Source organism: Priestia sp. YIM B13491 (genome assembly GCF_042787605.1).
GTDB classification, from domain to species: domain Bacteria; phylum Bacillota; class Bacilli; order Bacillales; family Bacillaceae_H; genus Priestia; species Priestia megaterium_E.
The window spans coordinates 57,672-115,342 of record NZ_JBHZOR010000004.1 but is presented as its reverse complement, the minus strand read 5'-3'; the positions used below and the strand labels follow the sequence as shown (position 1 = coordinate 115,342).

At 37.4% G+C, this 57,671-nt stretch carries 53 protein-coding genes (2 of these 53 cut by a window edge); 13 read left to right on the top strand and 40 right to left on the bottom strand.

All coding sequences use genetic code 11. From position 1 onward, the window contains the following. Positions 1–71 carry the start of a class I SAM-dependent methyltransferase gene (locus ACFX4E_RS15520; RefSeq protein ID WP_028408820.1) on the bottom strand. 610 nt of this gene lie to the left of the window's left edge, so 71 of the gene's 681 nt are visible here — the first part of the coding sequence; its start codon is at positions 69–71; its stop codon lies off the left edge, out of view. Positions 72–175: 104 nt separating this feature from the next. Between ACFX4E_RS15520 and ACFX4E_RS15515 the strand changes: the two genes are divergently transcribed. Next, entirely contained in the window at positions 176–400 is a 225-nt protein-coding gene (locus tag ACFX4E_RS15515; RefSeq protein ID WP_013056672.1) for a DUF3892 domain-containing protein, read from the top strand. A 12-nt stretch (positions 401–412) separates the two neighbouring features. Beyond that, positions 413–559 carry a hypothetical protein gene (locus ACFX4E_RS15510; RefSeq protein WP_013056671.1) on the top strand — a complete coding sequence of 49 codons (147 nt, stop codon included), beginning with the start codon at positions 413–415 and terminating at the stop codon, positions 557–559. Between the two features lie 305 nt (positions 560–864). On the opposite strand, the gene ACFX4E_RS15505 is transcribed toward ACFX4E_RS15510, so the two are convergent. The 3 genes from ACFX4E_RS15505 to ACFX4E_RS15495 form a co-directional block, all read right to left on the bottom strand. After that, positions 865–1,740 (bottom strand): helix-turn-helix domain-containing protein, encoded by an 876-nt coding sequence (locus ACFX4E_RS15505; protein WP_014460489.1) that lies wholly within the window; start codon positions 1,738–1,740, stop codon positions 865–867. Positions 1,741–2,176: 436 nt separating this feature from the next. Beyond that, on the bottom strand, positions 2,177–3,268 hold the full coding sequence (gene ribD / locus ACFX4E_RS15500; RefSeq protein ID WP_060747433.1) for a bifunctional diaminohydroxyphosphoribosylaminopyrimidine deaminase/5-amino-6-(5-phosphoribosylamino)uracil reductase RibD: 1,092 nt from the start codon (positions 3,266–3,268) through the stop codon (positions 2,177–2,179). After that, positions 3,265–4,014: a GTP cyclohydrolase II gene (locus ACFX4E_RS15495; RefSeq protein ID WP_028408822.1), complete on the bottom strand. Its 750-nt coding sequence runs from the start codon at positions 4,012–4,014 to the stop codon at positions 3,265–3,267. The genes ribD and ACFX4E_RS15495 overlap by 4 nt, the downstream gene beginning before the upstream one ends. A 356-nt stretch (positions 4,015–4,370) precedes the next feature. Between ACFX4E_RS15495 and ACFX4E_RS15490 the strand changes: the two genes are divergently transcribed. Continuing rightward, positions 4,371–4,694, top strand: a complete 324-nt coding sequence (locus ACFX4E_RS15490; protein ID WP_028408823.1) for a winged helix-turn-helix transcriptional regulator — start codon at positions 4,371–4,373, stop codon at positions 4,692–4,694. Between the two features lie 118 nt (positions 4,695–4,812). On the opposite strand, the gene ACFX4E_RS15485 is transcribed toward ACFX4E_RS15490, so the two are convergent. The 4 genes from ACFX4E_RS15485 to ACFX4E_RS15470 form a co-directional block, all read right to left on the bottom strand. Next, positions 4,813–6,021, bottom strand: a complete 1,209-nt coding sequence (locus tag ACFX4E_RS15485) for an MFS transporter (protein ID WP_028408824.1) — start codon at positions 6,019–6,021, stop codon at positions 4,813–4,815. Between the two features lie 335 nt (positions 6,022–6,356). Further along, positions 6,357–7,412, bottom strand: a complete 1,056-nt coding sequence (locus tag ACFX4E_RS15480; RefSeq protein ID WP_377238029.1) for a tartrate dehydrogenase — start codon at positions 7,410–7,412, stop codon at positions 6,357–6,359. Positions 7,413–7,560: 148 nt separating this feature from the next. Further along, positions 7,561–9,060 carry a glucose-6-phosphate dehydrogenase gene (gene zwf / locus ACFX4E_RS15475; RefSeq protein ID WP_263035838.1) on the bottom strand — a complete coding sequence of 500 codons (1,500 nt, stop codon included), beginning with the start codon at positions 9,058–9,060 and terminating at the stop codon, positions 7,561–7,563. A 125-nt stretch (positions 9,061–9,185) separates the two neighbouring features. Further along, positions 9,186–10,097 (bottom strand): AEC family transporter, encoded by a 912-nt coding sequence (locus ACFX4E_RS15470; RefSeq protein ID WP_377258689.1) that lies wholly within the window; start codon positions 10,095–10,097, stop codon positions 9,186–9,188. Positions 10,098–10,388: 291 nt separating this feature from the next. On the opposite strand from ACFX4E_RS15470, the gene ACFX4E_RS15465 reads away from it, so the two are divergent. Then, positions 10,389–11,906, top strand: a complete 1,518-nt coding sequence (locus tag ACFX4E_RS15465) for an alpha/beta hydrolase (RefSeq protein ID WP_377238030.1) — start codon at positions 10,389–10,391, stop codon at positions 11,904–11,906. 146 nt (positions 11,907–12,052) lie between these two features. Here ACFX4E_RS15465 and ACFX4E_RS15460 read toward each other — a convergent pair whose 3' ends face one another. After that, positions 12,053–12,736 (bottom strand): DUF421 domain-containing protein, encoded by a 684-nt coding sequence (locus ACFX4E_RS15460; protein ID WP_263034274.1) that lies wholly within the window; start codon positions 12,734–12,736, stop codon positions 12,053–12,055. Positions 12,737–12,873: 137 nt separating this feature from the next. On the opposite strand from ACFX4E_RS15460, the gene ACFX4E_RS15455 reads away from it, so the two are divergent. Continuing rightward, positions 12,874–13,503, top strand: coding sequence for an NUDIX hydrolase (locus ACFX4E_RS15455; RefSeq protein ID WP_263034275.1), 630 nt, complete (start codon positions 12,874–12,876; stop codon positions 13,501–13,503). Positions 13,504–13,507: 4 nt separating this feature from the next. On the opposite strand, the gene ACFX4E_RS15450 is transcribed toward ACFX4E_RS15455, so the two are convergent. The 4 genes from ACFX4E_RS15450 to ACFX4E_RS15435 form a co-directional block, all read right to left on the bottom strand. Then, a complete protein-coding gene (locus ACFX4E_RS15450; protein ID WP_028408829.1) occupies positions 13,508–13,906 on the bottom strand; it encodes a PaaI family thioesterase in 399 nt (132 codons plus the stop codon). A gap of 113 nt (positions 13,907–14,019) precedes the next feature. Then, the gene (locus ACFX4E_RS15445; RefSeq protein WP_263034276.1) at positions 14,020–16,173 is read right to left on the bottom strand and encodes a DNA topoisomerase III; all 2,154 of its coding nucleotides are present in this window, start codon (positions 16,171–16,173) and stop codon (positions 14,020–14,022) included. A gap of 259 nt (positions 16,174–16,432) precedes the next feature. Continuing rightward, positions 16,433–17,731: an arsenic transporter gene (locus tag ACFX4E_RS15440; RefSeq protein WP_377258692.1), complete on the bottom strand. Its 1,299-nt coding sequence runs from the start codon at positions 17,729–17,731 to the stop codon at positions 16,433–16,435. Between the two features lie 15 nt (positions 17,732–17,746). Continuing rightward, on the bottom strand, positions 17,747–18,097 hold the full coding sequence (locus ACFX4E_RS15435) for an ArsR/SmtB family transcription factor (RefSeq protein ID WP_028408840.1): 351 nt from the start codon (positions 18,095–18,097) through the stop codon (positions 17,747–17,749). A 296-nt stretch (positions 18,098–18,393) separates the two neighbouring features. Between ACFX4E_RS15435 and ACFX4E_RS15430 the strand changes: the two genes are divergently transcribed. Continuing rightward, positions 18,394–19,074, top strand: a complete 681-nt coding sequence (locus tag ACFX4E_RS15430) for a hypothetical protein (protein WP_225049696.1) — start codon at positions 18,394–18,396, stop codon at positions 19,072–19,074. A gap of 72 nt (positions 19,075–19,146) precedes the next feature. Beyond that, positions 19,147–19,848 carry a hypothetical protein gene (locus tag ACFX4E_RS15425; RefSeq protein WP_028408841.1) on the top strand — a complete coding sequence of 234 codons (702 nt, stop codon included), beginning with the start codon at positions 19,147–19,149 and terminating at the stop codon, positions 19,846–19,848. 167 nt (positions 19,849–20,015) lie between these two features. Here ACFX4E_RS15425 and ACFX4E_RS15420 read toward each other — a convergent pair whose 3' ends face one another. Then, positions 20,016–20,798 (bottom strand): YibE/F family protein, encoded by a 783-nt coding sequence (locus ACFX4E_RS15420; protein ID WP_028408842.1) that lies wholly within the window; start codon positions 20,796–20,798, stop codon positions 20,016–20,018. Beyond that, a complete protein-coding gene (locus ACFX4E_RS15415) occupies positions 20,795–21,787 on the bottom strand; it encodes a YibE/F family protein (RefSeq protein ID WP_034275957.1) in 993 nt (330 codons plus the stop codon). Before ACFX4E_RS15415 ends, ACFX4E_RS15420 begins: the two co-directional genes overlap by 4 nt. Before the next feature lie 551 nt (positions 21,788–22,338). Between ACFX4E_RS15415 and ACFX4E_RS15410 the strand changes: the two genes are divergently transcribed. Beyond that, positions 22,339–22,905 carry a peptidoglycan-binding domain-containing protein gene (locus ACFX4E_RS15410; protein ID WP_263034277.1) on the top strand — a complete coding sequence of 189 codons (567 nt, stop codon included), beginning with the start codon at positions 22,339–22,341 and terminating at the stop codon, positions 22,903–22,905. A gap of 224 nt (positions 22,906–23,129) precedes the next feature. Here the strand turns inward: ACFX4E_RS15410 and ACFX4E_RS15405 are convergent, their stop codons facing one another. The 4 genes from ACFX4E_RS15405 to ACFX4E_RS15390 all read right to left on the bottom strand — a co-directional run bounded on the left by ACFX4E_RS15405 (position 23,130) and on the right by ACFX4E_RS15390 (position 26,194). Beyond that, positions 23,130–23,450 carry a 2Fe-2S iron-sulfur cluster-binding protein gene (locus ACFX4E_RS15405; RefSeq protein WP_034264498.1) on the bottom strand — a complete coding sequence of 107 codons (321 nt, stop codon included), beginning with the start codon at positions 23,448–23,450 and terminating at the stop codon, positions 23,130–23,132. A gap of 77 nt (positions 23,451–23,527) precedes the next feature. Further along, a complete protein-coding gene (locus ACFX4E_RS15400; RefSeq protein ID WP_013082801.1) occupies positions 23,528–23,707 on the bottom strand; it encodes a hypothetical protein in 180 nt (59 codons plus the stop codon). Positions 23,708–24,003: 296 nt separating this feature from the next. Then, positions 24,004–25,311 (bottom strand): MFS transporter, encoded by a 1,308-nt coding sequence (locus tag ACFX4E_RS15395; RefSeq protein ID WP_028408846.1) that lies wholly within the window; start codon positions 25,309–25,311, stop codon positions 24,004–24,006. Positions 25,312–25,636: 325 nt separating this feature from the next. Then, positions 25,637–26,194, bottom strand: a complete 558-nt coding sequence (locus tag ACFX4E_RS15390; protein ID WP_060747447.1) for a YdhK family protein — start codon at positions 26,192–26,194, stop codon at positions 25,637–25,639. Between the two features lie 228 nt (positions 26,195–26,422). Here ACFX4E_RS15390 and ACFX4E_RS15385 point away from each other — a divergent pair, with 228 nt between their 5' ends. Further along, on the top strand, positions 26,423–26,851 hold the full coding sequence (locus ACFX4E_RS15385; RefSeq protein ID WP_028408848.1) for a hypothetical protein: 429 nt from the start codon (positions 26,423–26,425) through the stop codon (positions 26,849–26,851). Between the two features lie 138 nt (positions 26,852–26,989). Here the strand turns inward: ACFX4E_RS15385 and ACFX4E_RS15380 are convergent, their stop codons facing one another. The 18 genes from ACFX4E_RS15380 to uxaC all read right to left on the bottom strand — a co-directional run bounded on the left by ACFX4E_RS15380 (position 26,990) and on the right by uxaC (position 48,471). Beyond that, positions 26,990–29,407, bottom strand: coding sequence for a heavy metal translocating P-type ATPase (locus ACFX4E_RS15380; protein WP_377579786.1), 2,418 nt, complete (start codon positions 29,405–29,407; stop codon positions 26,990–26,992). 85 nt (positions 29,408–29,492) lie between these two features. Beyond that, a complete protein-coding gene (gene copZ / locus ACFX4E_RS15375) occupies positions 29,493–29,699 on the bottom strand; it encodes a copper chaperone CopZ (RefSeq protein WP_013082796.1) in 207 nt (68 codons plus the stop codon). 14 nt (positions 29,700–29,713) lie between these two features. Further along, positions 29,714–30,046, bottom strand: coding sequence for a metal-sensitive transcriptional regulator (locus ACFX4E_RS15370; protein ID WP_013056612.1), 333 nt, complete (start codon positions 30,044–30,046; stop codon positions 29,714–29,716). 113 nt (positions 30,047–30,159) lie between these two features. Beyond that, positions 30,160–30,840, bottom strand: coding sequence for a response regulator transcription factor (locus ACFX4E_RS15365; RefSeq protein WP_028408851.1), 681 nt, complete (start codon positions 30,838–30,840; stop codon positions 30,160–30,162). Between the two features lies 1 nt (position 30,841). Beyond that, positions 30,842–32,218 (bottom strand): sensor histidine kinase, encoded by a 1,377-nt coding sequence (locus ACFX4E_RS15360; protein WP_098333324.1) that lies wholly within the window; start codon positions 32,216–32,218, stop codon positions 30,842–30,844. 377 nt (positions 32,219–32,595) lie between these two features. After that, positions 32,596–33,015: a universal stress protein gene (locus ACFX4E_RS15355; RefSeq protein WP_060747452.1), complete on the bottom strand. Its 420-nt coding sequence runs from the start codon at positions 33,013–33,015 to the stop codon at positions 32,596–32,598. A 226-nt stretch (positions 33,016–33,241) separates the two neighbouring features. After that, on the bottom strand, positions 33,242–33,439 hold the full coding sequence (locus ACFX4E_RS15350; protein WP_013056608.1) for an IDEAL domain-containing protein: 198 nt from the start codon (positions 33,437–33,439) through the stop codon (positions 33,242–33,244). 119 nt (positions 33,440–33,558) lie between these two features. Then, positions 33,559–33,717, bottom strand: coding sequence for a hypothetical protein (locus tag ACFX4E_RS15345; RefSeq protein WP_176526438.1), 159 nt, complete (start codon positions 33,715–33,717; stop codon positions 33,559–33,561). A gap of 142 nt (positions 33,718–33,859) precedes the next feature. Continuing rightward, the gene (locus ACFX4E_RS15340) at positions 33,860–35,356 is read right to left on the bottom strand and encodes a CoA transferase (RefSeq protein WP_377238033.1); all 1,497 of its coding nucleotides are present in this window, start codon (positions 35,354–35,356) and stop codon (positions 33,860–33,862) included. A gap of 242 nt (positions 35,357–35,598) precedes the next feature. After that, positions 35,599–35,844: a DUF2164 domain-containing protein gene (locus ACFX4E_RS15335; RefSeq protein WP_013082790.1), complete on the bottom strand. Its 246-nt coding sequence runs from the start codon at positions 35,842–35,844 to the stop codon at positions 35,599–35,601. A gap of 118 nt (positions 35,845–35,962) precedes the next feature. Further along, complete coding sequence (locus ACFX4E_RS15330) at positions 35,963–37,327, bottom strand: glycoside-pentoside-hexuronide (GPH):cation symporter (RefSeq protein ID WP_028408855.1); 1,365 nt, start codon at positions 37,325–37,327, stop codon at positions 35,963–35,965. 94 nt (positions 37,328–37,421) lie between these two features. Then, positions 37,422–39,371, bottom strand: coding sequence for a beta-galactosidase (locus ACFX4E_RS15325; RefSeq protein ID WP_028408856.1), 1,950 nt, complete (start codon positions 39,369–39,371; stop codon positions 37,422–37,424). A 608-nt stretch (positions 39,372–39,979) separates the two neighbouring features. Continuing rightward, on the bottom strand, positions 39,980–41,377 hold the full coding sequence (locus ACFX4E_RS15320) for a glycoside hydrolase family 28 protein (RefSeq protein ID WP_377258698.1): 1,398 nt from the start codon (positions 41,375–41,377) through the stop codon (positions 39,980–39,982). Positions 41,378–41,419: 42 nt separating this feature from the next. Continuing rightward, a complete protein-coding gene (locus tag ACFX4E_RS15315) occupies positions 41,420–42,910 on the bottom strand; it encodes a UxaA family hydrolase (RefSeq protein WP_377238035.1) in 1,491 nt (496 codons plus the stop codon). Positions 42,911–42,922: 12 nt separating this feature from the next. Beyond that, complete coding sequence (locus ACFX4E_RS15310) at positions 42,923–44,386, bottom strand: tagaturonate reductase (protein ID WP_263034285.1); 1,464 nt, start codon at positions 44,384–44,386, stop codon at positions 42,923–42,925. Positions 44,387–44,503: 117 nt separating this feature from the next. Continuing rightward, positions 44,504–45,517, bottom strand: coding sequence for a LacI family DNA-binding transcriptional regulator (locus ACFX4E_RS15305; RefSeq protein ID WP_028408860.1), 1,014 nt, complete (start codon positions 45,515–45,517; stop codon positions 44,504–44,506). Positions 45,518–45,619: 102 nt separating this feature from the next. Beyond that, a complete protein-coding gene (locus tag ACFX4E_RS15300) occupies positions 45,620–47,002 on the bottom strand; it encodes a glycoside-pentoside-hexuronide (GPH):cation symporter (RefSeq protein WP_034275963.1) in 1,383 nt (460 codons plus the stop codon). A gap of 47 nt (positions 47,003–47,049) precedes the next feature. Beyond that, entirely contained in the window at positions 47,050–48,471 is a 1,422-nt protein-coding gene (gene uxaC / locus ACFX4E_RS15295) for a glucuronate isomerase (protein ID WP_098967154.1), read from the bottom strand. Positions 48,472–48,990: 519 nt separating this feature from the next. Between uxaC and ACFX4E_RS15290 the strand changes: the two genes are divergently transcribed. Together ACFX4E_RS15290 and ACFX4E_RS15285 are read left to right on the top strand one after the other, a co-directional pair. Further along, positions 48,991–49,185, top strand: coding sequence for a twin-arginine translocase TatA/TatE family subunit (locus ACFX4E_RS15290; RefSeq protein WP_033578725.1), 195 nt, complete (start codon positions 48,991–48,993; stop codon positions 49,183–49,185). A gap of 109 nt (positions 49,186–49,294) precedes the next feature. Further along, positions 49,295–50,386 (top strand): AI-2E family transporter, encoded by a 1,092-nt coding sequence (locus ACFX4E_RS15285; protein ID WP_016763781.1) that lies wholly within the window; start codon positions 49,295–49,297, stop codon positions 50,384–50,386. Between the two features lie 340 nt (positions 50,387–50,726). Here the strand turns inward: ACFX4E_RS15285 and ACFX4E_RS15280 are convergent, their stop codons facing one another. Further along, positions 50,727–51,077: a VOC family protein gene (locus ACFX4E_RS15280; protein ID WP_013056601.1), complete on the bottom strand. Its 351-nt coding sequence runs from the start codon at positions 51,075–51,077 to the stop codon at positions 50,727–50,729. A 376-nt stretch (positions 51,078–51,453) separates the two neighbouring features. On the opposite strand from ACFX4E_RS15280, the gene ACFX4E_RS15275 reads away from it, so the two are divergent. Together ACFX4E_RS15275 and ACFX4E_RS15270 are read left to right on the top strand one after the other, a co-directional pair. After that, positions 51,454–52,884, top strand: coding sequence for a hypothetical protein (locus tag ACFX4E_RS15275; RefSeq protein WP_014460532.1), 1,431 nt, complete (start codon positions 51,454–51,456; stop codon positions 52,882–52,884). Between the two features lie 898 nt (positions 52,885–53,782). Next, positions 53,783–54,922, top strand: coding sequence for a hypothetical protein (locus tag ACFX4E_RS15270; protein ID WP_263034286.1), 1,140 nt, complete (start codon positions 53,783–53,785; stop codon positions 54,920–54,922). Between the two features lie 633 nt (positions 54,923–55,555). Here the strand turns inward: ACFX4E_RS15270 and ACFX4E_RS15265 are convergent. Next, positions 55,556–56,590 (bottom strand): DUF3231 family protein, encoded by a 1,035-nt coding sequence (locus ACFX4E_RS15265; RefSeq protein ID WP_098791460.1) that lies wholly within the window; start codon positions 56,588–56,590, stop codon positions 55,556–55,558. A gap of 107 nt (positions 56,591–56,697) precedes the next feature. Continuing rightward, a protein-coding gene (locus ACFX4E_RS15260; RefSeq protein WP_231504504.1) for a Ger(x)C family spore germination protein crosses the window boundary here: on the bottom strand, positions 56,698–57,671 show its 3' portion. Its footprint extends 187 nt past the window's final position; 974 of the gene's 1,161 nt are visible here — the last part of the coding sequence; its start codon lies beyond the right edge, outside the window; it ends in the stop codon at positions 56,698–56,700.

Here is a 57,671-nt window from a genome sequence, read left to right as displayed (position 1 = left end):
CGGCTATTCCAAAATGAGACTTTTTGATTCCATTCGTCTTGAGCTTGATCATGCCAATTAAATGTTGTCATTTTTTATCCCCTTTGCACTCTTTTCTTTACCTTATCACTTTTTATAATGAATAAAAACGACTATTTCAGCAACCATATAGATGTAAAGGAAGGTGTTTATTTGTATGAAAGAACGTTTCGTTGCAGTACGTAAAAATGCAGACGGCGACCTCTTAGAATTCCAAACGGCTTCAGGAGACGTTTTAACCTATGAAGAAGCGTTAAAGAAAGTAGAAGCCGGGGACGTTGAGCATGTGAGTACCTTTGTAGGGAAAGACGGCGGTACGTATATTCGCAGCATTCCTGACCATGACAAAACAAATAATCTCGATGCATTGCCATCGTTTTAAAGGAGAATGAAGATGACTAAAAAGAATAACAAAGGAAGCGCTAATCAAAGTAACCCAAAAACGCAGCACCATCTTGTTGAAATGGGTGAAGAAATTTCAAGCGGGGATAATTCAAAAGGAAACAAACGCAACAAAGATCAGTCAAGTAAAACACAATAAGAAAAAGCCGTGCTAAGAAGCACGGCTTTTTCTTATTAATGTTGGCTAGGAAGACCTAATGTTGAAAAATCTCCTGTTGCTACGCTTGTTCCAACTGAAGCAACACCTGCTACTAATGTAAATGCTAATGCCATACCGACTAATACTTTTTTCATAATTATTTCCTCCTCTTTCTTTGATTTGACTCTAGTGTATCACAGGATAAAAGTAGATGAATTCCTTTCTATCAGCATTTATCGCCTTAAAACCATGGATTTTCTCCATTTTGATAGAAATTTCTCAAAAATTATAATGATAGGAATATTTTAAACAAATAGAGCTTCAAGTTCTTTTTCTACTAGCTTGACGAATCGCTCATTTCGTTGCAGGGTGAAAATGGTCATAGACTTTTCCATATATTCTTTACCTTGTTCAATTTTACCTAATTTAATTAAGCTCTCTCCTGCTTGGTAATGAAGTTCTCCAAATAAATACATTGATTCGTTACTAATGCACAAATCGATTCCTCGATTGCTATATATTAATGATTCATCATAGTTACTCATATCTCCAAGCGTTTTGGCAAGTGCATTTAAAATTCTAATTTTTATATTTTCGTCTTTTGTTTGGGGCAGCTCATTTAAGCTTTTGAGTGCTGTTTGATATGTATCTAGAGCCTGTTCATACTCTTTCTCTTCATAAAGAATAATCCCAATGCTATTTAAAATTTCAATTTCTCTTTCTTTATAAAACGTTGCCGATTGCTTAGTAAGCTCGATCGCTTGGTACATTTTAGACAGCGCATCTTCTTTGTTGTGATGAATATAATACACGCAAATCCCTTCGTGCCACATTAAAAATTGCTTGTTCAGCGGGTTTTGAAACAGAGGACTTTCTTTTTCTTTTACAATGATATTATGAATAGCATCATAATCTCTCTGACGAATATATTGACGAATTAACGATTGAACCGCATCTACGTAATCAAGTCGAGGTGATTCTACACTATCAAAAAAGTAGTTAACATCTACGCCAAGGCGCTTAGAAATTTTATAGAGGGTAATGCTTGATGGATATTCTTCACCGTTTTCAATTTTGCTGATTTGCGCTTGTGTACAAATGTCTCTTGATAATTCTTGTTGTGTCAACCCTGCCATTTTGCGAAGGTCTCTCATAACACTCCCAATTCTATACTCTCTCATCTCTTTTCTCACCCTTACTTTCACATAATATATTCTCTCTATAAACATATAGTGCTTTTATTTAGATAGTCAACTGTAAACACGTTAAAAATTTATACGATGTTTCGAAATTGACCATTCCCTATAATAGCAAATTAATCTATAAGAGTAAAATAGTGTATGATTCCTCTTCTCTAAAAAATCCCATAAAAAAAACGTGATTGAGACATAACTACATCAATCCAATCTAAAGACGAACAAATAGGATAAATAATCTGGACTACTTGTCACACCGCCGTTGATTTTCGTGCAAGACTTCGCTTCGCCCTCCAATCAACCGCTAAAAGCATCTGCATCCATGAAACCTCTGTTCACCATAACAGCAAAAAATCCGAACGATAAATCGTTCGGATCTTCCTTCAACTAACATATTTTTGTTCCATTCTCATTCACATTTTTATTTATAAACAGGATATCCAACAAATTTAAAGTCTTTGCCGATTGACGTCACAGAAAGACGCTCCACGTCCACTGCGTCCCACATTTTCTCTACGCCTTTTCCTTCTAGGAAAGTAGGAGCTTCTTTTCCTCCTGAAAGCTTTGGAGCCATATACAGCACCAATTTATCAATTAAACGATTTTCCACGAATGCGGCATTCACTTCGCCCCCTCCTTCAATTAAAAGAGACGACACAAATTTCTCACCTAGTATAGAAAGCATGTCTTCAAGATTTACTTTGTCCTCACCGCTTGTAACAAATACTTCGACGCCTTGCTTTTCGAGCTGTTCTTTTTTTTCTTTTGAATAGCCCTGACTTGCAAATACCCACGTTGGAGCTAAAGAATCCGTTGCTAGCTTAGATTCAAGCGGCATGCGCAGCTTTGAATCCATCACAATACGAATTGGACTGCGGCCGCCTTCAATGCGAGTTGTCAGCTCTGGGTTGTCCTTAATGACCGTATTCACCCCTACTAAGATACCCGCTGTTTCATGACGCAGCTGATGTACATCCAAACGAGCTTCCTCAGACGTAATCCACTTGCTGTGAGAAGAAGCAGTTGCTATTTTACCGTCTAACGTAATCGCTGACTTTAATGAAACAAACGGCTTCTTCGTTACAATATACTTATTGAAGACCTCATTCATTTGACGTGACTCTTCTTCACATACACCTGTTATGACCTCAATGCCTGCGTTTTCTAAAATTTTAACTCCATTACCTGCTACTAAAGGATTGGGGTCTAAAGTTGCTATGATCACTTTTTTTACACCGGCTTCAACTAGCGCTTCAGCACAAGGACCTGTACGTCCGTGGTGTGAACAAGGCTCTAGCGTTACGTAAGCAGTTGCCCCTTTTGCTTGTTCGCCAGCCATTCGCAGCGCGTGAATTTCAGCGTGCGGTTCGCCAGCTTTTAAATGCGTCCCAATTCCAACGATTCGATTATCGTTTACAATGACCGATCCTACAAGCGGATTTGGCTCTGTTTGTCCTTTTGTTGCTTTTGCGTTTTGTAAAGCTATATTCATATAAAATTCGTGATTGATCAAAGAAGAACCTCCTCTTTTAAGTGTCCTGAACGTTTAACTTTAGTATCTAAATACTTTTCATTAAACTGAGATACATCTCCCCAAAGTGGAACGCGCCCTGATAAAAGTGCGCCGTTTTTCTCAAGCGCGATTAGCTTTTTCGGATTATTGGTAATCAGCGTAACCGGTTTTTGGCGCAGCACTTTTAACACGCTGATGGCATCACTATAGCTGCGAGTATCATCTTCAAATCCTAACCCTTCATTCGCTTCTACCGTATCAAATCCGTTTTCTTGAAGAACGTATGCCATTGCTTTGCTGAATAGGCCAATACCGCGTCCTTCATGATTTGCTAAATAAAATAGCGCTCCGCTTCCATTTTCGACGATCATTTTCATCGATTGTTTTAATTGAAAACCGCAGTCGCAGCGTTTGCTTCCGAATATATCTCCCGTATGGCAGATACTGTGCATACGAATGAGTGCCTCATGCGATTCTTGAAAATCTCCGTACACAAGAACACTCGATTGCTGCATGTCAGCTAAATTAGCTCCTTGCATTTTTTCAATAAGCTCTTCCGTACTTAAAGATCCTTCTTTTACATTATCAGAACGCAGCCATGAATACCAACTAAATACTTGTGTCTCACCATCTAGATTCACAGGAAGCGTGATAGGTCCTACTATATAAATAAAATGATCATCATTTTTTACTACGTTAATTTTATCTTTTAAAATTGAAACAACTTTTTCGTTAATCACAGTCATTTCCTCCTCTGATGTGTCTTTCACTTATCTACTATTTTCACATTTTGCTCAATCTCTCACATGAACAACTATTTTTTCTAGCACTTCACTACATTTATCTTTTTTAATTGATGTATCAGCTTACTAAAAGTAAGTAACTTTACTTGCTTAAAGTATTATATGACGATAAATTTATCTTGTAAAGCTTTTATGCTCTATTTGTTACTTTTAGTAATTAACTTCCTTAATTATATAAATTATATAATCAAAACGTAAAAACGTAAAGTAATTTATATTCTTTAAGTAATTAAATTACACAACACTAGATAAAATGCTGACTTTGTTTTATAATATAGGAAGAGAATGGAGGTAATAACATGGACGGTTTAGCACTCTGCCCGCGTTTTGAAAAGGCTGTTACTATACTAACGAAACGTTGGACGAGTTTGATCATTTTTCAGCTGCTTTCCGGATCACAGCGGTTTTCTCAAATGCAAGAAGCACTTCCAGTAAGCGGAAGGCTCTTATCCGAGCGCTTAAAAGAACTAGAGCATGAAGGAATCGTCATTCGTACGGTTATTCCGGAAACTCCAGTTCGAATCGAGTATTCATTATCCAACAAAGGATTAGCACTAGCGCCGGTAATTCAGGAAATTCAGACATGGTCCAGTGAGTGGATTACAAAAGAAGAAGTGGAATAAAAGAAATCTCTAAAAAAATCAGGAGGGCTTCTATATCGATATGCTCACAGCCGTTTTCTTTAGAGCTCTATAAATAAAAAAGGCATGCTCCCCTTGAGCACGCCTTTTTTTATTTATGTTATTTTCCTAATGATTCATTTTGAGAAATAATGCGCTGTTTCTGGCTTTTTCGGCCGTGCAATACAAGGTATACTGCTATAGCTAAAAGAGCAACAACAGAACAGAATACATACATTCCTTTATACCCGGCTGCCGTGGATAAAATGCCTAATAAAAAGGACCCTAAACCCATTCCAGAGTCAAAAAACACAAAAAACGTAGCTGTGGCGACACCTCGGCGATGAGGAGAAGCTTTTTTTACAGCAATGGATTGAAAACTTGATGTAATCGTTCCAAAGCCTAATCCAATCAATGCTCCAGCTAATAAAAACACCCAGCTTGTCGTCGCTTGGCTAAGCAAAAAGATACCGATGGCTAAAGATAAAATGGACGGATATACCACGCTGTTTTCTCCGTATTGATCAAACCATTTTCCAGTAAAAGGTCTAGAAGCTAATAAGCACACCGCGTATACAACAAAGAAAAAGCTTGAAGCTTGCGTAAAGCCCATTTCTTTTGCATAAATAGACACAAACGAAATAACACTTGCATATGAAAAAGCTACCACAAGGCCAGCAACAGAAATAGGCAGCGAACGGTATTCAAAAAACGCCGCAAGACCTTTAGCTGGCTGTATTTCATTTGTTGCAGAAGAAGCTTGCACCTCAGGTACACGAAGTACTAGACTGCATAATACTGCTAAAACAGAAGATACAACCGCAACGGTAAAAACCGCTGTATGACTCAAAGTATTTGTTAACGTTAAGCCTACAAACGGACCTACTACCATCGCTAAGTTCATGAACGTCGCATAGTACCCCATCCCTTCGCCTTTTCTCTGTTCTGGGATTACATTTGCAACGATTGCTCCTGTAGCAGTTGTGCTCATTCCAAAACCAATACCATGAAGCACACGCAGCAGCAGCAGCGCAGATAATGAGTGAATATTCATATATAAAATAGAACCAATTAAAAAGATAAAGACACCTATCAATAGCACTTTCTTTTGTCCTAATGTTGTCATCCACTTACCGGCTAGCGGTCTGAACACAATACCGGACACTAAAAAAATTGTCACAATTAACCCTAGGCTTTGTTTACTTGCATGAAGTTCATCTGTTGCAAACAGCGGCAATGTGACAGTTAACATATAAAAAATGACAAAAACAAAAAAGCTGGTCAATGAGACCGCTAAAAAATCTTTTGTCCATAATTTCGATTTCTGCATGATTTTCCTCCTTTTATTTGTTTATTCGTATCTATTTATTAAAACAAACTAAATCATAGTCTAGAAATAATATGTATACGAATTATCTCAACTCAAACTATTATAGGGTTCATATATGTAAGTGTCAACATGTATTTATCGATTTTGATTTCCGGGCAAGACTTCAATTTCCCCGCAGGAGTCTTCGCCTTGCCCTCCAATCAACCGCTAGAAAGATCTACACACATGAAACCTACGTTTACCACAAAAAAACAAACCATGATTCAAACACTTTGATCAATGGTTCGTTTTTCACTTCGTCTAATATTCTTTTGTCCTAGCCTCTTTTAGAACCTTCACTTCTTTAAATGAGAAATAATTTGATCCGTTACTTCACTAGTAGTTGCGCTGCCTCCCACATCTGGTGTAATGATGCCCGATTCCGTCACTTGTTCAATAACCTCTAACAAATGACTGCCTAATTCTTGTTCACCGAAATGATCCAACATCATTTTAGCCGTCCAAATCTGTCCGATTGGGTTTGCAATGCCTTTTCCGACAATATCAGGAGCAGACCCGTGCACCGGTTCAAACATCGAAGGATATTTTCCGTTCACATTAATATTTGCAGCAGGAGCAACGCCAATACTTCCCATAATAGCAGCTCCGATATCTGTTAAAATATCTCCAAATAAATTACTTGCCACAATTACATCAAAACGACTTGGATTTGTAACGAAAAAAGCCGCCAGCGCATCGATGTGCTGTGAGTCTGTTTCAATATGAGGATAACTCTTTGCAACATCTTGAAACACTTCGTCCCAAAACGGCATGGAATGAACAATTCCATTTGACTTCGTTGCGCTTGTAACTTTCGCTTTTCTTTTAGAAGCTAATTCAAATGCGTAGCGCATCGCTCGTTCTGTTCCTTTTCGAGAAAAAACCGCATTTTGAATAGAAATTTGATCTTCTCCTTGATAAATCCGGCCTCCTACTTCACTGTATTCTCCTTCACTATTTTCACGAACAACAATTAAATCAAAATCTTTTGGGTTCATTAGTGGAGATGCAATGCCTTTTAACCTCTTGGCTGGACGAATATTAATTACCTGCTGAAATTCTCGACGAATCTTAATGAGCAGACCCCATAGCGAAACGTGATCTGGCACAAGATTTAAATTTCCTACGGCTCCTAAAAAAATTCCGTCAAAGTCTTGAAGCTGCTTTAGCCCATCTTCCGGCATCACATGTCCGTACTTCAAGTAATAATCACAGCTCCAAGGAAATTCTGTAAATTCAAATTTTAATCCCCCGTGAAGATCTGCAATCGTACGAAGGACTCTAACCGCCTCCGGCACAACTTCTTTTCCTACTCCATCTCCTGGTATGTTCGCTATTTTTAACGTTTTCATCAAAAATCCCCCTGCGTCTTTTTATATTAATCTCTACACAATACTTCATGCATCTACTCTTTTGATTATACGCAGGGAACATAAGAGCCTCAAGAAAATTCAGAATATACAAAGTATGAAAAAGACACCCCTGAAAGAGATGTCTTTATTAAATCGGTAAAAACACTCCAGGTGCTTCTCCATGTTCATCGTCATCGAGCCACCATCTAAAGCCTTCTTGTGCAACTAATTTTTGTGCTTCTTCAGGACCTTGTGAGCCGGATGGATATTCATAAAGAGGCAGCATGTCAGCTTCAAATGCATCTAATACAGGCTGCACCCATTGCCAAGACAGCTCTACTTCTTTCCAATGGGCAAAAAATGTGGAGTCCCCGATTAATGCGTCGTAAATAATTCGTTCATATGCTTCTGGCACACTTTCTTCTTCTCGTGAAAACGTAATACGAACCGGCTCAATAACACCATTTTTTAATGGATTTTTGCTGTTAAGCTGCAAAGCGACGTTTTCACTTGGACTAATTTCAATAATAAATAAGTTTGGTGCTACTTTGTCATAAGGAGTTTCATACAGACCTTTTAAAGAATCTTTAAACTCTACGACGATACGAGTTGATTTTTCTTTCATTCGTTTGCCCGTTCGAATATAAAAAGGAACGCCTTTCCAAAATGGATTATCGATCCATAAACGTGCTGCCACAAACGTATCATTTTTAGAGTCTGCTTCTACGCCAGGCTCTTCTTTGTATCCTCTAACAGATTTGTGATCGATTTCTCCGCTTCCGTATTGCCCTCGTACAACATCGCGAGCTACTTCTTCCGCTTGAATTTTCCTCAGTGACTGCATTACTTTTTGCTTTTCTTCTAAAATGTTTTCTGAGCAAATTCGTTTTGGAAGATGCATAGCTGTCATCATGAGAACCTGCAGCATGTGATTTTGAATCATGTCGCGTATGGCCCCCGTATGATCATAATACCCTGCACGATTTTCAACACCGACTGTTTCACTTGCCGTAATTTGTACGTTCGCAATGTGTTTGTTATTCCACAATGATTGCAGCACAGGGTTCGTAAATTCAAGCGCTTCTAAATTTTGCACCATCGGTTTACCTAAATAATGATCAATTCGATAAATTTCTTCTTCTTTAAACGTGCTGCTTAGCTTCTCATTAAGCTCTCTTGCTGAAACAAGATCATGTCCAAACGGCTTTTCAATCATTAGACGCTTCCAGCCTCCAGTTTGATCTAAGCCGCTTTTTTTTATATGCAAAGCAATTACATCGAAATATTCGGGTGCTACGGACAAATAAAACAAACGATTTCCTTTACTTCCATGAGTTGTTTCTTGCTCATTCACAACCTTTAATAGCTGTTTGTAATCTTCTATTTTGCTTGCATCTACTGCTTGATAATGAAACAGAGACAAAAAATCTTCCTCATTACTTTCCATTTTCCGTCTCGAAAAATCGTTTACAGATTGCTTTACGCGCTCTTTAAAATCCTCATGAGACATCTGCTCGTACCCCGATCCAATAATAGAAATAGCATCAGGGAGCTTTTTGTCTGTAAATAAATTATAAAGAGCAGGAAAGATTTTTCTTTTTGCTAAATCACCCGTTGCGCCAAATAAAACAAAAGTTAAGGACTCCACTTTTTTTCCTCCCGTCAGGTTGTATGTATGATGGATTTTCTCTTCTCCTAGCTTACCTCTGTTTATTTGGGAATATCCTTTTTTCATCAAAAAGGACGCTCACAAGTGCGAGCGTCCTCAGTTATTTACATTAAAATGTTTGTCATTCCCCACAGCAGCAAAAAGCTTAGCAAAATGGTCATATTTGACACGGTGCCGACAAATTTTTGATCGTATTTGAATTCTACTGCGTAAGGTAAAACTGACCCCGCTACCGGTAGAATGAAGCAAACTAAGATTGTATACCGGAACATATCTTCAAATGGAAGCAGGAAAAACAGCGCAATTCCTACGCCGAGTCCGATTACGTAGCGGATACTTAAAAACATAATAATTTTTTTCAAGTAGCTTTTTTGGAACGAGAAATTTAAATATACGCCTAAAAGCAAAAGAGAAAGCGGCATATTCGCTTTCGAGATAATGCCTGAAACGTCTAATACGTATGATGGTAAATGAATGCCTATAATCGCAAGAAGACAAATGATTACATAGGTAAGAAGCGGCATTGATTTTAATACTTTGTATAAAATCTTTTTAAATTCAATGTCAATATCATCTCCTGAATAGTAGCTGCCAATTACATAGCATAAAACAAAAATAACAAAAGCATTTCCGACATCAAACATACCAAAGTATTTAAGCCCTTCTTTTCCCCAAATGCCTTCTACTAACGGATAAGCAAACATTCCAATATTAAACCCTGGAATCATCATCGTCAGCATGCCTTTCACTTTTCGCTCATCTTTTCGAAAAACAAAAATTCCTACCGTAGCTAACAATAAGCCATAGACAATTCCAATAACTAATAGTAAGATAAGCGATCCATCAATTTTAATGCTGCTGAATGTGACAATAATCAAGCAAGGCATTGTAATATTAAAAATAATTCTGGCTAAAGCTTCCCCGTCTTTTTGCTGAAGGAGGTTTGTTCGTTTTAGTATGTATCCTAATAGAATGATTGTAACAGAATACAAAAACTGGCTGTTAAAGCTGCTCATAGACCTACTCCCTTGCCCTCTAAGATAAACGTTTTATAGAAACGTTCTTCATATCTTTTATACTTATTTAATCGATTGTTTTACCCTGTCTTTTTTAATCCTTGTTTCATTATAATATAAGCAGCCTAAAAAGAAACTAGAGAATTGGATGCACTTTACCTGTTTGTTAGACAAAAACAGCTTAGAAACAAATGAAAAAACTTTCCTCCAAACTAATTTTAAAACAGGACATTTTTCTTTTTTATGGAATTTACTTAAAAGGTATGAGTATTTTTATGAGGAGGAAGAAATGTGAAACGAAAAATGATAGCGCTTACTTTTTCTGCTGCTCTTTGTTTTTCAGCTTCAGGATCTCTTGCTGAAGCTTCTAACAACACAGATGTAATCCCAAATGCTGATCAGTCGGCAGAAACCTATTTTGACGGAGCGAACGGGAATTGGCTGACGACTAAAAACCCCGCTCAATATCAGCAGGCCACGCTCTATGGCAATATTGGGCTTACTCCTTATAACTGGGGAAAACCTGAAGATGGATCGGGCTGGTATCGAATCAATCAGCCAGCTGAGGTCAAAGGAACGCAAGTGAACGGAATTTTTGAAGACGCTCAGTTCGTCATCCGTGTTCCTGATAACTGGAACGGAAAACTTGTGGTAGCCGGCATTCCTGCCACGCGCAACGAAACGTCCACCGATTTATTATTCAGCGATTACGTTCTTAAAAAGGGCTATGCATTTGCAGCCACCGATAAAGGAACGCAAGGAGAAAGTGACCCTAACGATCCTTTTGCTAAAGTAAAAAATGCACTCGCTAACGATGACGACAGCGTAGCAGAATGGAATATGCGCTATCGTCAGCTGACAAAAGCTGCCCAGCAATACTTAACTACTCATTATTCGGATAAGCTAATCAACCCGTCCAATCGAAAAAACCCTGCAAGCGATTTGATTCGAAACAATCATAAAGTACCAACTTATGCAATTGGCATTTCAAACGGTGGATACGTTGTCAGATACGCACTTGAACACGATGATCCAAAACAAACAAAAGAGCCTCGTTTATTTGATGGAGGCGTCGATTGGGAAGGCGTATTATGGAGTTCAAAAGCGCCAAATTTAATTAGCTCACTAACACCTGTTGTCAACAACGCAGAAGAAGCGCTGTACGGAACGGGCAAAGAACAGAAAAAAGCCATGAAACAAATGTACAAAGCAGGTCTTCCGAAAGGATCAGAAAAATTGTGGAATTATCATGATCAAGTGTACTGGGCGGTCACATTAAACATTTACCGTGATCACTTTGATCCAACTGCTCCAGGAAGAACAAACTGGCACAACTATTTAAACTTTACTTTAGCAGGTCTACGTGATCGCTCATGGGATTATATCTTTGAAAATTATCGCTATCAAACCCGTCCAAAAAGTGTAAAAGAAAATGTAGCAAAAGTAGAAAATACGGGTGATATCGATGTACCTCTTATCAGTATGGCCGGCTCTCTCGATTCACTTATCTTCCCGTCTATTCACGCGGAAGGCTATGAAAAGCTCGTTAAAAAAGCTGGCAAGGCAAACCTTCATCGTCTTTATACCGTTAAAAACGGAAATCACGTTGACAGCTTAGTATGGAATAAACAAACGGATCCAAATCAAGAGCTTCAGCCTCTGCTTCCATATGCACATCAATCTTTTGATTTGTTAGTAGACTGGGTGGAAAATAAAAAAGCAGCGCCTGCAAGTAAAGATATTAAAGCACCTCAAAATAACCTTAAAGTAATCGACATAAAATCTGGGCAAGAAGTAGATCCTCGCTAAGGTTGAGACATAACTAAACGAATCCAACCTAAAGGCGAATAAATGAGGCATAAATGAGCTGGACTGCTAGAAGGAACGAACCACTAATCAAACATGTTGATTAGTGGTTCGTTTTTCACTTAGGGGAAAATGCTTTTGTCCCATCCTCAGTCTTCATAATAATCAAGATACAAATGACCTGCTGAGTCTGCTTGACCTAAAAATACCTTATCGACTGCAGCACCTTTCTTTTTGAGCTGTTCTTTAACCCATGCTACGCTATACCCTAGCTCATGAACGGCTTCTTTCATTATATTTCCGTCCATGATAATCGTTTGGGGTAATCGTGTCGCCTCTCCTTTTATTAATAGATCTTCTCTCGTAACGTTTTGCTTTTCTTTTTTTAACAGCACGCTTAATTCGCCGTTGGTTTCAAGCATCGCAAAAGCTACGTCTTTCACATAAAAGATGTCTTTTTTACGAAGCTGCTCCATGAGCTCATCTACTGTATATTTTTCTTTTTTTACATTTTCCTCAAGAATTTTTCCTTCTTTAATGAGGATTGTTGTCGTCCCTTCCACCGCTTTTCGAAAGCTTATGCTTTTTAACGATACGTTTGATACAAAAATAAGAAACGATGCCCACACTAAAATCGCGACTACCCCGTGACTTGCCTGTAAATCTACATCCATTGAAATTGTTCCTGCAATATCTCCAATTGTAATGCCAACGATATATTCAAAAAAAGAAAGTTTGGATAACTGTTTTTTGCCCAACAGCTTTGTAATAAAAAACAAACCAAGTAAAATCAGCACTGAACGAAGTACTACTTCCATCCAATGATTCACCATATGCACCTTCTTTACTAAAATTGATGTATTTTTTATTTTGTGCATATTTATATGGATCAAAGCAGATTTTCATCTTCCATTATTTACATACCTTTCAAGGCAGGTTAGAGTAGAAGTAGGAAACAAATGGGGGTTTTATGATGAATGATGAAGTGCTAACCGTATTTAACGACCAACAGCAGCGCATAGGAACAGCGTCTCGCAAAGAAGTTCATGAAAAGGGCTATTGGCACGAAGCGTTTCACTGCTGGTTTGTCAGCCATGAAAATGATACAGACTATATTTATTTTCAAATTCGCAGCGAACAAAAACAAGATTATCCTGGTGCGCTTGATATCACAGTTGCCGGACATTTGCTTCATACAGAAACCGTTCAAAATGGAGTAAGAGAAATTCAAGAAGAGCTCGGCGTCAACATTTCGTTTGATGAATTGCTTCCTTTAGATGTCTTTAAATACGAAGTAGCTCAGCCGCACTATATTGACAAAGAATTTGCACATGTATTTTTATACTACAGCTCTCACCCTCTTAGTGCGTTTACGTTGCAGCAAGAAGAAGTATCAGGATTTGTAAAAGCGCCTTTTTCTCACTTTTGCGAACTGTGGCTTGGAAATCAAACAGAACTGACCGTTGAAGGGATAACGAATAAAAAAGAGCCTATTCACCGTATAGCACACAAAAGTGAATTTGCTCCTCATCCCAAAGCTTACTATGAAACGATTATTTCATTCATTAGCCAGCAGCTGCATTCAGCAGAAAAAGCTTAGAATCCTAAGCTTTTTCTGCTGAAAAAATCATATATGTTGCACTGCCAAGCGCAACAAGCTTGCCGCTGCTGTCTTCAATTTTCACTTCTCCAACAGCCAGCGTTTTGCCGCGATGAGACAGTGTGGATTTAGCAACTAAATAATCACCTATACCCGGCCTTGTGTAATTTACTTTTAATTCAACTGTACTGGCACTTTCCTCTTCAGAAAGAGAAGACCGCACAGCTGAACCAACCGCCGCGTCGATAAGCGTAGCAATAACGCCTCCATGAACCGTTCCTCTTCCTTGCAGAAGCTGCGGCTGAATCGTGATTTTTAACTCCGCATATCCTTTATCAAGCAGCGCTTCTTCAATGCCAATATAATCCCAAAACGGAATCATCCCTTTACTCGTTCGTTTCATCAATCTCATCCTTTGCATAAATAAGCTATGTAAGAACTTCTAGAAAAGCTGGAGAAATCCTGTTTCTTTGCATGCAAAAAGCGCCTGCTCTTTAGCAAACGCTTTTTATCCCTCTATTTTTCAAATAAAAACTGCACTTTGTTTTCTTTCCATTCTAGCTTAGCGTTAAAGGTCTTATCGCCTTTTTTAAAACCTTCAATCAAATCTGTCTGTCCTTCGCTCAACAGTTTTTTTAAATTAGCCTGCGTAACTGTTTTACCTAAAATCTTTTTCGATACGGTAAACGTGCATTTTGTTTTTGTATAGTTTGAGCATCCGTAAAATGAGCCTTTATCCACTACTTTTCCATCGCAAAGCCTACACGAACCAAACGATTTAGAAGAAAAGCTTTTACCTTTGCCCTTGCCTTTTCGCTGAATGGATTCAGTGTCGTATCCGCTGAAGTTCCACTTACTTTCTGCTTCGACAGCGTCTTCGATAATTTTAGCTGACAGCTTTTTTGTTTGTTCCATAAAAGCAGCGGCCGATGCTGTTCCTTCTCCAATTTCAGCTAGACGCTGCTCCCACTTAGCCGTCATTTCTGGTGAAGCTAAAATTTTATCGCCAATCGCGTCAATCAATACCTTTCCTTTATCAGTCGCAAACACTTGGTTTTTTTTCACATCAATATATTTACGGTCTTTAAGCATTGTAATGATTCCCGCACGCGTAGCTTCAGTCCCTAACCCTTCTGATTTTGCTAAAATCTTCTCCAGCTCGTCATTATCCAAATGCTTGCCAGCTGTCTTCATCAGTGTAATCAACTGACCTTCTGTGTAGCGTTTTGGAGGCTGTGTTTTACCTTCTTTTACGTCTACTTTAATAACTTTTCCTTCTTCGCCTTCTTGAACATTCGGAAGAATAACGTCGTCGTCTTTCTCGTTTTGAAAAATTACTTTACGCCAGCCTTCTTGGATTTGCTGCTTTCCTTTTGAAATAAAAGCTGCCCGCTTTTCCACGAGTGTGGTAATCGTTGTATAGTCGAAAATCGCTTTTTCATAGTGTGCCGCAATTAGACGTCTTACGACTAAGTCGTAAATTTTCTGTTCGTCTCCTGACAGTTTGCTAGGGTCCTTCACTTGTTCCGTTGGAATAATCGCATAGTGATCGCTTACTTTTTTTGCATTTACATAGCGTTTATTTCCCAGGACTGAAGAGTAAGGAAGCGGAAATAAATGTTCGTATTCAGAAAAAACACTCAGCTTTTCTAAAATCTCAGGAAACGTTTCGGCTTCTCCTTCTGTTACGTAGTTTGAGTCTGATCTTGGATAAGAAACAATTCCTTTCTGATACAGCCCTTGCAGCACATCAAGCGTCTTTTTAGGAGAAAACTTAAACGCTTTATTCGCCGTTGCTTGAAGTGATGATAAGTTAAATAATAAAGGCGGCTGGAACTCTTTTCGCTCCGTTACGAGTTCATGAACTTCCGCGTCTTTTCCTTCGCAAAACTGAGCAATTTTATACGCCATTTCTTTTTCTTTAAGACGCGACTCTCCGTCTTGATGCCATTTGCCTTCATACTTCTTTCCTTCAATATCAAACTTAGCAAGCACTTCCCAAAAAGGCTCTGATTTAAAGTTATCAATTTCCTTTTCACGCTTTACGATCAAAGCAAGCGTTGGCGTCTGCACGCGCCCCGCTGAAAAAACATCTGACATGCCGTGCTTTTTTAACAAAATGCTATACACCCGTGAAGCATTCATCCCAACGACCCAATCCGCACATGCTCTTGTATATGCTTCATAATAAAGGTTACGCGTATCGCTTTCGTCTTTTAACTGTTGAAACCCATCATAAATGGCCTTTGGCGTTAAAGAAGAAATCCACAATCGCTTCATCGGCTTATGCACACCTGAGAGCTGAATGATATTACGAACAATCAATTCTCCTTCACGCCCCGCATCTCCCGCGTGAATAATTTCTGTGACCGTCGGCTTTTTAAGCAGTTTTTTTACCACTTGAAACTGCTTAGCTTTTGAGCGCGTCACTTCATATTGAAAGCGGTCTGGAATCATCGGCAGCGTGTCAATTGACCACTTTTTCCACTCCGGCTTATAATCTTCCGGACTTACAAGCTGACATAAATGCCCCACTGCCCACGTCACATACGCTCCGTCTGTAAATACTTCATTCGGTGGAATCTCTAAATAGCCGTCGTGACGCTTCGGCTTAAACTGTGAAGCTAGAGTCGATCCTTGATCCGGCTTTTCTGCAATAATTAACTTCATGTATTTAATCACCTTACATTTCAAATTTCCATGTGAAACTTAGTCAGTTTTATTATTTTATCATAGAAAGAGCTGTTGGAGTATGAATGAGGAGAAAAGTAGTTTAGATGAGAGATACCTACCTCATTTAAAAAACGTGTCGCTGTCCGTTATAGCTTTTCAATAAAAAAGCTGTAGATCATTTTCTACAGCTTTGATACATATCTGAATTTTTCTGGCAACAGCCATTATCATATCGACTAAAACAAATCTGGACGTGTTATGAAATAATCAATAACCAAACATACAAACCAACAAGCGTAATAAACAATGTCGGAATCGTTAAGATAATACCCGTTTTAAGATACGTTCCCCATGAAATTTTCACGCCTTTTGTTGAAAGAACATGAAGCCATAAAAGCGTCGCTAAAGAACCAATCGGGGTAATTTTCGGACCTAAATCCGATCCAATAACGTTTGCATAAATCAACGCTTCCTTGATTGTTCCAGCTGCGTGTGTTGCAGCGATTGCTAGTGCATCAATCATAACGGTTGGCATATTGTTCATAATCGATGAAAGAATAGCGGCAGTGAATCCCATACCAATTGTTGCTGCAAACAGTCCATGACTAGCCGTTGCTTGGATCACATCAGCCAGAATTTCTGTTAAACCAGCATTACGCAAGCCGTATACAACAACATACATGCCGATAGAGAAAAAGACAATCGCCCATGGAGCTCCCTGTAACACTTTTTTTGTATGAACCGCTCGGCTTTTTTTGGCCATCACCAAAAACAGAATAGCAATAATACCTGCAATAATCGAAACAGGGACGCTAAAGAATTCTCCAACTAAATAGCCTAGCACTAACAAAACTAAGACAATTCCGGATAACCTAAACATCTTTTCATCTTTGATGGCATCCACTGGCTTCTGCAAATCTGCTACATTGTATTTCTTAGGAATCCTTTTGCGGAAATACAGATATAAGACCATAATACTTGCAAACAGAGAAACCAAATCTGGAACAATCATGCGTGATGCAAATTCAGAAAAGCTAATACCAAAGAAGTCGGCTGATACGATATTTACTAAGTTACTAACAACAAGGGGCAGTGACGTTGTATCTGCAATAAATCCACTTGCGATAATAAACGGAAAAACCATTTTATCGTCGAACTTTAATGCCCGAACCATGGCTAGTACAATGGGTGTTAAAATCAACGCTGCTCCGTCATTAGCAAATAGCGCTGCTACAACGGCTCCAAGAAGAGACACGTAAACAAACATACGCACGCCATTCCCTCCTGCGGCTCTAGCCATATGAAGCGCTGCCCATTCAAAGAAACCAATTTCATCTAAAATTAAAGAAATAATAATAATAGCAATAAACGTAAGAGTCGCATTCCACACAATGCTGGTTACCTCAAGAACGTCTTGAAAATCAACAACGCCTGCCAGTAAAGCAAGCATAGCTCCCCCGCAAGCCGACCAGCCGATTGATAAATTTTTCGGCTGCCAAATAACAAAAATTAATGTTACTAAAAAAATCAATGATGCTAGTACAACTGATGCCACTTTTTAAACCTCCAATTATTCACAACAACTAATACGCAGTCCTTGTTTTTCCAGCTCTTTTAAACGTTCGTCCTGACTTGGTACAGATTCAAGTATGCCCAGAACAAACTCATAGTACTGACTTTCTTTATTAAGAGAATAAAAAACCCATTGCCCTTTTCTTCTTTCCTTCACAAGTTCAGCATCTCTTAATTTTCGTAAATGCTGACTAATTGAAGGTTGGCTAGCTTGATAGATATCTACGAACTCACACACACAGCATTCATTGTTCTCTATTAATTTCACCATCGAAAGCCTTGTTTTATCTCCCAATAATTTTAAGATTTGGGCTGCCTTTTCAATACTATCTATAGATTTTGTGCGCATTAATGAATACCTCCTACTCCCTTTCAGTTGATAGATAATAATGTGCTTATGTATTAATGCTCATTACTATAATTGATTTCTAAATGTTTTACAATTTTTTAGTAAACTAAAAGTGATTTAGTAGTTGTCTAAGGATTTAAAGAAGTTATTTTTTCCCCTACTAATCTAAACCAAATCTAGCACATAATACTATAGGTATATTTTCTCGTAAAAATGCTCCTAATGTCCTTGGACAAACATACATACTTATTTTGTCGATCTGCATAAAATATAGAGAAAAATAAGAAAGGGTGATTATGATAGAAAAACATTATTCCTATTATAACCCGCAAGATGGTAAATATTATGTAGACAAGCCTTACTCTCTTAGAGACAATAAAGTATCCCCCTCTGCTTCTCCTAAAATCCCTTTGAAAAATACAGCCGACAGAGCTTTTAAAATCCCTGTATTCCTCAGCCACCCTTCTATGCTTAATACTACTCAAACAAGATTTCTTAATCGTTTAATTGATGAAATTGAACGTGCTCTTCTTTTCCCTCGTACACTGCCTGATACAGAGCAATATCCTAATAAAACAATAACAAGCGTTCGCCGAATGATACTTTCTAGCTATGGGTTGATCGCGGTGAATATGCAGCAAGTCTTCGCCAATTATACCATGACGAATATTCCCGGCGGTACACCTCCGCCACCATCATGGGAAGGTGCTCCGTTTTTACAAATAGAGCCGAGCATGGGTTACCAACGAGGCCTGCCTTTACTTCTTATCAAAGAATCAGGTGTCAACAGTATAGGCGTTTGGAATCCAGCAGTAGTTCCTTTCTTTATTATTGAATGGGATTCTACAAAACCGCTTGATGAGTTTTTTAACCGTGTTGAATGGAGAGAAATATTTCAAAACTGGGTGGCTCAAGTGCGAAATGGCTACTTTATTCAAACACAGCCTTCCTATCGATACGGCCCGGATGATCTATAGAAAGAATTTCAACCGAAGAGCACTTTCGAAAGCTGTTTCTATAAAACAAGTTAGAATGCGAGGTGAATATAATTGACTTTAATTAATAGTGGGACATGCGTAGGAGTTCTATATCGAGCTAATGCCGGTGCATCATGCAGAAACGGGTACTGTGTTCATAATGGAAGATTAGTAGGCGGCGTCATAAGCTCAAATGCTGGTACCTTAACGGTTACAAGAAGCATCGATAACACAAAGTTACAGACTTATAATGGTATTCTTCTTAGCCACCGAGCCGTAAACCGAACGACAGGGCAAGTCACGCAGCAATATTTGTATTTTAGAAAAAATCAGTTAGAAAAAGTAGAAATTACGCCTTATACACAATATAGTGACCCTAGCTGTCAAAGAGAAAGTCATTACAACATCCCTGATATTATCTACCCCGGTGAATGTGTAGGAATCAGATATCTGGCAGGAGATGAATGGCATATAGGAAACGGGCGATATCTATATTGGACAGGCCAAGTGAATCACTGTATATTTGATGAACGTTCGCAAAGTACAAATAGACAATTTTTACGTCAGATTTGGTACGTACACTGGATACTTGACCCAAAAAATGAACGAAATATTATACCTCAAAAGACCTCTCGAGGACGTGGATCTCCAAGAGGTGAACGTAGAATTTATGTTTTTAAGAATCTGCTTCCAGCTAATGGTGAGACGGTCCTTGTAAAAGCTGCTTCTCCTGTAAATTCTGCTTCTTGGCCTTTTCGTATTATCTATCAGTAAGAAAAACAGATTGTAATCCTTAATGCTATTACAACTCCCATCCTCCACCTAGTTTCCTCTCAAAATCCCACAAATAGGCCGAGGTTAATTTGAACTGCCCCTCCAGTGGTTAACCATCGGAGGGGCAGTTTCTTATGACTTTCTGTTTTATTTGTCCATACGCTTCTCTACTTTATTTCCTTGTACTGCTTCCCTTTTTCTCTTTTTTGTAAGAAAATAGAAGCGCTAATCCAAGAAGTAATCGGAATAATAATGGCTACACCAATGCCTCCGCTTAAAATAGAAATGACTTCTGCACAAAAGGTTTTTGAATTGATAATGTCTCCAAACGAATACGACAATCTCTTAAACCAGATAATTAACGTCAAATACCCGCCTACAAAGGCAAAATACAGTGTATTGGTTGTGGTGCCCAAAATATCTCTTCCGATTTTCAAACCAGAATTGAAGAGATTTTTTTTAGTTACGGACGGATCATGAACAAATAACTCATTCATAGAAGACGAAATAGATAGCGAAATATCAATGATCGCTCCTATGGCACCCATAATAATTGTACAAATGGCTATTTTAGCAAAATCAATTCCAACATAAAGTGAAAAAGCGTTAATTTCTTCTTCCTGTTCTTCTCCAAATCCTTGAATCATTGCATGATGTTCAACAATAAAAATAAAGAACACTAAAACAGCTAAAGTAATAATCGTTGAAACAAACGCAGCAAGCGTTTTATGATTGAATTTATTAATATAAAATAAATTAATGCAGCTAATGATTGTACAAGCTATCAACGTAACAACAATCGTATTTTTTATAGACAGCATAAAAAGAATGGTTAGAAAAATAACGCCAAAATTCAAGAACAAAGCAAGGAAAGATCTAATTCCTTTTTTTCCGCCCACAATACTCATCAGAATAAATAAAATAAGAGCAAGCAATAGTAAAACGTTCACTTTCTGTTCCCCTTCCTAAAAATAAAAAGAATCGAAAGATAGAGTGTAATTGGAATCGTTAAAACAATGCCAATACTGCCAGTAAGAGCACGGATTAACTCCAAGGAGAAATTCATCGAAAACGTATATCCTAAAGGAGAGCCATTTTTTAAATAAAGAAGAACCATTGGGATTGTTCCGCTTATATACGAAAAAAATAAAATATTCGTCATAGCTCCCATAATGTCTCCGCCAATTTCCTTACCCGATTTCAGTAAATCTTTGTGCGCTATCTCTTTATTCTTTTCATATAGTTCATAGACAGAAGAAGTAATCGTAATCGCTACATCCATAACAGCTCCTAAAGATCCTATTAATACCTCACTCATAAATATTTTTTGAGGAGGAATCGTCACAAACTCCATTCCTTCATAATGAAGGCCATTAGAATCTGTCAGTTGCATGACACCATACGCGATTAAAAGAGAAACAAATGTACCTATTAAAGTTGAAATAATCGCTACATGCGTTTTTTCTTTATTACCGCTTACTAATAACAAAGAAATAACTGTAAAAAGAACGACAGCTACAATACATACAGCTAGCAAGCTCACATTCCCTAGTGCTAGATATACATTTAAGGCCCCGATTAAAAGTACAATATTAATAAATAAGCTAATGATTGAATAAAAACCTTGTTTTTTTCCAATCGCCAGCAAAATCAGTATAAATAAGCCCGCGACAGCGGTAACCTGCGTGTCCCGCTTCACTCCTTCAATCGTGCCGCTTAAAGCATGCTGTGAATTCTTTTCTAAGGAGACAAAAAGATCTGTTCCGACAGTGTACTTTTGATCATAAGCACCTGAGTATGAGTACGTATTCTCTAAATGGATAAGCTTCCCTTTATATTTTCCGTTCATGATTTTAGCAACAATTTTTTGAGAATATACGGTATCTTTGTTGTGATTTAAATCAGCAGATTTATTTTGTTCTACAACATTCGTCTTCACTACCTCCGCTATCGGTTTTTTATAAAGCGAATAATTGTGGTTTGTTACTATTAGCGCTATACACAAACAGCAAATTCCTAGTATATAGAGAAAGATTTGTTTACGCGATAATTTATTAAACTTTTGCTTCGAAAAAAGATTCCTTATATGCTGGGAATACAGAGGTGACATCACGTAATTCCTTTCTGGTTATTATTTGAACGCAGAGCTCTTGAACATGAAGAGACTACAAAGAGATCTAAGACCCTTTGCAGTCTTTTCATTCGTTTATTTATTATGGGCGCTATACAGCAAAACACACTATGATCATGCAAGACACTCCACCTGCTATTTTTCATTCCGTACTGTATCAGAGAAAAGTGAAATTATAGTGAAAACATAGAACGATTTATCTACTTCACTAGTTTTTTATGACTATCTTATATAATCATAGGAATATAAAAGCAAATAGAAAACTGTTTGCGCTATAATAAATTGACTTTATAGCTACTGATTAGTTATAAAACTCATGAAAAGCGACAAATAGTTGCTAAAAACAAGGAGGTTATTTCATGTTAACGAAAAAAACACTTGTCATGCTTTCTACTCTCACCCTTGTAACAACATGCGTAGCATTCAGCACTCCAACTACTGAAGCAGCTGCTAAAGATACCTACTCACAAAAAATTGAAACTAAAGCAGAAAAACGGCCTACGCTTCGTAAAGGTTCTCACGCTAGCTACGTAAAGGACTTACAGCAAAGCTTAAAAGATGTGAAGTATAACACATCAGTTGATGGAATTTTCGGTACGCAAACACAAAACGTAGTAAAAGAATTTCAAACCGATCACAGCTTGTCTCCAGATGGTATTGTTGGCCCCTTAACATGGTCAGCTTTAGATGAGAACAAGGTAGAAAGAAAGCAATTTCCTGTCAGCACAGCTATTACATTCGGTAAAAAAGAACTCGGTGACAACATTGTCTTCAGTACAGACGACCGCTTACAGAAAGATAACAACGATAAAGCTTACTACAGATTCGTAGCAAAAAACAAAGACTGGATGGATCAAGGCGGATCAGGCACCATAGGGTGGTATCATATTTACAAAAATGGAGATGTGATTGAAGCATCCAATTAAACCCATTTACAAATAACGGTTCGAAAAAAGCCTTCATAATCACTCTTTTGAGTGATTTACTTCTCGCCTTACAGAATGCTAAAATTTAAAGGAATCATTCCGTAGGTACTTTACTTTAACAAGAACAGCTTTTTCTCCCCGCAGCTGTTCTTGTTATTTTTTTAGGTAAAAATACAAAAAGCAGCATGTGAACATTCCACGCGCTGCTTTATGCAATTACATGACTACTCTGCGGGTCGAGGTCCTGCTTCTCGTCCTGAGCTTTCTACCGTTAGTATTGGCCGAACGGTGACATCTTCATTTACACGGATTTGGCAAGATAAGCGCAGGTGATCTTCAATTGAACTTTCTGAGTATGCATTTTTCTCCGCGTGTGTTAAATCACAATATTCACCTTCGAGCACTTCTACCCTGCAAGTCGTGCATTTGGCTTTCCCGCCGCACCGATGAAGAATATTTATACCGTTGTCTTCAAGTGCCAAGACAAGCTTTTTTCCTTTTGCCACTTCAAAACTTCCGTATCCTAAAACGGTTACTCTTGGCATATATCTCCCTCTTTCCCTCTACTACTGTGTACAAGCGATTTGAATTACACTATATGCAGTTTCTTTTTATTGCATGCCTAAATCCAATTAAGAAGACCATCATTTTGTAATACGGCAACTAAAACGACAATCCCAAGTATAATAACAGGTATCAGTGCTTTTAAAATTTGATACTTAGATAATTCTATACGTTGAGGCTCCTTTAACAAATGACTTTGATTTAACTCAGTATTGTTTTCACTTTCTTTATGATTCATGTTCCTCTGCCTTTCTATTTTTTATAGTGCGGTTCATATCTACTTCTGCTGAAATCACAAAAATAGACACAGAATTTCTTCATAAAAACCATCTTAACCTTTTTAAGAACATGCTATACCAACAATTAATTCTGTTTTAAAACAAGTCCCTATCATATGTTTCAAACAAACCAATTCATCTTGTTTCTCCTTTTAATAGCGTCAGATCAAAAAACTAGACTTTTTCATATCACTAAGTGCATGAGCAAGGTCTTTATTTATAATCAAAAGTAAACCCCATAACGAGTCATGGGGTTTTATTTCGTACTTTGTTTTTTTGGAATTTTAATTTGTTTAATATCTCCCAGCACATAAATATAAAAAATTAAGCCTAGCAACAATACAATTCCTGCTACAATAAAGCTTAGATCAAAAGAACCGGTTTTATCCAATAGATATCCCGTTAAAGCTGTAGCTATAATTCCACCAAACAAATTATTAGCTAAATTAACAATAGAACTGAGAAGAGAAATAGAGCCTGCAGGCGCAATTTCAGCAGAAATTGACCAGCCGATTGGTGCCGTTGCCGATATACCTGCCAGTCCAATCGAGATACAAATCATCGCTACTACAACACTATTGGTGAAAATAGAGCCTAAAAAAACAAACCCTAAGCATAATCCTACAACAATGATCGTGCGATATACTTTTTGACTGTTATATCCTTTTTTTATGAGGTAATCAACAAGCCAACCGCCAACTAAAATGCCAGCAAATGTAGCAATTAGCCAAGGTACTGCCGTAAGCAGACCCGATGACATGATATCCATACCGTATTTTTCTTTTAAAAAAGTTGGCAGCCACGTTAACAGTAAATTAAACGTATATCCATAGCCTGTAAACCCAATCATTAGCCCCCAAACTTTTCGATTCGTAAATAATACTTTTAAGGTATGTAAAAATTTTGATGTTTGTTCATCGTTCGCATTTAAATTATTTTCTTGAATATACTTCAACTCATCATCTGATATGCGTCTGTGCTTTTCTGGTTTTTCGTAATAAAACCAAAACAGCAGCGTAAACAGCACGTTTATAATTCCAATGGATAAAAATGCTGTGCGCCAATCAAATTTGGTGATGAGAAACGCTACAAGAGGCGCGCCAAGTACATTTGAAAATTTGGCCGCTGAATCAAACAAAGAATTTGGTAAGCTTCTTTCGTTTGGAGGAAACCATAGAGATGTAGCTTTTGATGCTGCTGGAAAAGCTGAAGCACTCATTATTCCTATTAAAAACCGGACGATATAGAGAAGAAGTTTTCCTTGCAAAAATGCCATCGACATCGTTAATAAACTCCAAATTACCATACCCACTCTTGTTACCCATGCTACTCCGAACCGATCAAGCAAGCTTCCCGCAGGTATTTGCATGATCGTATAAGAATACGTATAAATAGAAAAGACAATTCCGAGCTCTGTTCCCGTTAAGTGAAATGCATCTTGTATTGCAGGAGCGGCCACTGACACCGCTACACGATCAAAATAATTTAAAATAATCATACTGCTTAACAAAGATGAAATAAACCATCGTGTACGTCCTGTTCGCTTTACTGAATGTTCACTCATAGCTAGCTCCTTTCATCAGTAGTTTGTTCGTTTTATTACCGTAGCATTCTACTCAATACCACAACTTCTTTTGAAAGAAACATGCGTTTTCTTCATCCACCATGTAAGAAATTCCTCATGATAAAACATAAAACAAAAAGAGATTGAGTCATAACTAAATCAATCCAAACTACAGCTAGAAGCCACCACCTACATGAAACCTACGTTCACCATAACAACGAAAAAATCCGAACGAGTTGGATTCTCAATCAAGAATCTCGATTCATCGTTCGGACCTTTTTTTACCTAAAATACTTTTGTACCAGCCTCTTTTTTCGCTAATAGTCTATTTGGCTGAAAGTTCACTTTCGGTTACCCACTTGTGATTTTTTACTTTCTCTCCGCCTGTAGTCGGTGCGTAGTCTACCATGTATACCGTTGTTTTTTCGGCTGAATCAATCGTTGCTTTTGCCCCTTTCATACCTTTCATATGATCTGCTTCAAGCGTTACTTCGCTGCCTGCCTTTAACTGCTCGTTACCCGCATCTTTTATTTCTTCTTGAATAACCCACTTATGGTTTTTCACTTTTTTTCCGCCAGTCTTTGGGGTATACGAAACGGTATAGGCCGTAGTGTCGTAAGCACCAACAATCGTTGCTTCAGCCCCGTTCATGCCTTTCATATGATCTGCTTTTATAACGGTTTTATCTCCGACTTTATATGTTGGATTCTCTGCTTTTTTTAATCCTTTTGGAACCTCTCCTGAACTAGAGTGATTCATCTCTGAGTGATCGTGCATAGATTCGTTTTTGTCAGCTGAAGGCTTTTCATGACTAGAATCGTTTCCGCATCCGCTTAGTCCAATAATGACAGATGCACCAAGAATAAATAGCTGTTTTTTCATAACAGTCCCTCTTTTCCACATAATAAACTTTAAAATAAAAATCATTTAATCATTAGAAACAACTTACCTTTGCCTACTCTTCTTCTTTTCTTTATTGTAGCTAGAATTTGTGCAGATTTTGTGAAGATGAAGATAATTGGGCACGAATAATTCCTGTTCCTAAAAAAGGCCCTCGTATGAATCACTTACCACAAGGAAAAAGTATAAAAATAAAAGGAGGAAAGAAACATGCTAAAAATACGCTTTGCTCTGTCCTCACTCTTACTTGCGTTTAGCTTGGTGATGGGAGCCCCTTTTGCTTCCGCATACTCCACTCTCTCATCTAGCGTACAAAAAATAGAAGTAACGTCCATTAAAATGAAAACGCTCAAAACATTTATCGATGAACAAGATATGAATGCATTCACCAACAGTATAAAAAAGGCTCAGCATATGAAACTTCTCTTAGATGAAGAATCTGCTGGGAGCATCGATTGCAAAATGACCATTACCTATGAAGATGGTTCTAGCCGTCATTATTTCATTTGGATTATGGATGATGGACGTGATGTGTTAATTGCTCAGCAAAAGCATCCAGAAGACCTTCATCTTAAAGGGTATGAATTGAATCAAAAAAATTCCTTGCACCTAACAAAGCTGCTAAAGAATATTCTTTAGCAGCTTTGTTTTTAGATCACTTTTACCGAGAATGACTCGTTGACTCTAATATTTTTTAGTTTATATTGCCCACATAGCATATACTGCTATGACTGCGAGCACGTACAAAATTGCTGAGACGATCCACTTTTTCATATATTATAGCCTCACTCTCTGCAATCGCAGTGCATTTAATACAACCGACACAGAACTAAAGGCCATCGCGGCTCCAGCGACCCAAGGGGCTAACAGCCCAACTGCTGCAATTGGAATACCAAGCGTGTTATAGCCCATTGCCCAGAATAAGTTTTGCTTAATATTAGAAATTGTTTTTCTACTCATTTCAATCGCATCTGCAATGCTCATCAAGTCTCCTCGCATCAGCGTAATATCAGCGGCTTCCATCGCTACATCCGTTCCTGTTCCGATGGCCATTCCAATATCAGCTAACGCAAGTGCAGGAGCATCATTAATACCGTCTCCTACCATGGCGACTTTTTTACCTTGCTGCTGAAGCTTTTTCACTTCTTCTGCTTTGCCTTCTGGCAACACTTCTGCTATAACGTGCTCAATACCCGCTTGCATCGCAATAGCCTGAGCTGTTTGACGATTATCACCTGTAATCATCATCACTTCTAAGCCCATTTCTTTTAACCTGGAAACTGCTTCTTTAGAAGTCGCTTTAATGGTATCTGCAACAGCAAGCATGCCGGCATATTTTCCGTCAAGAGCAACGAGCATAGCCGTTTTTCCTTCTCGTTCTAAATTTGTCATTTCTTCTAAGGCTGTATCAATATTTACTTTATGTTGGTTCATAAGCTTTCTTGTTCCCACTAACAGCTCTCGCTTTTGTACAGTTGCTTTTACTCCATACCCTGGAATAGCTTCAAAAGATAACGGATCTTGAATCTCTATACCTTTATTTTTTATACCTGCTACGAGTGCTTGAGCGAGAGGGTGCTCCGACAAACGCTCAGCCGATGCAACTAACTGTAATAGCTCATTTTCTTCATAGCCTTGTGCAATACGTACATCGGTTAACTCGGGGGTTCCATTTGTCACAGTTCCCGTTTTATCTAAAAGAATCGTATCGATTTTATGCGTTGCTTCTAAATGCTCTCCGCCTTTAAACAAAATACCATATTCTGCTGCGCGGCCTGACCCCGCCATAATGGAAGTTGGAGTAGCTAAGCCTAACGCGCATGGACATGCAATCACTAGTACGGCGATAAGCTTTTCTAAAGCCGGTGCAAATTCGCCAGGCGCAATCCAAATATACCAAACAAAGAAAGTAAGAAGTGCAATTCCGACTACAATTGGCACGAATATACCTGAGATATAATCAGCTAGTCGCTGAATAGGCGCTTTAGAACCCTGCGCTTCTTCTACTACTTTAATAATTTGCGCAAGCGCCGTCTCCCTGCCAACGTTTGTAGCTTTTATTTTCAAAAAACCGTTTTTATTGAGTGTGGCTCCAATTACTTTATCTCCAATGTTTTTATCTACCGGTACGCTTTCACCTGTCAGCATGGACTCATCTAAGGCCGATTGTCCTTCAATAATCTCTCCGTCTACAGGCACTTTTTCACCAGGCTTAATAAAAACAACTTCGCCTTTTTGGACTTCTTCCACTGGAATTTCAACTTCTGCTCCGTCTCTTATGACAACGGCCGTTTTAGCCTGTAAGCCCATCATCTTTTTAATTGCCTCTGAAGAACGGCCTTTGGCATTTGCTTCAAATAATTTCCCTAAAAGAATCAGCGTAATCAATATAGCACTCGTTTCATAGTAAAGCTGATTCGTATGAGCAGATGACCCAAGTGATTTAAGAGAAGAGTATAGACTATAGAAATAAGCTGCGCTTGTACCTAGTGCTACTAAAACATCCATGTTGGCGCTTTTGTTACGCAGAGCTTTAAATGCGCCTACATAAAATTGCTTCCCTACCACGAATTGAACAGGCGTAGCTAAAGCGAGCTGAACCCATGGATTCATTAGCATATGAGGTAAAGGAATAAACGACGTAAACGTAAAATGGCTAACCATTGCCCACAATAAAGGTACGCTTAAAATAAATGCAAACCAGAACTTTCCTTTTTGTTTACTCAGTTCTTTTTCTCTGTAGCTTTGCTCTTCTTCTTTTTCTTCCGACTTTAGCTTTGCTCCGTATCCAAGCTTTTCAACTCGCTGCGTTATATCTTGCGGAGCTATTTGAGAAGGGCTGTATTCAACAGAAGCCGTTTCTAAAGCAAGGTTAACACTTGCCTTTGTCACGCCTTCTAATTTGTTTAACCCTTTTTCAATACGAGTCGAACAAGCAGCGCACGTCATGCCCGTAATAGCAAATTCGGCTTTTTCACTTACAACTCCGTACCCAAGCTTTTCGATTTTTTCTTCAAAGGCCTGTTGACTTGTTTTAGACGGATCAAATATGATGGTAGATCTTTCTAAAGCCAAATTCACATTTGCTTCTTTTACACCTTCTATTTTTTTTAATCCTTTTTCAATTCGGTTAGAACACGCTGCACATGTCATACCTGTAATTTGCAAGGTGGCTTCTTTTTGTTTGTCACTCATCACGTTTCGCCTCCTGTTATATACCTATAAGGGGTATATATATTTCTTAAATCAAGCGTGCGAAGGTATTCGCACGCGATGATGTTTATGCTACGTCATAACCTTGGTCATCAATAGCCTCTTTAATATCTTCAACCGTTACTTGACTTGGATCAAATGCAACTGTTACTTTTGCATCTTCTAAGCTTACTTCTACGCTTTTAACGCCATTAAGTTCGCCTACGCCGCCTTCAACAGCTTTGACGCAATGACCGCAAGACATTCCTTGTACTGATAATGTTACGTTTTCCATTTCTAGCATCTCCTTTATTTCATTAATCGTTTAATGGTTGTTAATAATTCATCTACTACTTCTTCATCACCATCTTGCACACGTTCTACAATGCAATGCTTCAAGTGACCTTCAAGCAAAATTTTACTTACACTATTTAAAGCAGACTGCGCAGCTGCGATTTGAGTAATCACGTCGTCACAATACGTATCTTTTTCAATTAATCCTTTAATTCCTCGAATTTGTCCTTCAATTCGATTTAATCGGCTCGTTAGATTTTTTTTCACTTCTGGAGAATGGTGACTTTTTCTTTCACTATTTATCGTACAACATTTTTCTTCACTGTTCATGTGATTCGCTTCGACCATCTAACATCCTCCCTTCATGACTCCATCATACTATACCCCCCTACCCTATGTAAAGGGAAAAGGTCGCTTACTTTATCTTTCCACCAATTTCGATAGCTATGCTCATATCATTTTCAACTAACATCAACCCACTTATAGCCTATTCCCCATACGGTTTGCAAGTATTCGTCTACAGGAAAACCCGCTTTTCTAAGCTTATCCCGAACATTTCGCACATGGGAGTCAATAGTACGATCTCCAATCTCAGCCTCATATCCCCACACTAACACAAGCAAGTCGTCCCGGCTGAACACACGATTTAAATGCTGAAGAAGTAACCCCACTAATTCAAACTCTTTAGGCGTCACTTGAATGTGCTGCTTTTTATATTGTAATAGGTGGTCTTCCTTGCTCCATACTAACCCTTTATAGGTGATTTCATTCTTTTCTTTTGAGGAGCGTCTAAGAACCGCGCTGATACGTGCAACCAATTCTTCTTCACTAAACGGTTTAGTAATATAGTCGTCTGCACCTATATTTAATCCTTTTACTACATCTAACGTTTGGCTGCGGGCTGTGAGCATAATGACCGGTAGATCAGACATTTTTCTTACTTTTTGGCAAATCTCCCATCCATCTTCGCTTGGCATCATAATATCTAATAACATCAAATCTGCTTTGTTACCTTCATAAAGATAGCGCAGCGCTTCTGTGCCTTTTTCAAATTTTATACATGTAAATCCGTTTGGCAGCAGATAAAGTTCTAGTAAATCCAGCATCCTTGCTTCGTCATCTACTAATAAAATAGTGGCCATCCTATCCATCCTCTCTTAATACAATCTCTACAGCCGTTCCTTTTCCCATCTCGCTTATGATTGTTATTTCTCCTCCATGAGCTTCTACAATCTCCTTTACAATTGATAAGCCTAATCCGTATCCTCCGCTTTTTCTCGAGCGAGATTTTTCCACTCGATACAGCTTGTCAAATACATAAGGCAGATCTTTTTCTGGAATACCTATTCCTTGATCTTTAAGAGTTATTGTCAATGATTCAGCTGATTTTTTTACAATTAAATCAATTTTAGCCCCTTCTTTTGAATATTTCATTGCGTTATCAAGTAAATTGATAATCACTTGCTGAAATCTTTCAGGATCTAGTGAAACGTAAAGGTCTTGAAGGCAGCTTATGTCCAGCTCCATCTCTTTTTCTTTTAAAGCTAAATGAAAATGTGCGCATATGGTGTGCAAATACGTAGCCAGTTCTACTTTTTGTTTTTGAATAAAAAATGTGTGCTGATCCAGCTGCGCCAGCTGAAACAAATCTTTGACTAACTGTGAAATTCTTTCCGCTTCTTCTTCCACAATGGCAAGATATTTATCACGTTCTTGCGGTGTATTAGAAGGTCTTCTCGCTACGTCCGCATAGCCCTTTAAATACATCAAAGGAGTTTGAAGTTCATGTGAAATGCTGCTTAAAAATTCATTTCTCTCTTTTCGTAACCGCTGCAGCTCATTTGCTAGCGACTGAATGGACATTCCTAATTGTCCAAGTTCATCTCTTGAATGAGCACCAAGCTTTACAGACAAATCCCCTTGACTCAGCTTCTCTGTTGCTTTTTTCATCTTGATTAAAGGAGCGGTTATAAATTTAGACAGAGCAAAAATAGTCACAATCGAAAATAAAATGGAAACAGCTCCTGCTACGTAAAAATGATGCTGCAGTCTCGCAATCATTTCGTGAATATCATTTGTGTTTTTGAACATATAAACCGTCCCAAACTGCTGACGGCCTTTTTTAATAGGTGATGCTGTGGCGATATAAGGTTTGCTTTTCCAGTCGCCTTGCATAATTTCACCTTTGTATGTAAGAGACTTTCCTTTCCATTTCTCTACTGCTTTTCTTGCACCTTGAATTAAAGGCCTAGACGAACTGATAATTTTTCCTGTTTTATCTGTTATGACAACATCAGTTTCTGCTTCAGATTCCATCAGTGCAACATGGTTAAGCGTAGCCGAATCATGATGCTTCTCTAATACTTCCCGGTGACTGTTTCCTCTTAAACGCAAACTTTCTAATTCCTCCGAAATTCGTGTGTTGGCAAGACCGCTATATAAGTAAAAAAAGAGAGCCGCTTCAATTAGTAAAATGAACATTAAAAATAAGAGTCCGAGCTTAATAGAAATTCGATTCATTTATTCACATCCTTTTCTTTCATTATAAAAGTAATAATTGAAGAAACTATGCAGAATAAAGCATACATGATTAAATAACCATTATTCTCTGACAGTTTACCACAGGTATCTGACAGCTTAGCGTATAAAATACGTTTATCATAATGTAAATTTCGAACTCACTAAGCACGCAGCACTACATAATCCAAAAACAAAAAAAGATGGAGACATAACAAAATCCCTCCAATCCACAGCTAGAAGCACCTATATACAGGAAACCTGCGTTCACTATATCAATAAAATCAACAAAAAATCCGAACGAGTTGGATTCTCCATCAAGAATCTCGATTCATCGTTCGGATTTCCCTTCAACTAAAATACTTTTTCCCAGCCTCTTTTTATTTAACAATGATAACAGGACATTCTGCAGATTGAGCAACTTCGTGACTTACACTTCCTAAAAATGTCTCTTTCACAAAGCCCTTTCCTCGACTTCCTATTACAATGACGTCTTGTTGATTGTCATGTGCGTATTCGATAATTTTCTTTGAAGCAGTGCCCTCTAAACCGTATGCCTCATATGGAATACCTGATTGAGTTAAATGATTGTGAGCTTCAGATAAAATATCGCGGTTTTCTTCTTCTATCAGTGCGTCTAAGTCAACGCTAAAAACAGGCTGCTGCAAGTGAATTCTTTCCTTAATATGTACAATTGTCAGCTTATTAGCATTTACGCTTTTAGCTAGTTTACTTGCATGTTGAAGAGCACGAATAGAAGGTGCCGAACCGTCAAAGGCGACTAAGATTTTGTTATACATATAAAGAACCCTCTCTCTTTTTGTTCTTTCATGATGCGCTGCCATCTAGATGCTGTAGATGATAAAGCAAAAAATAATAAAGTAAGAGACTTCTTGATTTTTGCTTTATCATCCATACTATACTTTTACCGCTTTCAGAAAAAATAAAACATTTATCCGTTTTTTTCCATATAAAAAGCCTTTGCTTCTAGTGAGCAAAGGCTGATTGTTTATGTTAGTAGGTTATTTAACAAACTTCTTTTAACTCTTCAGTTAAACGTAAAAAAGTTTCTTTATCTCTTTTTTCTAAAGACTGATCAATTTGCAGTAAAAGCTGTGCTTTTTTAAAGTCACGAAGAGATTTGTTTAGCACTAGTTGAGCTGCTGTCGCGTCTGATACTTTTACTTCTTCTTGTGTCATTTTGCGGGACGTATAGTTTTCCATTACAAGTCAACTCCTCATCCTTTTCGCTATTATATAAGAAATCATATAATTATTCAAATATTTTTTCTTATTTTTCATTTTAAATGTGCCTCTCAAAATGAGGTTTGGACATACCCAAATCATTTTAATCCAAAGGCGAGCGAATTGGATTGAATTGATTTTTGTTCAAGGCTTCGCTTTCCGCGGGCGGCCGGTGAGTCTCCTCGTCGCTTATACTCCTGAGGGGTCTCACCTGTTCCGCTTTTCCCGCAGGAGTCTTCGCCTTGCCCTCCAATCAACAGCTAGAAGCAACAGAATATACAAAATCCACGTTCACCATCACCATGAAAAAATCCGAACGAGTTGGATTCTTTATCAAGAATCTCGATTCATCGTTCGGATTTTTTTTAACTAAAATACTTTTGTCTCAGCCCCTTGTTATCACAACCACTCTGGGCGTGAAGAACCTCGAGGAACCAGAACCGTTTTATATTCCCCTGGAGTTTCCGACATTTCGATTTGTTCCGTAAGCCCTTGGTACAATCCTAAAGGTGTTTGGGCTGTAAAGAGATCTGGTGCAATGTACTCGTGCTTCTCTGACGAACCAGCTGTTTGATAAGCGTACGCTTTGTCATAGATGCCCATTGATAAAATCCATAAAGATACGCGATCTAATGATACACGCACGCGGTAGCTGCCTCCTTCTTTTGCTCTTCTTTCCAGTGCCATTAAAGCACCGACTTCAAGCAGCCAAGAAACCGCATAATCATTGACCACTACAATAGGAGGCAGCTTAGGATTTTCTGGCGATCCTTCTAACGCCATGACTCCCGTTACGCTTCCCGCTGTTTGGTCAAATCCATTTCTTTTTGCCCACTCTCCTTCCGTTCCATGCAGGTTGACCGTGCAGTGGATGATTCCTGGTTTTAGTTCGGCACACTCTTCAGCTGTTAGACCGTATCTCTCTAGAAATCCGTATCGACGGTTCGCAAAAAAGATATCGGCTTCTTTTAGCAGTTCAACCATTTTTTCTTTTCCTTCTTTTTCACCAATATCTAGCGTTGAAGAGCGCATACCGACATTAGACGTAGCGTAAATCGTATCATGCTCCCAATCCGTTGGCTTCCAAATATTTAACACGTCCGCACCGTGTAAAGCGAGCGCTCTACCAAATCCTGCTCCTGCAATAACATGACCAAGGCCTAATGCTCGAACACCATCTAGCGGCGTTTTAGGATTCTTTGAAAAAGGAATCGGCTCACTTTCTCCAATCTTTTCAATTTCAATTAAAGGAAGTTGCGCTACTTCTTCATACACTGGTTCTTTCATAAACTCTTCAATTGTCCGCACAACAGGCATGATAACTCCTCGATCCGCTGCAGCTTTTTCTAATTCTTCTGCATTCCAACCGCGAATTGCTTTTGCCACTGCATCAGGGTCTTCTATACAATTTAACAGCTTTAGCGTTTCATGCTTAGAGCGTGGATATGGATTCAGCGGCATCACCCATTTGTCATCTTTTGTTTGATAAAAGCGAAAGCCTAATGGGTTATATGGATCATTTGCTTTATTTGGTGCGTACCCATTAAGCTTTTCCCATTTTTTATCGTAAAAAGGTGATAATCTTCGGATAGCTTTTCGTAAATCCATATGAATATCTTGACCTTTTCCTCCGCGTATTTTCCAAATTTTTGAGACAGCTACTGACTTAGCAACTAGTGCAATAGCTGCTGCTGAGGCAAGGCGCAGCGTACTAGGAACAATCGGATCTTCTCCGTAAAATGTAATGCTTCCTCCGCTGTCTTTTGCTGATAAGCCAACTCCTTGAAGCACATTTTCCAGCTCTTGATAGATATCAAAATCACTATTATCTGTTAAACGATTTTCATTTGCTTTCACAATAGATTTTGTTAGCTGATCTTTCGTAATGTTGCTCACGTATAGTCCCTTCTTTCCTCATATAATTACCTCATTATGTCCCTGCTTGCTGAAGTTATGCCCTCATCGAGTTAAATCAAAACACTCCAAGTGTAACCTTTACGTTAACGTTAATATTATCTTAAAACGAATGTATCATATATCACTTGGTGGAACAAATAATTTGTTTCATAGACAAAAAAAGCGCTTTATGTTTTTGTACATAAAGCGCTTTTTTCCTACTTCATATTTTCTTTTTCGAACTATTTTTCAATCGGTTTTTTTAATGCATGTAAATTTTCTTCTGCAGAAAGCATGACTTGGTTCATAATATCTTCTGCATCTTTAATTGCTTGGTTATAAAAGTGAGGACCGATATGTTCTTTAATAAACTCTAATACATTTTCTGCTGCAAATTCACTGATTTCTTCATCTCGTTCGTTATAAAAAAACGTTTGAATTTCATTCAGCATTTTATCTTTATCTTCTTTTGAAAAATTAATAAACATAAACAAAACTCCTCTTTACATTGATATCTGTCTACCTGACATCATAGCAAGAGGAGCTGAGAAAATGCAGTCTTTTTTTCTTGTTGTTTTTGTGTACAATGCTTATGCTAATTTTTAATTAGCTAGGCACCTTCATAGCCGATTTTTCTTTTGTGCGGCTCGAGCGCTTTTTCATATCCTGTAAAATTTCTAAATATCTCTTTTCCGTCAACTCATATTTTGCGAGTGGAACAAGTGATAACAAGCAAAGGATGCCCGGAATGATCGTAAAGATTAAAGCAATCCAAATGAGCGTGCTATGTGATTGAATTTGATTTGGCACATAACCTACTGCTGAAAGAATATACCCGCCTACTGCTCCACCCACTGCTGAAGCAACCTTTGTTTTGAAAATATTCGTAGAAAATACCATTCCTTCCGCTCGGTTCCCCGTTTTCCACTCGCCGTATTCTACACAGTCAGCGAGCATAGATGTTTGAGCAATGTTGCTAACTCCACCGCCGAAAGAAGCTAAAAAGCTTAAAATCATCACTGGCATAACGTGAAAACCGGTTGCAAACATTGTAAGAGTAGCTACAGCATTTAGGGCAATTCCTCCTATTGCTGCGCGTTTCTTTCCAAATTTATTTGAAATGAAAGGAGACGCGATCGCTCCTACAATTTGTGCTGTGAAAAATAAGGTTAAATAAAGAGACGCGATATTCTCTGCATTTAAATTGTATTTAAAATAGTAAATAGAAAACGTAGTTCGAATTGTTAAAATCGTTTCAACTAAAAGCATCGAGAAAATTAGATAACGCAACGGTTTATTTTGAATAAATAAGTTCCAAACTGCTTTTGGCGTCTGCTTTTCCTGTCTTTTTACGGTATAGTTTTCTTTTACTCCTGAAAATGTAATAATCATTGTAATCATTAAGATACACGCATAAATAAGACTCAGCATAAACCAGTTTCCAAAATAATGAGCTAGTGGAAGAGTTAATAAACTAGCAAATAAAGACCCTACTGCTGCAATGGTTCTAGGAAACGCCACTACTTTATTTCGTTCTTTTACATCTTGTGTAATCGTTGCTGAAAGCGACCAATAGGGAATATCCATAATAGCAAAGCTTGTTCCCCATGCGATATAGGTGATATAAGCGTAAATTAATTTTCCTGTATGAGAAAGATCAGGACTAATAAAACACGCGACTGTAGCCACAGCTGCAAAAAATCCGCCTATTAAAAGATAAGGCCTAAACTTACCAAATCTCGTTTCTGTATTATCAACAATCATTCCGATAATAATGTCTGCAATCCCATCCCATATCCTAGCAATAAGAAATAAAGTTCCTACAGCTGCGGCATTTAATCCTACGCTGTCCGTATAAAAAATCATTAAATATGTACTTGTTAATGCATAAATAATATTGTTTCCAAAGCTTCCCATTCCGTATGATAGTACGGTTTTCAGAGAAACTTTTGACTGTACCCCCATGCTCATATAACCTGACTCCCTTCTCCTCTAAAACGCTTTCATATCTATTATGAGTGACTAGAATCTCATTGCTTTATGAGATTCTAGTCTCCTGTTGCTACTACATGTTTTCTACAACTCGACTTTCGTAAGGCTGCAGAACAATATCTTTAAATACTTTTAGTTCTGGCGTATGGTTCATAAGGAAGTAATAACTTTTCTCTCCAAGCTTGCGAGGATATACTTCAATCCCCTCTTCACTTTCCGTATGCTCAATCTGCTGCTCTTTTACAATATCAAGCGCAATTTTTTCAAACGTTTGCCCTTCAATTCCACAGCCTACATAATAAACCGTCCCGCGACCAAACTGATTTTTTGTTACAGCGGCTTGATTATAGAATGGATCATCATACTCATACAGCACTTCAGCTGTTACAGGTGTGACAATGTCTCTCCAAACGGACGCACTTGACTGTTCTCCTTCATACGGTCCTACCCCTTTAATGCCTGCTTTTTGAGTAGAAGACAGTGCTTCCACTTCATGAATTTCGATGCCTGTTATTTCTTTTACATATCCAGGTAGCGTCTGTTTAAAGTGAATATTATTTTGTTTGTCTTTAATGCCGGTTCTAAACGTAAAAACGATGACGCCTCCGTTTTCAGTAAATTCAGTAAATCTCTTACCTAGTTCTTCATCAATTATTTGCAAAGCTGGAACAACCAGTACTTTATAGCTTGAAAAATCTCTCGCAGCAGGAATAACATCAATAGGTGTATTCAACTTATAAAACGGTGTATATCCTCTAAGAAGCTCTTGCGTAAAGTCAAATCCTTCACTTTGCTGCTGAAAGCGCCATGACCATATATTTTCATAGTCATACAAAACGGCAACGTCGGATTTAATATCAGACTCAAGTACATGTTCATAATGAACGATTTCACTAAATAACGACTGAACTTCTTTGTAGCGTCTTCCATAGTGATTATCGTGACCTACAACTCCATAGCAGTACTGCTCGGCTCCTCTTGTCATTCCGCGCCAACGGAAATACAGCATATTCGTACATCCATGAGCAAAAGCCTGATAAGACCACATCTTTGCCTGGTTAGGTCGCGGAAGATAACCGATGACATCATGACCTTGAGCGCCCATTAATTCCTCTACAATCCAGAAGTTTTTATGTAGCAAACCTCTATTAAAATCATGCCCTAGTGCAATATGAGCCGGGGTAATTGGCTCTGTTTGACCGCCCCATACCGGATAATTGTCATAAGATACAAAGTCCATTACTTCTAGATTTTCTTCATGATCAAACCATTTATCAAAGAAGCCTCCTGATACGTTCGTTGTCAACAGCTGGTGATCACCTTTATATTTCTTTACAATCGCTGTTTGTTCGTGAGCGTATCTGTTTAACGAAAAAGAGCGAAAGCGCGCCCAGTCAAGCTTTAACGAAGGGCTGTGGGTCGTAATTGTTTTTACAGGCATAGGCACTTCAGTAAACTCGTTATATGTTTGTCCCCAGAAAATAGTGCCATACTTCTCATTTAACTCATTGATGTCTTTGTATTTTCTTTCTAAAAACTGCTGAAACTCTTTATGACATTGTTCGCAGTAACACATGTCACTGCCTTCATGGCCAAATTCATTGTCAACTTGCCATGCTACGATTGCGTCTTCTGAGCTGTATTGTTTTACTAATTGTTCTGTAATCTGAGCGCTATACTTCCGGTAAAGAGGCGAATTAAAACAATATTGACGTCTTCCTCCAAAGGCTCTGACCGCCCCGTTCTCATCTTTTGATAAAATAGAAGGATGCTGTTTCGCAAGCCAAGCCGGAAAAGTGGCAGTAGGCGTACCAAACATAACATCAATATTTTGTTTTTTAAGCTTATTGATAACGCTATCAAAAAAGGAAAAGTCATATTCACCTTCTTTAGGCTCCATTAGATGCCAAGCAAACTCTCCTATTCTCACCATGTTTGATCCTAGCTCTTTAATGCCTTGGATATCTTCTTCTATCATATTCTCTGGCCAATGTTCAGGGTAATAATCGACACCGATGTACATTTTTCTCTACTCCTATCTATTTCTTTATTTCATTAAATGAACGATTTGCTGCTACTTATTAAGGTCTACTCGGAAACGGTGATCAAAAGCAAAAAAATCACATTTATTTTCTTCATAAATAAATCTCTATTCAACTTTCAAGATACATACTCCCTAATCTTTTAAAACGCTTACAAGTTTATTTTATGAACTTTATTCAAAATATTCAATGGTAAAAATTTAGAGAAAAACATCCTTTTTTTGCTCTTTATTAAAAGAAAGAATAAAACGCTTACAAAGACAAATGTTTTTATAATTCTTTTATATATCTTCCCTCACACTTCCCATATCCACATTTAGGTAATAAATTGCTTATAAAACAATCGTCAAAAGTAATTTCTTTCATACATGTTATCTATCAATTAGTAAGAGTCATTTGACTTATCTATAAAATAGTAAAAATTACAGAGCAGGTTTTTACCATTATTAACACATTAAACCCACGTTCATCATCACAACAAAAAAAGACCGCACAATTAATCAATACTCTCGATTAATTGTGCGGATACTTCTTGGGCTAAGATACTTTTGTTCCGCCTTTTACTTGCAGGTGATTATAAACACACCTTTTACCGGTTTGTGTTCATGCAGCTTCCATTTATACAAAGCTCTTCAAACACAGGATCCTTTACATTTTCCATCAATAATGGTGTTGCAACATGCTGGAAATTAGAATGACGAATCGTTAGGTTTGTGACGGGAGAACGTTCATAGGCTCGAATCCACAAGCCGTATTTGCCTCCGTTGCTTTGCAAGTTTTCTATGTTGATATTACGAACGACGGGGGTAAAATTCCCTGTGTCTCCTTCTTCATAGTACATGTCTATTTGAATCACTTCACTGCCTACGCTTTTGACCGTATTGTTGCTAAAGTCAATATCTTCAATCGTTCCGCCGCGAACTGAATTTGTTTTAATGCGCAGCGCCCGGTCTAGATTGGGACTGTCCATAACATTGTGCTGAGCAAATACGTTCCGGACACTTCCTGATATTTCACTGCCGATTACAACGCCCCCGTGGCCATCTTTCATTTCGTTTCCTTCAATAATAATGTTTTCACTTGGTACGTTGATTCTTCTTCCATCTGCATTACGCCCCGACTTAATCGCAATACAATCATCTCCATTGTCAAAATAAGAATCTTTAATAAGCACATTTTTACTTGATTCAGGGTCTACTCCATCATTATTAGGACCGTGACCTATAATTTTTACATCATCAATTAAAATGTTCTCGCTTAAGACGGGATTAATTTGCCACATTGGCGAATTTAAAATGGTTACACCTTTTATCATAACATTTTTACTGTGATAAGGCTGAATAAAACTAGCTCTCAAATAGTGCCCTTTACCAAATACGCGCTCTTTAACAGGAACGTTCTCTTCTGCCATTTTAAACAGCAAATCGCGATCTTGCTGTTGATTCGGCTCGCCTTCTTTCCATCCAAACTCCTTTTTTCCTTTCCAAGGCCACCAATGTTCGTTATCCCCCTGTCCATCTAACGTACCTTCTCCTGTAATCGCGATATTTTTTCCGTTATACGCATAGATAAGCGGTGAATAATTATATAGCTCCACGCCTTCCCATCTTGTTAAAACAGCAGGTAAGTATTTTTCAGGATTTTGACTAAACTTAATCGTAGCTTTTTTCATTATATGAAGATTTACATTGCTTTTTAAATAAATCGCACCGGTAACATAAGTTCCTGGTGGGACAACAACGCGCCCTCCTCCTGCTTTGTTAGCCGCTTCGATTGCTTTTTTAAAAGCAGCCGTTGAATCAGACTTTCCATTTCCTACTGCTCCGTACCGCTTAACATTAAACGTACGGTTTGGAAATGAAGGAGGCTGAATTTGTTCTTTAACTGCTGTTATTTTTTCACTTGCTGAAAGAGCTTCCCCTTGGGCAGAAAACGGTAAAGCAAGCATAAGAGTTATCACAAACAAAGAAAGCACATATTTTTTCACTAGCTTTTCTCCTTTCGTTTAACAATCTAGTAACCGACTTATTTATAAAGTAACGCCTGTTTTAAAAATGGCCATTTCTCTAAAATCATTTTTTTCGTTATTTACAAGCTCTCCGCTAGAAACTCCAATCATGCACTCAATAAAGCTTTCTAACGTAGCTTCTTCCGTTTCGCCTTCAACCAGCACTCCTCCATTAAAATCAATCCAGTGCGGCTTTTTGTTATAAAGAGCGGTGTTTGTGGAAATTTTCATAGTAGGTACAAACGTTCCAAACGGCGTTCCTCGTCCCGTTGTAAACAGGACAATATGACACCCTGAAGCCGCTAAAGCAGTTGAGGCAACTAGATCATTTCCAGGAGCACTTAGTAAATTTAAACCGTTAGTTTGTAAGCGATCTCCGTAATTTAACACGTCTACGACTGGGGCCGTGCCTGCTTTTTGAGTACAGCCAAGTGATTTATCTTCTAACGTTGTAATGCCGCCTGCTTTATTGCCGGGAGAAGGATTTTCATACACCGGCTGTTTATGATTGAGAAAATACGTTTTAAAGTCATTAACCAGATGAACAATTTTATTAAATGTTTGTTCATCAACAGCTCTTTCCATTAGCAGGGTTTCTGCACCAAACATTTCAGGTACTTCTGTTAAAACTGTTGTGCCTCCTTGAGCAATGAGCCAGTCGGAGAATTTGCCGAGCAGCGGATTTGCTGTAATACCAGATAATCCATCTGACCCACCGCATTTAAGACCTACTTTCAGCCTGGAAATATCAACGTCTTCTCTTTTATCATCTTTAGCAGCAGCATAAATTTCTTTTAACAAAGTGACTCCTGCCTCAACTTCATCCTCAACGTCTTGAGATTGTAAAAACTTCACTCTGCTTTCATCAATTGTACCTAATGCTTGTTTAAATTCTGTTAAGCTATTATTCTCACATCCAAGCCCTAATACTAATACGCCTCCAGCGTTTGGATGCTGTACCATTCTCGTAAGCATAGTTCTTGTATTACGGTGATCGTCACCGAGCTGAGAACATCCGTAATTGTGTTTTAGAACGGTTACATGCTCAAAAGGCGATATCTCCCCTATTTCTTTTTGAAACTGTTTAATCATTTGTTCGGCTATACCGTTGACGCACCCTACCGTTGGAACAATCCAAAGCTCATTTCTAATTCCGACATCTCCGTTTTTGCGGCGATATCCTTTAAACGTTAGCGATTGTTTTTTTTCTTTAGGAGCTGCTAACTTTTGATGAAATTCATATTCGTTAACATTATTTAAATTTGTTTTTGTGTTATGCGTATGCACCCATTCACCAGGTGAAATAGAGTACATCGCATGCCCGATTGGAAAACCATATTTTATAATGTTGCCGCCCGCTGAAATTGGCGTAAGAGCTATTTTGTGGCCCCGTTTCACTTCTTCTTTTAGAGAAATTTCTTTTCCATCAACCATAAGGTTCTCTTGTGCTAAAAAATCTCGTAAAGCTACTGCTACATTATCTTCCTCATGAATACGAATTACTTCTTTCATATGCTTCACCTCTTACTGTTTAGTTGCGGTTACATAGAGAATTTCTTTTATTGCCTGTTTCATTCCGAGAGTTTCAATGGCTAAGACTCCATTTGTTACGGCTTCTGTTAAGCTAGGAATCGTATTTAAATTCTCTCCCCAATGCTCTTTATATCCCAGCACTTCTTTTACAATGTAAGAAATGCTTTTTTCAGTACCGTCAAACGTATTCCAAAGAGATTCATACATTTCTAGAACTGCAGGGTCATCTGATAGTTCAATTTTTTCTCCTTCTCTTTTTCCTTTATAAAAAGAAATGAGGGCACTGAGAGAAAATGTAAGCAAGACAGGCAGCGTTCCTTGCTTTTGGACATACTCTTTAAGAGTTGGGATGTTTCGCGTTTTAAACTTTGTCATGCTGTTCAAAGAGATGCTCATTAATGCGTGGTGGATAAACGGATTTTGAAAGCGTTCTAATGCAGATTTAGCAAATGGCAAAGACTCTTCTTCCGAAACAGGTAAGCAAGGAATAATTTCTTCATATAAACATTTTCGAATAAACGTTCCGATTACTTCATCTTCGACTGCTTCTCTGACCGTATTTAGTTCCGCTAAATACGCAACAGGCATCATAGCAGTATGAATACCGTTTAAAATTCTGACTTTCTGCAGCGCATACGGTGCAATGTCGTTCACAAATTTTACATGTAAACCAGCTTCTTCCGCAGGAAACTCCGCTTTCACCCACTCTGGTCCTTCAATAACCCATAAGTAAAATGGCTCTGCGATAACAAAAAAATCATCTTCATAACTCACTTCAGCCAGTGTATTTTTATCGTTTGGATACCCTGGCACAATTCGATCAACAAGCGTGCAGCAAAAAGCGTTTGCTTCGTGTATCCACTCGGTAAATTTCTTTTCTAAGTTCCATTTGTCGGCATAGCGCAATACCATTTTCTTTAACAAGTCCCCGTTTCGCTCCACTAATTCACAAGGAAGGATAATAAGTCCCTTTGTGGGGTCTCCTTGAAAAGCTTTAAACCGCTTATATAGAAATGCTGTGACTTTCCCTGGAAAACTCTTTTGCGGTGCATGTTCCAAGCGGTCTTCTTCTAAAAATGCGATGCCTGCTTCTGTTGTATTAGAAATAAGAAATCTTAGCTCTTCTTTCTCCGCTAATTGCATATACGCCTCATAATCTTCATATGGATTTAGACCTCGGCTAATAGATTCAATTACTTCATGTTCTTTGACTGCTTTACCGTCTTGAATTCCTTGAAGAGAAACCGTAAACAAACCGTCTTGCTCATTCAATTTACCTGCATTTCCCGTAATTCTCGGATTGACAGCTACTATACTGCCTTTAAATGCAGTGTGTTTGTTCATTTGATGAATTTGCCAATCAGCAAACCCTCTTAGAAATACGCCTTCTCCAAACTGCAGTACTTTTTCTGGGTATATACGTGTGTTAGCTTGCATCTGACGGTTTAACTTCATGTTAGCATCTCCTTCTTTGCACACATTAACATTGTTATTTTTATAGCTTTTTATATTGTTTTATTACTTAAAAATGTTAACGTTAACATTTTTGGGCCGGTTATACTAAATAACCGGCTACATAGATGAGCGTGACTTTACAGACTGGCGAACCATTAATTCGGTATTAATTAAAACTTTATTTTGCAGCATCTTTTTGTCATCTTTGTCCATTAATGATAAAACTGCTTCTGCTCCGGTCATACTGATTTTCTCGATTGGTCTTTTAACGGTTGTGAGTGAAGGAGTGGTGTATTTGGCTAATTCAATATCATCAAATCCAATAATTGAGATATCATTGGGTACGTTTAGCCCAGACTCGAATGCGGCGTTCATAGCACCGATTGCCATATCATCATTTGAACAAAAAACAGCAGTAGGCGGCTGCTTTAACCTTAACAGTGCTTTCATTCCTTCATATCCGCTTTGCATATCGTAATTTCCTTGAATCATATACTCTTGGCGAATGGAAACATTGTGATCAATTAACGAGTTAAGAAATCCTTCCTTACGCTGCTGAGTTGATTTAAAACCTTCTATTCCTTCTATGATTGCAATATGTCTGTGACCTAATTCAATCAAATATTCGCCGGCTTTGTAGGCTCCTTCTTTGTCATTTGACAAAATATTAATAATCGATGAATCGTCAACTTGGCGGTTGAGCACAATCAACGGGATGCCTTTTTCTACTACGTTATATATAAAAGTGTTATCACGGTCGCTTTGACTCATTAAAATAATCGCATCAAAGCGTTTATTGTTGATGTACGTATAATCATCATAATCGTCAATGCCTCTTACAAATAAATTATACTGAACATCAATTACTTTACTTACCCCTCTAATACTATCCACTAAAAAACTTGGCGACGTACCGTTTGCCATGCTCGTAAAAAACAATCCAATTGTATGAGATTTTTGAAGCACTAAATTTTTCGCATGATAATCAGGAATATAGTTAAGCGTATTTGCAATCTCTAAAATTTTCTTTTTTGTTTTTTCTTTAATAAGCGGACTATTGTTTAATGCACGCGAAACCGTTGTATGTGATACGTTTGCTAGTTTTGCAATATCCTTAATTGTAACACCCATTTCATTTACCTTCCTTTAATGAATCAGTATCGATTTTTATTATAAGGATATCACAAGTTAGTAGGAATAATAAGCAAATGGTGAATGTTATGACAGTTTTGACTAAGACCTAGCATGAATATCTTGGACAATCTCCGCGTGTTTCTTATCCGTTAGCTTATACATAAAACCAATAATCACTGCAGCAATGGATAAAGCAATAGCAGGATATAGTAACAGCAAACTTTTAATTCCCACTAATGTACCTGCCTTTTGTGCCACATTTGGGATATACCCAACTAACCCTAAACCAATACCTGATAAGAAGCCGGATAGCGACTGAGCAAGCTTTCGAGAAAAGTTGAACAATGAATACGTTGTGCCTTCTTTTCTTTCGCCTGTTTTCCATTCACCATAATCAATAATATCTGATACAAATGCCCATGTAATCCCGTTAGGAATGCTGATACCTATAAAAGCAATACTTGCTAAAATCGTAAAAATTACGACGTTAGAAGGCATAAAGAAATTTACTGTGTCCGCTGCAATACTGATTCCTAAGCCAATCATTGCAGCTTGCTTTTTTCCAAATCGGCTAACAAGCTTTGGCAGCATAATGACTCCTAGAAAGGATGAACCAATAATAATAAAGTTCATGTAAGCCATCAATTTAACATTTCCTAAATTATACTGTGCGAAGTAAATAAGCATAGCCGATTTAATATTGTAAGCTGAAATGGTAAATACCGTCATAAACACTAAAATTAAAAGAGGTTTGTTACTTACAAACGTTTTAAAAATAGACTTGACTGATAGTTTTTCTTTTGGACTCTCTTTTACGACAATGCGTTCTTTGCAATTGCGATAGCATACATAAAAAGCGATGATGCCAATGACCGACATAATTCCCATGACAACGGGATAACCGATTTTTTCATTTGGAAATAACAGAATGAGCGGTACAACAGCAATGCTGGTTACAAACAGTGCACCTAATGATCCTGTTTGACGAAAAGCAGCAAGAGACGTACGATCGGAAGTATTTTGAGTCATGGATGCGCCTAGCGATCCGTACGGAATATTGACAAATGAATAGCCAATTCCCCAAATCATATAAGAAGCGTACGCATAAATTAATTTACCCGCCGGTGAAAGGTTTGGAGAAATAAACGTGAGTACGGTTAAAATGGCCAACACCATACTTCCGAATAGTAAATACGGTCGGAATTTCCCTTTAGCTCCTATGTTTTGTCGGTAATCAATGGACGAACCAACAATGGGGTCGCAAACTGCTGCAAATAATTTACTTACTAGAAAAATTCCTCCCGCAGCCGCGGCAGGGATGCCTGCCACATCTGTAAAGAACTTCAACAAATACAACTGCCCCAAATCAAACATGAAACCGTTACCAAAATCACCCATACCATAAGATATTTTTTCTTTTACACTAAGATTTTTCTCTTCTACTTTTATTTCAACCTTTCTTTCAGTTGCCACAACACTCATGGTAATCCCCCTTCTCCCCTTGCAATTCTTTAAACTATTTTGCGTGTTTATTTTTGCAGAATATAGGCTGGAAAGCTAAAGTAGTCTTTAGCATTTTCATAACATATTCCTTTTACAATTTGCTCAAGCAGCTGCTGGTCATTAGGCACTTCCCCTTCTTCTACCCACGTACCGATTAAGCTGCATACTAATCTTCTGAAATATTCATGTCTTGTATATGAAAGAAAACTTCGGGAATCTGTCAACATACCGATAAACCGACTAAACAATCCAACGTTTGATAACGCTTTCATTTGTTCTAACATACCTTCTCTTTGATCATTAAACCACCAAGCCGTGCCAAGCTGCAGTTTGCCAGGGATGCCGTCTCCTTGAAAGCTTCCAATTATACTTGCTAATACATAATTATCTTTTGGATTTAACGAATATAAAATCGTCTTTGGCAAACTATTTTGTACGTCCATTTGATCTAAAAGCTGTACGAGAGGCTCTGCCACTTGTCCATCATACATCGAGTCATACCCTGTATCCGGCCCTAACTGGTGAAACATTTTTGTGTTATTGTTTCTAAGAGCATGAAGGTGAAATTGCATTGCCCAACCTAGCTCATTATAAAGATTCCCTAAAAAGATTAACGTATATGATTTGTATTTACTTTCTTCTTCAGTACTTACGCCTTCACCTTTTAAGGCTTTTAAGAAAATCTCCGAAACTTCTTCTTTCGAAGTCTTCGTATATACCATTTTGTTTAGTGCGTGATCAGATAAACGCCCTCCCATAGAATGGAAAAAACGAGCTCGACTTTCAAGAGCTTTTAACAAATCATCATAGGTGTGAATGAAATGATGTGAACAATCTTGCAGCTTTGCAATCCAGTTCTTAAACCCTTCTTGATTGATTTCAAGCCCTTTATCCGGACGAAAGCTTGGAAGTACTTGGGTCTCAAACTCTTGCAAATCTCTTAGTTTCATATGATACTCTAATGAATCTGTTGGGTCATCCGTTGTACAAATAACTTTTACGTTAGAACGTGTAATAAGATCTCTTGCACCAAACTTACCGCTGCGTAATTTCTCGTTTGCTTTTTCCCAAATAAACGGTGCCGTATGTTCATTTAATATTTCATCAATATCAAAGAAACGCTTTAACTCTAGATGCGTCCAATGATATAGCGGATTCCCAATTGTCATCGGAACTGTTTTAGCCCACGCGAGAAATTTCTCATAGTCACTTGCTGATCCTGTTATCTGTTCTTCTTCAATTCCGTTGGCTCTCATCAGTCTCCATTTATAGTGATCTCCATCTAGCCAAACGTTAGTTAACGTTTTAAACTGTTTATTCTCATAAATTTCCTGTGGGTTTAAGTGGCAGTGATAATCAATAATCGGCATATCTTTTGCGTAAGTATTATACAAGTGTGCTGCTGTTTCATTTGTTAATAAAAAATTGTCATCCATAAACTTTTTCATTCCCCTTCACTCCTTCACTTTTTTGTTAACGTTAACAAAATTATATAAATTGATGAATACTCTTATTTATAGATAGCTATATTAATAAGATATAATCTTCAGTACCAAAAATGTTAACGTTAACATTTTATTTAATTCTATTACTTATTTCTAAATTTTACAACAATTTATCTTTATATTTTTTCGTTTTTTTTCTTTCCTTGTTTTCATATACTGATTCTTTAATTTTAAAAACACGATTTCTGACATGATTCCATAAGAATTAAAGCAAATTTTTTTACATAGAGCTTATAAGGTTACTAAGACGAATAGCTATCTTTAATGCTATAATTAGCGTCGGATGCGAAAGAAAAAAGTATCACTACAAGCATTTAAATCATACATAGCCGCTCCACCTTGTTTTCGTATCATTTAAAATAAAGGAATTTTAAAGAGAAAAGTGAATAGTATAAACATGCACTTTATTTACTATCTCTTTTTAATTTTCATATATTCATTGCTTTTAAAGGAGAGGATATCATGCCAGGAGCCACAAGCATGGTCGTAATCGGGATTACTGCCTTAATTGTATTTGGACCAAGTAAATTGCCGGACATAGGACGAGCATTTGGACATTCCCTGCGAGAATTTAAAAATGCAGCAGAAGGAATTATACAGGATGACGACAAAAAAACTCCAGAGGATACTACTGAAGATAAAGAGGAAAAAGCCTAATTTTTATTTAAATGAAAGTTATACAGACTAAAAAGCCCACTTTTAACGTGCAGTGGGTTTCTTTTTTGATGTATGATAGTAAAAAATAGTAAAGAAAGAGGGTAACTTTTTGTTTAAATCGAAACTGCATTTTTGGACATTAGAACTATTAATGATTGCTTTACTGATTTACATTTGTAAACATATTTCGTTTGTTTTTCTACCAATCGGTGTGTTTATCTCCACTTTGTTTTTCCCTATTCTTGTAGCTGGTTTTCTTTTCTTTTTATTCGAACCAATTGTGTCATTTCTCACAAGAAAAAAAGTGCCAAAAACACTGGCCATTTTACTATTATACGTTGTTTTTATCGGCGTAATTGCTTCTATTGTGGGCGGTGTGGGACCTACCTTATCTAAACAATTAACTGATTTGGCTAAGAATATTCCGTCTTACATTGTAGAAACGAGAGAGTACATAAATGATTTATCTAACTCAAGATGGTTTAACTGGCTGGTTGAACAAAAATATGTGTCGCTCGATCATATTGAAGAGTCACTTTTAAACTACGCGTCTACTTTACCTACGAATCTCACAAACAGTATTTCATCTGTTTTAAGCGTCGTAACCAATATTACACTTACGGTTGTAACCGTTCCTTTCATTCTTTTTTATATGCTCAAAGACAGCCATAAACTTCGTAAAAATACGCTGCGTATGGTTCCTGCTTCTTATCGAAAAGAAACGTTACGTACAATGAAAGAAACAACAAATACGCTAGCTACTTATATTCAAGGCCAAATGCTCGTTTGTTTGTTTGTCGGTATTAGTACATTCATTGGTTACCTCATCATCGGGTTGCCTTATGCATTAATACTCGCACTAATAGGAGCCCTTACTAATATTATCCCGTACGTCGGCCCTTTTATTGGCGTAGCACCCGCTTTAATCGTAGGCTTATTATACTCTCCTACAAAAGCGATATTAGTAATTATTGTCGTCGTAATCGTTCAACAGCTAGATGGGAACATTATTTCTCCGCTGGTAATTGGAAAGAAATTAAACACTCATCCTTTAACGATTATTATTTTATTGCTTGTTGCGGGTAATATTGCAGGAATACTCGGAATGATCTTAGCGATTCCGGCTTATGCTGTAACAAAAACAATTGTGATAAATATTGTAAGAATGATTCAATTCAGAAACAAATCTGTCAAGCTATAAAACGCAAAAGCAACCCAATAAAGAGGCTGGTATAAAGTTATTTTAGTTGAAGTTAAATCCGAACTATTAATCAGATTAGATTAATAGCTCGGATTTTTTGTTGTCATATTGAACGTAAGTTTCGTGCAGCTACTTCTGGCTGTTGATTGGAGAGCAAGGCGAAGACTTCTTCGTGAAAAGCGGAAGGATTGAGGAGGATCATCGCCTGCCAGCGAAAAGCGAACTCTTGCACGGAACTCAACAGCGGTGTCACAAGCGGTTCAACTCCTTTATCCCATTTGTTTGTCTTTAGATTGAGGTAATTTCGTTATGTCTTAATGTCTTTTATCTTCCCATGAGTTCAGCACTGACACACCATCAGATGATTTCCATCCGGATCTTTAAATGTAAACCAATGATTGTGTTGAATTCCTGTCGTTAGCTCTACTTTTTTCTGTTTCATATATTCATAAGCTTCTTTGATATCGTTTGTATTCAAATGAAATGCTGGCGTTTTAAAAAGCGTATTTTTTGAATAAGTTTTGCTATCTAATACAATTCCGGTTCCATTCATAGGTATCACATATAAATGATCATATAAAATGTCTCCATCTGCTATTAAACCTAGTATGTCACAATACCAATCTCGTGCTTTTTTTATGTCCTTTACAGGAATAAAAACCGTGCCTACTTCATTTAATATAGGGTTCATTTATGACCTCCGGTATGGATTTAGTAGTTTTACAAAGTATTCTCTTTTAGTCGCTGATAACCTTTTATTTTGAGATACTTTCTATCAGTCCATTAAACTCGGTAGCAGAATTAGCAGTCTTGCGGACACGGCTATTCTCCGTACATAAGCTACACGACAAATATAGATACTTCATGACAAAATGCAGATGACTAAAAAAGAAAATGAGAAAATCTCCCCCTTCTCCTGCTTTGCACGTGTATAATGAAAAATAGACTATAGATAGTAGCCGTCTTTTGTTTGTAGCATCGAACTTTCGTGCATTACAATAGATTTAAAACCACTATCCAACTAAGAATTAAAATGACTAACTTAAGGTTAAGGAGGTTAGATGTGTATGGATTATTCATCTTTACTCATACGCGAAGTCATTGATAGAGTATCTAAATTACGCCTCTTATCTGTTTATAATGAAAGTATAAAAAGTGATTTAGAAAGCACCATCCTCCCTCTTTATCAGCAGCACTTTGAAAATAAAGATGTAAACGAGGCGTTGAGGATTTTAAAAAAAGACTTTCTCAATCGTACGAAACGCAGATGGTTAGATGCTGCTATACGCGATTATGAGCAAAAAAAGCCTAAGAAGAATAAAGAGCTGATTGGAGAATACAAAGCGCTAACAGCTTATTATAAAACGAACGGAAAAGAACTCTTTTGCAAACAGTTTGAAAACGTATCATCTCCGGAAGAAGTCATTGATAAACGAATTGGAATTCTACGTGAATGGAGTCAAGAAGATAGCTTCTTCTTAACGGATTATCCTTATATTCATCAAAAAACCAAGACCCAGCGAGAAAAAGCAATCCATACGGATATATCTATTATTATTGGGCTGACTATACTGGACCCAAGCTTCCAAAACGGAAATCATAGTATTATTGAAAGCCCTTTTTCAACTGTAGAGAACCCTTTTTTCTCTAACTCAAGAGCAAAGCTTCTCGTCGAGCAACCCCTATTAGAGAAAGAAGGAAAAGAATATTTCTTAAGTACTTATAACTCTGAAGACGGGACAGATTACGAATTGTTAATAGAAAAAGAATACGCTGAAGAAAATGGAAACAAGATTAGTGATTTAGATCGGTTTGATTATAAAGTGTTTCTAGAAATCATGAGCCAGCGCGACGAGTTGTTCGCTACACAGAAAATCATTAACGTAAAAATTGGTGACCTTGTGAAAGCACTTTATAAAACAGACAGTAAGCGCAACTATCAAATGATAGAAGAAAGAATTACAAAAATGAAGCACTACAGCATGACAAAAGTACAGCATAATAAGAAAATTGCCTACGGTATTTTTGACTTTGTGGATATTACTACGATGCCGAACGGAACGCGAATTGCTGAAATTCACGTCAACGAAGTGATATATAGAGACTATATTCAACGCCAAACGGTGCGTATTTATAAAAATAAAGTAGAAAAATTAAGTTTAGACGCCGCTTATCATTTGCTATTCGTTATGCAAAAAGAGCGTCTCATTTGCTATGAAACAAAATCTTCATACAATGTCACAAGAGATTATTTATATTTTTCGACAAGAGTCCGCTTTCGAAAAAGACGAAAAAAAGAAAACCTTGTCGAAATTGAAACGGCCTTAGATGAGCTAGTCGAACAAAAACTAGCTGTCCAATCCTATAAAAGAGTAGGCCAAGTGTTTCAGATTACCTTTATTCCTGTGGGAGAAAGTGAAGTAAAAGACTTACTAGCCGGTGATTACGAATATGCTCCCCTTTCTATTTATCAAAACGTAACAAGTTCTATAGGCTAAAAAAGAATGCCCTTATAATCTTTATAAGGGCATTCTTTTTATCTATCTACTATTAGTTACTGCACTTTTTGCTCCACATTTCCGTGCAAAAGTGTTTTTTTGCTCCAATTCTCCATGTAAACATATTATTTCCCCTGCTAATATGGCAGTTAAACTTCACCTTCCTCGTCACTTTGTGAACTTTTTGTGTCTAAAAAAATCGTTATAATTGTTTTTTGCTCCAGATTTCCGTGCAAATGTGTCGTTTTTCTTTCTATACTGCATTTACTATAAGTTTGGCTCCAATCTTCCGTGCAAATATGCCACTTTTACATAAATTTTCTTGTGACAGCGACTTTCCCTCTTCATTTTCTCCAATTTTTGCTCCACATCTCCGTGCAAAAGTGTTTTTTGCTCCAGATTTCCGTGCAAACATGTCATTTTCTTAAAAAAACGCTATTTTCTCTGCAAATGTTTGTTTATCCCCTCTGAAAATGTGAACTTTTTGTGTCTCAAAAAGGGTATTTTTCTTTTTTTTGTCCCTATTTTCCGTGCAAATGTGTCACTTTCTTACCTGAATCTTTACTTTTATTATTTTTGCTCCTATTCTCCGTGCAAATATGTCATTTTTACATCAAAATTTTTTTGAATTTGTCGCATTTTGTGTATTTCATCCGTCACAATACGACATTTAGCTTAAGAATGCTGTTTTATCAACGTTTATAAAATATAAAACTATTTTTGCTCCACATCTCCGTGCAAATATGTCACCTTGTAAATAGATGTTTCATCCCTTGGTATCACTAGTATTCTAAAAAAATGCACCATTTTCCCGTGCAAATATGTCATTTTACAGCCTATATGACTGTGTCTATACTGTAAAAGACGACGTATATAGTTTTGGAAAGGAGGTAACTACATGAGTGTACAAAAGCTGTCACTAAAACGGCACACCCTTATAGCAAATAAGCTGCTGATTGTCATGAGCGGCTTAAATAGAAACACGAAACGAGACAATAGCTATTACTATGAAAAACATTCATTTGGTCTTGCAAAAAACTTTGTAGATATAAAGTGGACAGGTTCTCTGATGAAGCAAATTTTAGCTTACGTAGCCAAATGTAACAGCCAGGGTCATATTTCAATTATTTCTGAGCAAGAACTGGCTAATACAATCCAATGTTCCGTTCGGACCGTTCAAAATAATAATAAGCTTTTAGAAGACTATGACATCATTCGCTGGGATCGTTTATGGGGAGACTATATTCAAGTTTCTTTAAACAACTATTTAGAGGATTTTTTAGATTTACATATAAAAGAAGCTGCTGATGTTCAAAACATATCATATAATCCTGAAATGCTTGATGAAGATCACAATACATATACTTCAAAAGGTGGTTATACTTCTGTTTCGATGGAAGTGATTTATCAATTGCTGGCTATTAAAAATATCAACATGCTGCGTCTGGCTTTACGTGCGTTGTACGTATACGAATCTGATGTAAACGTAAAGAAAGATTCAGAAGCACTTTTATCTTACACTGAGGTAAAACACATTCTTCCAAAATACATTGGCTATAAAGCTGCTATTAAAGAAATGGCTAGTAAATTGAGTACAATTTTCCGTATCGATATACTAGAAAAAGATGATTGTGTCAAAACATTATTAGAACAAAAGCAGCCAAGAAAATCAATTATTGAAAAAATCAAGGATGGTTTTATTTTAAGCTTTAATTTAACTGGTGCTCATGATAGTAAAAAGCAAAAAGAAATCGAAAAAATCCGTGGAGAGCATGCATTTGCTCAGTTTAAGAATTTCTTTAAATCTTTTGGTCATTATTCAATTAAAAAGGAAGATATTCATTCCATTGTACATGAGTTTGGTTTAGATATAATCGAAAAATCATTAACGTCCGTTCAGCGTTACCTACAACAAACTTACATAGAAGAAGGTATGGATGCATTTCGCCCTCTTGTGCATGAAATGGAGTCAAATTTCTTTACGTATATCCGCAAAATTGCCAACGGGTATTATCAGGCAAAAATTAACACTCTATAATACTCTTTTTTATTATGCCTTTTTTTACTCATTTCTACTCTATTTTCCTTCCATTCTTTCTTTCTCTTTCACTTACTAAAACATAAATGTCTCTCAGCTATAATAAATACCTTTAAATGATAATGATTTTCGTTTTCATGAAAAAAATCAACTAAATGAACAAAAAATACAATAAATAAACGTTATTTTCCGAACTACTGCGTAGAAAATATAGCTGTTATAAAAAAATCCTATATTTTTTCGTGGAAATTCTTGTAGTAAGCGACAGTTTTTTTGATGGCTTCATTCCTTATAACCTTAGTCAGCAGAAGGCTTTTATCTATATAAGTTTTAGCAATGTTTATAATTTCTTTAATTTCTTTTTAATCTCTTATAAATGTATAGTAATTTCTATAAAATAATGAGCAGCAAATAAATAACATTTTTTTATACATGGAGACATTAAGCTCCTATACAAATTGTAATCATAAATTGGTTTAGTTTAATGAACAGCAAATATAAAAACAGAATTAACTTCTTTTCCTCTCTTCAAATAAAAAACACACAAAACAGATGTCCAGATTTTGTGTGTTTTTTATTCATTAGAGCTATATAGGTTAAGAACTTTTACATATTTTAAAGCAAGTTATTTAATTAGTTGGAGTTTAAATGATTTCTATCTACCGCTGCCGGTGGTGTTTCCATCCAGCCGTTTTCCATCATAATATCCGCTGCATCTTTTACAAACCTCGAGATATTTGTCATTGATTTTCCATATAACAGCGCCAAATCATGTCTTCCATTGACGGCTACTGAATTTCCAAAAGCCCTCATTTTCATTGAGAACATATCCATTTTATGAAACAGCATCAATTTATCCGAAAACGGTGAAAAAGTCGAAGTAGTAATTAAATGATCAAGAAAGGATGGCGCTGGTAAATTATCTCGATGAAGTTTTTCAATATAGCGTTCTACCGCTTTATTGGTCAGATCTTCACCTTTTACAAATAGCGCACGGATTTTTTCACTTTTAACAACTTGACTAAATGCCAAAATTAAGGCTTTGCTTGTCACATTATTCTCGATGTTATCATATAGATGAGCAATTTCTAATGAATGCAAAGGTCGAACATCTCCTATAAACCCGCTTAGATAATGAGTAGTAGCGATGTTCACTTTTTCTGGTGCGGGAATAATTGGCGGCTTAATAATAAATCCTTTATCCATTAAGATTGCCTTTATTTGCTCCATCAGTTCCATTGTTGCTTTCATACAATATGTTAAAAATGTCTTTACATCTTCTCTATACATTAGGGGCAGTGCGATACTGTAAATGCTTAATCCCGCTTTAGCAGCATATTTTAAATAATGCACGTAAAATTCATCTTCAAACAGCTTTGGAGCACCTAGGTTCACATCTTCTTGCGTAAATCCATACGGAATTGGCACATTCTCTTTTGTGAAAATGTCTTTTACGTTACTTTGAAATTCTTCCGTTAAACCTTTTGCATGCTGTAACAGCTTTTTTATATCAGGATCTTCAACGTGTTCAAGAAAATAACTTAAAATATACGAAGACATACTGTTGCCCATATAGGTTGCCCAAAGTTTGCCCATTTCGGGGGCTGTTAATTTCTCTTTCGCGCTTTGTTTTTTTGAACCTATTTTAATTGGTTTGATTGTTTCCATCTATAATCTCCTAATTCGATTTGTTCTTAGGTTGATCTTTTCTATTTTATCTATTCTTCCACTGTTCATTTAACATTATTAGGTGAGGTGTGCAGGTTTTCAGTATTTTAATCTACAGTCGGACCTATTCGCTGTTTGTTTCCGTGCTTGACCTGTATGTTGACCTTCACGTTTATTGAGTCTTTTGTTAAAGGAATTGCCCCGTTGTTTTGAACAGCTTTCCATTTACGCAGTTCTTTTTTATAAAGAACATGAGAAAGCCTGTAAACATCACTGTTTATACTTAAACCTTGCGCATACGTTTCAATGATTTGTTTCTTAATTTTCTGTTCAGCTTCTTTTTTTATAGTCGATAGTTTTTCGTGCTGCGGCATAACTAAAATCGTTGCTTTTGCACGAACTTTTATATTAAATGTTAAATTACTGCCTTTTATAACAGGTTCAATTTTTACTTTTTTCTTATCTACCACAAGATCAATATCGGAATGATCAGGCAGCCTTACCCGTAAACCAGCTCGTACAAATTCATCCGTTATCCATCTAAGCCCTTTGATTTTATTCTCAGAAAAAACTCCTTTTAATTCAGACGATGTAATAGCCACTGCTCCGTTTACTTGAATAGCTGTTTCTCTTTTTTGATCCGTTGTTAAATGTTCTTTAGTCTGAACGAGAGGAATATTTACTTCGTGACTCGGTTCATTAAGATGGATAATGAGCTCTCTTAAATCGATGGGTGGAATAAACGAGTTTTGCTTAAAAATCACTTTAGGATCGCTCAAGCGAGAAAGAGCGTTCGATACTTCGAACATAGGCGTAGCTAACAACGTTTTTTTCAAAGGACTTTTCGTAGCATACATCCAGATGTTGTATCTCGTTTCCCGATAACGATCTAAAAAATCTACTGCCGATTTGATAGCGCCATGCTTTAACGCATCGTCCGTTAAAACAAGGAAAGCTAAGTGCCCAAAAAAGATTCTGCGCTGAGAAATTTGATAATATCTAAAAATAGCTTCATCGATGGTTTTCCCTGTTGCATAGCCAACTTCTACTTTGACTTGACCCGCGCCAGCACCGCTTGCCT

Bases quoted from the DNA above. Each gene is read 5' to 3' on its own strand.
- ACFX4E_RS15515 (WP_013056672.1), top strand. From the start codon at position 176: ATGAAAGAACGTTTCGTTGCAGTACGTAAAAATGCAGACGGCGACCTC.
- ACFX4E_RS15510 (WP_013056671.1), top strand. From the start codon at position 413: ATGACTAAAAAGAATAACAAAGGAAGCGCTAATCAAAGTAACCCAAAA.
- ACFX4E_RS15505 (WP_014460489.1), bottom strand. From the start codon at position 1,740: ATGAGAGAGTATAGAATTGGGAGTGTTATGAGAGACCTTCGCAAAATG.
- ACFX4E_RS15495 (WP_028408822.1), bottom strand. From the start codon at position 4,014: ATGACTGTGATTAACGAAAAAGTTGTTTCAATTTTAAAAGATAAAATT.
- ACFX4E_RS15490 (WP_028408823.1), top strand. From the start codon at position 4,371: ATGGACGGTTTAGCACTCTGCCCGCGTTTTGAAAAGGCTGTTACTATA.
- ACFX4E_RS15485 (WP_028408824.1), bottom strand. From the start codon at position 6,021: ATGCAGAAATCGAAATTATGGACAAAAGATTTTTTAGCGGTCTCATTG.
- ACFX4E_RS15480 (WP_377238029.1), bottom strand. From the start codon at position 7,412: ATGAAAACGTTAAAAATAGCGAACATACCAGGAGATGGAGTAGGAAAA.
- ACFX4E_RS15470 (WP_377258689.1), bottom strand. From the start codon at position 10,097: ATGAGCAGCTTTAACAGCCAGTTTTTGTATTCTGTTACAATCATTCTA.
- ACFX4E_RS15460 (WP_263034274.1), bottom strand. From the start codon at position 12,736: ATGGTGAATCATTGGATGGAAGTAGTACTTCGTTCAGTGCTGATTTTA.
- ACFX4E_RS15455 (WP_263034275.1), top strand. From the start codon at position 12,874: ATGATGAATGATGAAGTGCTAACCGTATTTAACGACCAACAGCAGCGC.
- ACFX4E_RS15450 (WP_028408829.1), bottom strand. From the start codon at position 13,906: ATGAAACGAACGAGTAAAGGGATGATTCCGTTTTGGGATTATATTGGC.
- ACFX4E_RS15445 (WP_263034276.1), bottom strand. From the start codon at position 16,173: ATGAAGTTAATTATTGCAGAAAAGCCGGATCAAGGATCGACTCTAGCT.
- ACFX4E_RS15435 (WP_028408840.1), bottom strand. From the start codon at position 18,097: ATGCGCACAAAATCTATAGATAGTATTGAAAAGGCAGCCCAAATCTTA.
- ACFX4E_RS15430 (WP_225049696.1), top strand. From the start codon at position 18,394: ATGATAGAAAAACATTATTCCTATTATAACCCGCAAGATGGTAAATAT.
- ACFX4E_RS15410 (WP_263034277.1), top strand. From the start codon at position 22,339: ATGTTAACGAAAAAAACACTTGTCATGCTTTCTACTCTCACCCTTGTA.
- ACFX4E_RS15405 (WP_034264498.1), bottom strand. From the start codon at position 23,450: ATGCCAAGAGTAACCGTTTTAGGATACGGAAGTTTTGAAGTGGCAAAA.
- ACFX4E_RS15400 (WP_013082801.1), bottom strand. From the start codon at position 23,707: ATGAATCATAAAGAAAGTGAAAACAATACTGAGTTAAATCAAAGTCAT.
- ACFX4E_RS15395 (WP_028408846.1), bottom strand. From the start codon at position 25,311: ATGAGTGAACATTCAGTAAAGCGAACAGGACGTACACGATGGTTTATT.
- ACFX4E_RS15390 (WP_060747447.1), bottom strand. From the start codon at position 26,194: ATGAAAAAACAGCTATTTATTCTTGGTGCATCTGTCATTATTGGACTA.
- ACFX4E_RS15385 (WP_028408848.1), top strand. From the start codon at position 26,423: ATGCTAAAAATACGCTTTGCTCTGTCCTCACTCTTACTTGCGTTTAGC.
- ACFX4E_RS15380 (WP_377579786.1), bottom strand. From the start codon at position 29,407: ATGAGTGACAAACAAAAAGAAGCCACCTTGCAAATTACAGGTATGACA.
- copZ (WP_013082796.1), bottom strand. From the start codon at position 29,699: ATGGAAAACGTAACATTATCAGTACAAGGAATGTCTTGCGGTCATTGC.
- ACFX4E_RS15370 (WP_013056612.1), bottom strand. From the start codon at position 30,046: ATGGTCGAAGCGAATCACATGAACAGTGAAGAAAAATGTTGTACGATA.
- ACFX4E_RS15365 (WP_028408851.1), bottom strand. From the start codon at position 30,840: ATGGCCACTATTTTATTAGTAGATGACGAAGCAAGGATGCTGGATTTA.
- ACFX4E_RS15360 (WP_098333324.1), bottom strand. From the start codon at position 32,218: ATGAATCGAATTTCTATTAAGCTCGGACTCTTATTTTTAATGTTCATT.
- ACFX4E_RS15355 (WP_060747452.1), bottom strand. From the start codon at position 33,015: ATGTATAACAAAATCTTAGTCGCCTTTGACGGTTCGGCACCTTCTATT.
- ACFX4E_RS15350 (WP_013056608.1), bottom strand. From the start codon at position 33,439: ATGGAAAACTATACGTCCCGCAAAATGACACAAGAAGAAGTAAAAGTA.
- ACFX4E_RS15335 (WP_013082790.1), bottom strand. From the start codon at position 35,844: ATGTTTATTAATTTTTCAAAAGAAGATAAAGATAAAATGCTGAATGAA.
- ACFX4E_RS15330 (WP_028408855.1), bottom strand. From the start codon at position 37,327: ATGAGCATGGGGGTACAGTCAAAAGTTTCTCTGAAAACCGTACTATCA.
- ACFX4E_RS15325 (WP_028408856.1), bottom strand. From the start codon at position 39,371: ATGTACATCGGTGTCGATTATTACCCTGAACATTGGCCAGAGAATATG.
- ACFX4E_RS15315 (WP_377238035.1), bottom strand. From the start codon at position 42,910: ATGAAAGAAGTAATTCGTATTCATGAGGAAGATAATGTAGCAGTAGCT.
- ACFX4E_RS15310 (WP_263034285.1), bottom strand. From the start codon at position 44,386: ATGAAGTTAAACCGTCAGATGCAAGCTAACACACGTATATACCCAGAA.
- ACFX4E_RS15305 (WP_028408860.1), bottom strand. From the start codon at position 45,517: ATGGGTGTTACAATTAAGGATATTGCAAAACTAGCAAACGTATCACAT.
- ACFX4E_RS15300 (WP_034275963.1), bottom strand. From the start codon at position 47,002: ATGAGTGTTGTGGCAACTGAAAGAAAGGTTGAAATAAAAGTAGAAGAG.
- uxaC (WP_098967154.1), bottom strand. From the start codon at position 48,471: ATGAAAAAGTTTATGGATGACAATTTTTTATTAACAAATGAAACAGCA.
- ACFX4E_RS15290 (WP_033578725.1), top strand. From the start codon at position 48,991: ATGCCAGGAGCCACAAGCATGGTCGTAATCGGGATTACTGCCTTAATT.
- ACFX4E_RS15280 (WP_013056601.1), bottom strand. From the start codon at position 51,077: ATGAACCCTATATTAAATGAAGTAGGCACGGTTTTTATTCCTGTAAAG.
- ACFX4E_RS15275 (WP_014460532.1), top strand. From the start codon at position 51,454: ATGGATTATTCATCTTTACTCATACGCGAAGTCATTGATAGAGTATCT.
- ACFX4E_RS15270 (WP_263034286.1), top strand. From the start codon at position 53,783: ATGAGTGTACAAAAGCTGTCACTAAAACGGCACACCCTTATAGCAAAT.
- ACFX4E_RS15265 (WP_098791460.1), bottom strand. From the start codon at position 56,590: ATGGAAACAATCAAACCAATTAAAATAGGTTCAAAAAAACAAAGCGCG.